This window comes from Haloglomus irregulare, assembly GCF_007421925.1.
Lineage (GTDB): Archaea > Halobacteriota > Halobacteria > Halobacteriales > Haloarculaceae > Haloglomus > Haloglomus irregulare.
Genome location: NZ_QMDX01000015.1, coordinates 1 through 55,271, shown reverse-complemented (window position 1 = coordinate 55,271; position 55,271 = coordinate 1). Strand labels below are relative to the sequence as shown.

The 55,271-nt window shown below is 61.2% G+C and carries 55 protein-coding genes, 6 tRNA genes and 7 pseudogenes; 48 read left to right on the top strand and 20 right to left on the bottom strand.

All coding sequences use genetic code 11. The annotated features are described in order from the left end of the window. Positions 1-184 precede the first annotated feature (184 nt). From DP107_RS16795 to DP107_RS16760, 10 genes are all read left to right on the top strand, one after another. Positions 185-1,402, top strand: coding sequence for an RNA-guided endonuclease InsQ/TnpB family protein (locus tag DP107_RS16795; protein WP_144263277.1), 1,218 nt, complete (start codon positions 185-187; stop codon positions 1,400-1,402). 58 nt (positions 1,403-1,460) lie between these two features. Continuing rightward, positions 1,461-1,598, top strand: a complete 138-nt coding sequence (locus DP107_RS20295; RefSeq protein ID WP_185977364.1) for a hypothetical protein — start codon at positions 1,461-1,463, stop codon at positions 1,596-1,598. 113 nt (positions 1,599-1,711) lie between these two features. Continuing rightward, entirely contained in the window at positions 1,712-1,915 is a 204-nt protein-coding gene (locus DP107_RS16790; RefSeq protein ID WP_238330917.1) for a hypothetical protein, read from the top strand. 45 nt (positions 1,916-1,960) lie between these two features. Continuing rightward, the gene (locus DP107_RS20290; RefSeq protein WP_185977363.1) at positions 1,961-2,101 is read left to right on the top strand and encodes a hypothetical protein; all 141 of its coding nucleotides are present in this window, start codon (positions 1,961-1,963) and stop codon (positions 2,099-2,101) included. Next, positions 2,098-3,360, top strand: a complete 1,263-nt coding sequence (locus DP107_RS16785) for an RNA-guided endonuclease InsQ/TnpB family protein (RefSeq protein WP_144263275.1) — start codon at positions 2,098-2,100, stop codon at positions 3,358-3,360. The genes DP107_RS20290 and DP107_RS16785 overlap by 4 nt, the downstream gene beginning before the upstream one ends. A gap of 562 nt (positions 3,361-3,922) precedes the next feature. Continuing rightward, positions 3,923-4,273: a zinc finger domain-containing protein gene (locus DP107_RS16780; RefSeq protein ID WP_144263274.1), complete on the top strand. Its 351-nt coding sequence runs from the start codon at positions 3,923-3,925 to the stop codon at positions 4,271-4,273. Positions 4,274-4,333: 60 nt separating this feature from the next. Next, positions 4,334-4,798 (top strand): hypothetical protein, encoded by a 465-nt coding sequence (locus DP107_RS16775; RefSeq protein WP_144263273.1) that lies wholly within the window; start codon positions 4,334-4,336, stop codon positions 4,796-4,798. After that, the gene (locus DP107_RS16770) at positions 4,798-5,007 is read left to right on the top strand and encodes a hypothetical protein (RefSeq protein WP_144263272.1); all 210 of its coding nucleotides are present in this window, start codon (positions 4,798-4,800) and stop codon (positions 5,005-5,007) included. The genes DP107_RS16775 and DP107_RS16770 overlap by 1 nt, the downstream gene beginning before the upstream one ends. A gap of 74 nt (positions 5,008-5,081) precedes the next feature. After that, positions 5,082-5,981: a DUF7139 domain-containing protein gene (locus tag DP107_RS16765; RefSeq protein WP_144263271.1), complete on the top strand. Its 900-nt coding sequence runs from the start codon at positions 5,082-5,084 to the stop codon at positions 5,979-5,981. 147 nt (positions 5,982-6,128) lie between these two features. Continuing rightward, a complete protein-coding gene (locus tag DP107_RS16760) occupies positions 6,129-7,166 on the top strand; it encodes a cell division protein FtsA (RefSeq protein ID WP_144263270.1) in 1,038 nt (345 codons plus the stop codon). Between the two features lie 192 nt (positions 7,167-7,358). Here the strand turns inward: DP107_RS16760 and DP107_RS16755 are convergent, their stop codons facing one another. The 3 genes from DP107_RS16755 to DP107_RS16745 form a co-directional block, all read right to left on the bottom strand. Continuing rightward, the gene (locus DP107_RS16755) at positions 7,359-8,513 is read right to left on the bottom strand and encodes an RNA-guided endonuclease InsQ/TnpB family protein (protein ID WP_144263269.1); all 1,155 of its coding nucleotides are present in this window, start codon (positions 8,511-8,513) and stop codon (positions 7,359-7,361) included. 2 nt (positions 8,514-8,515) lie between these two features. Then, the gene (tnpA, locus tag DP107_RS16750; protein ID WP_144263268.1) at positions 8,516-8,905 is read right to left on the bottom strand and encodes an IS200/IS605 family transposase; all 390 of its coding nucleotides are present in this window, start codon (positions 8,903-8,905) and stop codon (positions 8,516-8,518) included. A 216-nt stretch (positions 8,906-9,121) separates the two neighbouring features. Next, entirely contained in the window at positions 9,122-10,162 is a 1,041-nt protein-coding gene (locus tag DP107_RS16745) for a phosphate uptake regulator PhoU (protein WP_144263267.1), read from the bottom strand. A gap of 128 nt (positions 10,163-10,290) precedes the next feature. Between DP107_RS16745 and DP107_RS16740 the strand changes: the two genes are divergently transcribed. Further along, positions 10,291-11,259: a phosphate signaling complex PhoU family protein gene (locus tag DP107_RS16740; RefSeq protein ID WP_238330916.1), complete on the top strand. Its 969-nt coding sequence runs from the start codon at positions 10,291-10,293 to the stop codon at positions 11,257-11,259. On the opposite strand, the gene DP107_RS16735 is transcribed toward DP107_RS16740, so the two are convergent. Genes DP107_RS16735 through DP107_RS16715 form a run of 5 tightly spaced genes read right to left on the bottom strand, consistent with a single transcriptional unit; the run spans position 11,260 to position 16,238 of the window. Continuing rightward, positions 11,260-12,537: an MFS transporter gene (locus DP107_RS16735; RefSeq protein ID WP_238330915.1), complete on the bottom strand. Its 1,278-nt coding sequence runs from the start codon at positions 12,535-12,537 to the stop codon at positions 11,260-11,262. Next, complete coding sequence (locus tag DP107_RS16730) at positions 12,534-13,241, bottom strand: LbetaH domain-containing protein (RefSeq protein WP_144263265.1); 708 nt, start codon at positions 13,239-13,241, stop codon at positions 12,534-12,536. Before DP107_RS16730 ends, DP107_RS16735 begins: the two co-directional genes overlap by 4 nt. Next, the gene (phnE, locus tag DP107_RS16725; protein ID WP_144263264.1) at positions 13,241-14,320 is read right to left on the bottom strand and encodes a phosphonate ABC transporter, permease protein PhnE; all 1,080 of its coding nucleotides are present in this window, start codon (positions 14,318-14,320) and stop codon (positions 13,241-13,243) included. Before phnE ends, DP107_RS16730 begins: the two co-directional genes overlap by 1 nt. Next, positions 14,317-15,120: a phosphonate ABC transporter ATP-binding protein gene (locus DP107_RS16720; protein WP_144263263.1), complete on the bottom strand. Its 804-nt coding sequence runs from the start codon at positions 15,118-15,120 to the stop codon at positions 14,317-14,319. The genes phnE and DP107_RS16720 overlap by 4 nt, the downstream gene beginning before the upstream one ends. 23 nt (positions 15,121-15,143) lie before the next feature. Then, positions 15,144-16,238, bottom strand: a complete 1,095-nt coding sequence (locus DP107_RS16715) for a PhnD/SsuA/transferrin family substrate-binding protein (RefSeq protein ID WP_144263262.1) — start codon at positions 16,236-16,238, stop codon at positions 15,144-15,146. A gap of 226 nt (positions 16,239-16,464) precedes the next feature. Here DP107_RS16715 and phnG point away from each other — a divergent pair, with 226 nt between their 5' ends. Genes phnG through DP107_RS16670 form a run of 9 tightly spaced genes read left to right on the top strand, consistent with a single transcriptional unit; the run spans position 16,465 to position 23,967 of the window. Continuing rightward, positions 16,465-16,908, top strand: a complete 444-nt coding sequence (phnG, locus tag DP107_RS16710; protein WP_144263261.1) for a phosphonate C-P lyase system protein PhnG — start codon at positions 16,465-16,467, stop codon at positions 16,906-16,908. Further along, a complete protein-coding gene (gene phnH, locus DP107_RS16705; RefSeq protein ID WP_144263260.1) occupies positions 16,905-17,483 on the top strand; it encodes a phosphonate C-P lyase system protein PhnH in 579 nt (192 codons plus the stop codon). Before phnG ends, phnH begins: the two co-directional genes overlap by 4 nt. Continuing rightward, positions 17,483-18,712, top strand: a complete 1,230-nt coding sequence (locus tag DP107_RS16700; protein WP_144263259.1) for a carbon-phosphorus lyase complex subunit PhnI — start codon at positions 17,483-17,485, stop codon at positions 18,710-18,712. The genes phnH and DP107_RS16700 overlap by 1 nt, the downstream gene beginning before the upstream one ends. Further along, positions 18,705-19,775 carry an alpha-D-ribose 1-methylphosphonate 5-phosphate C-P-lyase PhnJ gene (locus DP107_RS16695; RefSeq protein WP_238330914.1) on the top strand — a complete coding sequence of 357 codons (1,071 nt, stop codon included), beginning with the start codon at positions 18,705-18,707 and terminating at the stop codon, positions 19,773-19,775. Before DP107_RS16700 ends, DP107_RS16695 begins: the two co-directional genes overlap by 8 nt. Then, positions 19,772-20,599, top strand: coding sequence for an ATP-binding cassette domain-containing protein (locus tag DP107_RS16690; protein ID WP_144263258.1), 828 nt, complete (start codon positions 19,772-19,774; stop codon positions 20,597-20,599). Before DP107_RS16695 ends, DP107_RS16690 begins: the two co-directional genes overlap by 4 nt. After that, on the top strand, positions 20,596-21,318 hold the full coding sequence (locus tag DP107_RS16685; RefSeq protein WP_144263257.1) for a phosphonate C-P lyase system protein PhnL: 723 nt from the start codon (positions 20,596-20,598) through the stop codon (positions 21,316-21,318). The genes DP107_RS16690 and DP107_RS16685 overlap by 4 nt, the downstream gene beginning before the upstream one ends. Next, a complete protein-coding gene (locus DP107_RS16680) occupies positions 21,315-22,448 on the top strand; it encodes an alpha-D-ribose 1-methylphosphonate 5-triphosphate diphosphatase (protein WP_144263256.1) in 1,134 nt (377 codons plus the stop codon). The genes DP107_RS16685 and DP107_RS16680 overlap by 4 nt, the downstream gene beginning before the upstream one ends. After that, entirely contained in the window at positions 22,445-23,293 is an 849-nt protein-coding gene (locus DP107_RS16675; RefSeq protein ID WP_238330913.1) for a sugar phosphate isomerase/epimerase family protein, read from the top strand. Before DP107_RS16680 ends, DP107_RS16675 begins: the two co-directional genes overlap by 4 nt. Next, positions 23,290-23,967, top strand: coding sequence for an HAD family hydrolase (locus DP107_RS16670; protein WP_144263255.1), 678 nt, complete (start codon positions 23,290-23,292; stop codon positions 23,965-23,967). The genes DP107_RS16675 and DP107_RS16670 overlap by 4 nt, the downstream gene beginning before the upstream one ends. Positions 23,968-25,307: 1,340 nt before the next feature. Here DP107_RS16670 and DP107_RS16665 read toward each other — a convergent pair. Further along, the gene (locus tag DP107_RS16665) at positions 25,308-26,273 is read right to left on the bottom strand and encodes an IS1595 family transposase (RefSeq protein WP_144263254.1); all 966 of its coding nucleotides are present in this window, start codon (positions 26,271-26,273) and stop codon (positions 25,308-25,310) included. 321 nt (positions 26,274-26,594) lie between these two features. On the opposite strand from DP107_RS16665, the gene DP107_RS16660 reads away from it, so the two are divergent. After that, on the top strand, positions 26,595-27,359 hold the full coding sequence (locus tag DP107_RS16660) for a DUF7260 family protein (RefSeq protein WP_144263253.1): 765 nt from the start codon (positions 26,595-26,597) through the stop codon (positions 27,357-27,359). A gap of 419 nt (positions 27,360-27,778) precedes the next feature. Next, positions 27,779-28,087, top strand: coding sequence for an amphi-Trp domain-containing protein (locus DP107_RS16650; protein WP_144263252.1), 309 nt, complete (start codon positions 27,779-27,781; stop codon positions 28,085-28,087). Between the two features lie 218 nt (positions 28,088-28,305). On the opposite strand, the gene ppk1 is transcribed toward DP107_RS16650, so the two are convergent. Both ppk1 and DP107_RS16640 read right to left on the bottom strand, forming a co-directional pair. Further along, positions 28,306-30,585, bottom strand: coding sequence for a polyphosphate kinase 1 (gene ppk1, locus DP107_RS16645; RefSeq protein WP_144263251.1), 2,280 nt, complete (start codon positions 30,583-30,585; stop codon positions 28,306-28,308). Positions 30,586-30,604: 19 nt separating this feature from the next. Further along, positions 30,605-31,294 (bottom strand): metallophosphoesterase family protein, encoded by a 690-nt coding sequence (locus DP107_RS16640; RefSeq protein WP_144263250.1) that lies wholly within the window; start codon positions 31,292-31,294, stop codon positions 30,605-30,607. Between the two features lie 398 nt (positions 31,295-31,692). Here DP107_RS16640 and DP107_RS16635 point away from each other — a divergent pair, with 398 nt between their 5' ends. Next, positions 31,693-32,937 carry an ethylbenzene dehydrogenase-related protein gene (locus tag DP107_RS16635; protein WP_144263249.1) on the top strand — a complete coding sequence of 415 codons (1,245 nt, stop codon included), beginning with the start codon at positions 31,693-31,695 and terminating at the stop codon, positions 32,935-32,937. A gap of 185 nt (positions 32,938-33,122) precedes the next feature. On the opposite strand, the gene DP107_RS16630 is transcribed toward DP107_RS16635, so the two are convergent. The 3 genes and pseudogenes from DP107_RS16630 to DP107_RS16620 all read right to left on the bottom strand — a co-directional run bounded on the left by DP107_RS16630 (position 33,123) and on the right by DP107_RS16620 (position 35,091). Then, positions 33,123-34,175: a hypothetical protein gene (locus tag DP107_RS16630; RefSeq protein ID WP_144263248.1), complete on the bottom strand. Its 1,053-nt coding sequence runs from the start codon at positions 34,173-34,175 to the stop codon at positions 33,123-33,125. 87 nt (positions 34,176-34,262) lie between these two features. Next, positions 34,263-34,696: pseudogene (locus DP107_RS16625) on the bottom strand (low molecular weight phosphatase family protein). Further along, positions 34,693-35,091, bottom strand: a complete 399-nt coding sequence (locus tag DP107_RS16620; protein WP_144263247.1) for an ArsR/SmtB family transcription factor — start codon at positions 35,089-35,091, stop codon at positions 34,693-34,695. The pseudogene DP107_RS16625 and the gene DP107_RS16620 overlap by 4 nt, the downstream one beginning before the upstream one ends. Positions 35,092-35,446: 355 nt before the next feature. Here DP107_RS16620 and DP107_RS16615 point away from each other — a divergent pair, with 355 nt between their 5' ends. From DP107_RS16615 to DP107_RS21705, 3 genes and pseudogenes are all read left to right on the top strand, one after another. After that, positions 35,447-35,947, top strand: a complete 501-nt coding sequence (locus DP107_RS16615) for a hypothetical protein (RefSeq protein ID WP_144263278.1) — start codon at positions 35,447-35,449, stop codon at positions 35,945-35,947. Positions 35,948-35,953: 6 nt separating this feature from the next. Then, on the top strand, positions 35,954-36,319 hold the full coding sequence (locus tag DP107_RS16610) for a DUF7568 family protein (RefSeq protein WP_144263246.1): 366 nt from the start codon (positions 35,954-35,956) through the stop codon (positions 36,317-36,319). A gap of 72 nt (positions 36,320-36,391) precedes the next feature. Next, a pseudogene (locus tag DP107_RS21705) lies at positions 36,392-36,508 on the top strand (DUF7567 family protein); the annotation flags it as partial. 53 nt (positions 36,509-36,561) lie between these two features. Here the strand turns inward: DP107_RS21705 and DP107_RS16605 are convergent. Beyond that, positions 36,562-37,886 (bottom strand): annotated as a pseudogene (locus DP107_RS16605) (RNA-guided endonuclease InsQ/TnpB family protein). A gap of 59 nt (positions 37,887-37,945) precedes the next feature. Here DP107_RS16605 and DP107_RS20285 point away from each other — a divergent pair. The 4 genes from DP107_RS20285 to DP107_RS16590 all read left to right on the top strand — a co-directional run bounded on the left by DP107_RS20285 (position 37,946) and on the right by DP107_RS16590 (position 40,129). Beyond that, complete coding sequence (locus tag DP107_RS20285; protein ID WP_185977362.1) at positions 37,946-38,092, top strand: hypothetical protein; 147 nt, start codon at positions 37,946-37,948, stop codon at positions 38,090-38,092. A gap of 30 nt (positions 38,093-38,122) precedes the next feature. Next, positions 38,123-38,467, top strand: coding sequence for a DUF7567 family protein (locus tag DP107_RS16600; RefSeq protein ID WP_338072738.1), 345 nt, complete (start codon positions 38,123-38,125; stop codon positions 38,465-38,467). Positions 38,468-38,549: 82 nt separating this feature from the next. Continuing rightward, positions 38,550-39,134: a hypothetical protein gene (locus DP107_RS16595; RefSeq protein WP_144263245.1), complete on the top strand. Its 585-nt coding sequence runs from the start codon at positions 38,550-38,552 to the stop codon at positions 39,132-39,134. Positions 39,135-39,178: 44 nt separating this feature from the next. After that, on the top strand, positions 39,179-40,129 hold the full coding sequence (locus DP107_RS16590) for a helix-turn-helix domain-containing protein (protein ID WP_144263244.1): 951 nt from the start codon (positions 39,179-39,181) through the stop codon (positions 40,127-40,129). Positions 40,130-40,144: 15 nt separating this feature from the next. Here DP107_RS16590 and DP107_RS16585 read toward each other — a convergent pair whose 3' ends face one another. Further along, positions 40,145-41,509: a restriction endonuclease gene (locus tag DP107_RS16585; RefSeq protein WP_144263243.1), complete on the bottom strand. Its 1,365-nt coding sequence runs from the start codon at positions 41,507-41,509 to the stop codon at positions 40,145-40,147. Positions 41,510-41,631: 122 nt separating this feature from the next. On the opposite strand from DP107_RS16585, the gene DP107_RS16580 reads away from it, so the two are divergent. From DP107_RS16580 to DP107_RS16550, 7 genes and pseudogenes are all read left to right on the top strand, one after another. Continuing rightward, positions 41,632-42,033, top strand: a complete 402-nt coding sequence (locus tag DP107_RS16580) for a DUF6166 domain-containing protein (RefSeq protein ID WP_144263242.1) — start codon at positions 41,632-41,634, stop codon at positions 42,031-42,033. A 23-nt stretch (positions 42,034-42,056) separates the two neighbouring features. Continuing rightward, positions 42,057-42,335 (top strand): DUF7389 domain-containing protein, encoded by a 279-nt coding sequence (locus DP107_RS16575; RefSeq protein ID WP_144263241.1) that lies wholly within the window; start codon positions 42,057-42,059, stop codon positions 42,333-42,335. A 48-nt stretch (positions 42,336-42,383) separates the two neighbouring features. After that, positions 42,384-42,608 (top strand): hypothetical protein, encoded by a 225-nt coding sequence (locus DP107_RS16570; protein WP_144263240.1) that lies wholly within the window; start codon positions 42,384-42,386, stop codon positions 42,606-42,608. 106 nt (positions 42,609-42,714) lie between these two features. Then, positions 42,715-43,716: pseudogene (locus DP107_RS16565) on the top strand (DUF6610 family protein). Positions 43,717-43,797: 81 nt separating this feature from the next. Continuing rightward, positions 43,798-44,562: a pirin family protein gene (locus DP107_RS16560; protein ID WP_144263239.1), complete on the top strand. Its 765-nt coding sequence runs from the start codon at positions 43,798-43,800 to the stop codon at positions 44,560-44,562. 86 nt (positions 44,563-44,648) lie between these two features. Then, positions 44,649-44,996 (top strand): hypothetical protein, encoded by a 348-nt coding sequence (locus tag DP107_RS16555; protein ID WP_144263238.1) that lies wholly within the window; start codon positions 44,649-44,651, stop codon positions 44,994-44,996. 88 nt (positions 44,997-45,084) lie between these two features. Next, positions 45,085-45,456: pseudogene (locus DP107_RS16550) on the top strand (ArdC-like ssDNA-binding domain-containing protein); the annotation flags it as partial. Here the strand turns inward: DP107_RS16550 and DP107_RS16545 are convergent. Beyond that, the gene (locus tag DP107_RS16545) at positions 45,453-46,745 is read right to left on the bottom strand and encodes an RNA-guided endonuclease InsQ/TnpB family protein (RefSeq protein WP_144263237.1); all 1,293 of its coding nucleotides are present in this window, start codon (positions 46,743-46,745) and stop codon (positions 45,453-45,455) included. The pseudogene DP107_RS16550 and the gene DP107_RS16545 overlap by 4 nt on opposite strands. 144 nt (positions 46,746-46,889) lie before the next feature. Between DP107_RS16545 and DP107_RS16540 the strand changes: the two are divergent. The 3 genes and pseudogenes from DP107_RS16540 to DP107_RS16530 all read left to right on the top strand — a co-directional run. Continuing rightward, a pseudogene (locus DP107_RS16540) lies at positions 46,890-47,456 on the top strand (DUF955 domain-containing protein); the annotation flags it as partial. 124 nt (positions 47,457-47,580) lie between these two features. After that, complete coding sequence (locus DP107_RS16535) at positions 47,581-48,411, top strand: type IV toxin-antitoxin system AbiEi family antitoxin domain-containing protein (protein ID WP_144263236.1); 831 nt, start codon at positions 47,581-47,583, stop codon at positions 48,409-48,411. 78 nt (positions 48,412-48,489) lie between these two features. Continuing rightward, positions 48,490-49,170 (top strand): annotated as a pseudogene (locus DP107_RS16530) (RNA-guided endonuclease InsQ/TnpB family protein); the annotation flags it as partial. 188 nt (positions 49,171-49,358) lie between these two features. On the opposite strand, the gene DP107_RS16525 reads toward DP107_RS16530, so the two are convergent. The 3 genes from DP107_RS16525 to DP107_RS16515 form a co-directional block, all read right to left on the bottom strand. Beyond that, a complete protein-coding gene (locus DP107_RS16525) occupies positions 49,359-51,020 on the bottom strand; it encodes a transcriptional regulator (protein ID WP_144263235.1) in 1,662 nt (553 codons plus the stop codon). 337 nt (positions 51,021-51,357) lie between these two features. Next, positions 51,358-52,617 (bottom strand): RNA-guided endonuclease InsQ/TnpB family protein, encoded by a 1,260-nt coding sequence (locus DP107_RS16520; RefSeq protein ID WP_144263234.1) that lies wholly within the window; start codon positions 52,615-52,617, stop codon positions 51,358-51,360. A gap of 3 nt (positions 52,618-52,620) precedes the next feature. After that, complete coding sequence (locus DP107_RS16515) at positions 52,621-52,761, bottom strand: DUF2080 family transposase-associated protein (RefSeq protein ID WP_144263233.1); 141 nt, start codon at positions 52,759-52,761, stop codon at positions 52,621-52,623. Positions 52,762-53,121: 360 nt separating this feature from the next. Between DP107_RS16515 and DP107_RS20280 the strand changes: the two genes are divergently transcribed. From DP107_RS20280 to DP107_RS16485, 8 genes are all read left to right on the top strand, one after another. Continuing rightward, positions 53,122-53,280 (top strand): hypothetical protein, encoded by a 159-nt coding sequence (locus DP107_RS20280; RefSeq protein WP_185977361.1) that lies wholly within the window; start codon positions 53,122-53,124, stop codon positions 53,278-53,280. An 802-nt stretch (positions 53,281-54,082) separates the two neighbouring features. Further along, a tRNA-Gln gene (locus DP107_RS16510) sits at positions 54,083-54,158 on the top strand. A gap of 3 nt (positions 54,159-54,161) precedes the next feature. Beyond that, a tRNA-Asp gene (locus DP107_RS16505) sits at positions 54,162-54,235 on the top strand. A gap of 302 nt (positions 54,236-54,537) precedes the next feature. Further along, a tRNA-Pro gene (locus DP107_RS16500) sits at positions 54,538-54,610 on the top strand. Between the two features lie 4 nt (positions 54,611-54,614). Continuing rightward, positions 54,615-54,701 (top strand) — tRNA-Ser (locus DP107_RS16495). Between the two features lie 2 nt (positions 54,702-54,703). Continuing rightward, positions 54,704-54,844, top strand: coding sequence for a hypothetical protein (locus tag DP107_RS20275; protein WP_157969412.1), 141 nt, complete (start codon positions 54,704-54,706; stop codon positions 54,842-54,844). A 48-nt stretch (positions 54,845-54,892) separates the two neighbouring features. Then, positions 54,893-54,965, top strand: a tRNA-Glu gene (locus DP107_RS16490). Between the two features lie 104 nt (positions 54,966-55,069). Next, positions 55,070-55,140: transfer RNA gene (locus DP107_RS16485), tRNA-Met, on the top strand. Positions 55,141-55,271: the final 131 nt, after the last annotated feature.

The window sequence follows — 55,271 nt, the reverse complement described above, 5'->3', positions numbered from 1 at the left end:
TCGCGCTCCCGGCCTCTGTCGAGACGCAGGTCGAAACCCAGAGCAAGCCCTACACTTCGGCTGCGTTCTTCCACTTCAATCTAGATAGCAATGCGGATTTCCGGCCCCACCGTTGGCGGGGAGGAAGTCGATACCCACTACCACAAAGCACCGATTACTAATTACCATACATCTATTAAAAACCGTGGCGGACGACTACCTGCGACGCACCGCAATCACCCGCCCCATCCTCACCACCGAGCAACAAGATCTGCTTGACGCCACCATCAACGAGTGGCAAGACGCCTGTAATATCAGCAGTCGGATCGGATGGCGAACGGGTGAAACGCGGAAGACGTACCTCCAAGACCTTGCCTACGACGAGGTGCTGGAAGAGACGCGTCTCGGGAGTCAACACGCAATCCTCGCTACCCACCAAGCCGCAGCCGCACTCTCCGGCGTCGAAGAAATCAAAGAACTAGACGAGGAATACAAAACCTCCTGTCCGGAGTTCACCGCCACCACGGTGAAATACGACACTCGGACGATGACGCTGTTCGACGACGACACGGTCTCACTTTCCACGGTCGACGACCGTATTCGGTGCGACCTCGCACTGCCGGACGACGAAGACGGTTACCAACACCAGTACCTCAACGATGAGGACTGGGAGCTCACAGAATCCACGCTTTCTCGGCGTGATGGCGACTACTACCTGCATCTCGGATTCCGCAAACCCCAGCCCGAGAAACAGGTCAAACAACGGGACGACGACGAGGACAGGACAGTTCTCGGTGTCGACCTCGGAATCGTCAATATCGCCACCACCTCAACGGCGTACTTCGCGTCCGGCAGAGAACTCAGACATCGACACCGGGAGTTCGAGCGGATTCGCAGCAGTCTCCAACAGACCGGTACGCAGTCCGCACACCGCACCATCCAGCAGATGAGCGGCAGGGAATCTCGATACGTTCGAGATGTCCTCCACCGCGTGGGCAACGATATCATCGAGGAAGCACTGGAGCACGACTGCGAGTACATCGCGTTCGAGAACCTGAAACACATCAGGGAACGTGCGCCCCCGGTGAAGGAGTTCCACCAGTGGGCGCACCGCCAGCTCGTTGATCTCGTGGAGTACAAGGCGGAAGAGGAGGGCATTTGTGTGGAGTACGTCGATCCGGAGAGCACGAGTCGGCGGTGTCCCGAGTGTGGACACACGAGCGAAGGCAATCGCGTCAGGCAGGCCGAGTTCGAGTGTGAGATGTGTGGTGCAACGGGGAACGCGGACTACGTGGCGGCGAAGAACGTTGGATTGCGGTACGTCCGTCGTGGCCTACAGTCGTCGCGGCGGACGGGCGACAGTCAACTCGCCCTGAAGTCAGGAACGGTGACGCCGAGCCGGGGTTTTGTCCCGTCCGACTAACCACGGTCGGCAGAGGCCGAGTTCACTGACAAGCCCCGCGCCACCCTGCGCGGGGCCGTTGACGGCGACCGGGTCGCTCGAACTGCACCGTGCCTACCACGCCGCCTACGATTCCGATGCGTTCAGCGTCGACTTCAAGACCGACTACGAGTCTGGCGACCTGACGATCACCGTCGAGCGGACAGACGATTCCTGAACGCGATCTCCCGAACCAGGTTTTTTTAGCGCCGGCGATGGGTGCCGGCGCACCGAGCAGACAGCGCCGAGCGACGCCCGGTGAGTCGGCGCTCCGAGGTGAACCAGATGCATATGGTCATCTACGCGCTGGTTGAAGCACCGACACAGCACGACGCCCTGGTCGAGGGGAAAGCGGTCTTCGACCGTCTCGTCGGCGCGAATCCCCACGGCTGCGCCGTGTTCGAACAGCGGCAGAGAGATTCGCAGAGCAGGGTCACCGCGCCAACATTCAAATACCAAACCGGGGATATCCGGGAGCGCATCGATGGACGATAGCGATCCCGTGGTCATCAAGGAGCCCGTACAGCACTCCAGCGGCTGTTGGCCGGACAGGCTCAGGCGGGCGTCCCGGAGCAAGTCCTCATCGGCCTCCTCCGAGAGCAGGCCGCCGGAATCGAGCGCCGCGGCTACATCCCACGTCGGTGGACACAACCGAACCAGCAGGAGGCGAGCCAGCGATGAAGCGGACCAATACCTTCGAAGTGCGACCCCGCTCGGAGTCGGATGAGGCCCTCTTACAGGAGGTTATGGACGCAACGGCGAGCTTCTGGAACGAGCTGACCTATGCCCGCCGGCAGCGGTTCTTCGACGACGAGAACATCTGGGAGACGGATGAGTTTCGCGGGCAGTACAAAGGCCAGCTCGGCACGGTCGATGTCCAGACGATGACACGGAAGAACAACGCCGCCTGGAAGTCGTTTTTCGCGCTGTTGGAACGCGGTGAGGACGCGTCACCGCCCGGCTACTGGGGGAACGCAGACGACGGGCGCGACCTCCGGTTGTTCGTCCGGAACGACTCGTATGAGATCCAGTGGGGCGAACACTCCCGGGTCGAAGTCCCAGTCGGTCAGAACCTCAAGGACAAGTACGATATGGGGTACTTCGAGCGGCTTCGGTTAGAGGTTCGTGGCAATCCGAAATGGTCCGGTGAACAGGGGGAATTGGAGATCCAGTACGACGAGGTCGAAGACACCTATCGGGCATATCAATCAGTGACGATCGACGAATCGGAACTGGATTCACCACTAGCTTCGGAGGAAGCCGCCCTCGATCTCGGTGTCAACAACCTCGTCGCGTGTGCGACCACCACCGGACAGCAGTACCTCTACGACAGCGAAGACCTGTTCGAGCAGTTCCGGGCGACGACCGAGGAGATAGCGCGCCTGTCATCGAAGTTGCCCCCGGAGCAGGACACCAGCCGGCGAATCCGCCGGCTCTACCGCAAACGCTCCCGCCGGCGGAGTCACGCCCAGAAGGCTCTCATCCGTGATTTCGTCGAACGGTTACACGACGAGGGGATCGCGACGGTGTACATCGGCAATCTCGCCGGCGTCATCGAACCCCAACTCTCCCCTGAAATCAACGAGAAGCTGAACCACTTCTGGGCAGTCGCGCAGTTTACCGACCAGCTGCGGTCCGTCTGTGAGGAATATGGGATCGAGGTAGCGGAGAAGACTGAGGCATGGACGAGTCAGACGTGTCCGGAGTGTGGGGCGCAGGACGAGACGGTTCGGCCTCGGGAGACGCTGACCTGTCCCTGCGGGTTCGAGGGACACGCTGATCTCACCGCCGCAGAGACGTTTCTCCGGCGAAACACCGAGCAGCAAGTCAGGCCGATGGCGCGGCCCGTGCGGTTCCAGTGGGACAATCACGAATGGCGTTCGATCACAGACGCTCCCGGAGCCGGGACAAATCCCAGCGAACAGCGCACAAACCCGTAAGTCACTCCCGTGGGCCTTTGTGTCCAGCGTGGAGGAGCCTCATGTCGAGGTGGACGTCAATACGTTACATTCGATGAAGACGCGCAACCATTCCATCTAAATTACCAGTCCGGTTCCTATAGTGGGTGATTACGCGCCACTGATACTGACGCCACAGTATGTTTCCCAGCGTAGTACTGGAGAGTATATCAGGTGATATGGATGTTTATTCTGGCTTGCTGAATATAGAGGTCCTATTCAGCAGCGAACTCGACGCCGGTGATCTCAAACCTGCTTTCTCCCCAACAATGGCGGAGCTCACGTTCTGTATCCCGTCGAACTTTCTTTTGACTCGCGTGCGAATATACCATACATCCACAGGATGAAATCTGACGACATGACGGACCGGATATTCATATGTAGCGTTCACTTTCCAATGGCGACAACCTCCCACACCGTTCGTCGTTATCGGAGCGGAGTTGGCAGACCCTACCGGTGAGGACGATTATTTGATAGCTCAACGGACGCTCCTCAATACGTAGTGGGAACGAAACGTTATGATAGCACGGTGAGAATTACCTGTATGGATTGTCCTCGGTGTGGCGGGACGATCATCACCTACCAACTTGACGATCAGGAGTCGTACGTCTGTGATGACTGTGAGTACGTCGGCATCGATGTCGACCATGGCGCCACGCCGGAAGAAGTCGAGTCATGGGACGAAGCTATGATGCGGTTCTACGAACGGTTCTCGGGAGGCGGGGCAGGTGATGGAGCCACGAGTGGGAAACATGACAGTGGAAGTGAGTCGGGGTCGCGACAGCCATCTCCGGTGAAGCCCGTGTCTCGGAACGAGGGTGAGAATGAGAGTGATCACGACAAGGAACTCACTCCTGCCATCGTCCGCGCCGGCAGCGACGACGATAGCTCGTGACAGGCTCGGGGTCATCTGACTGGAGATGGTGTTTTGTAGGGGCATGAAATAACAAGACACATGCCAGAACTCCAGCTGACGGAGTCGCAGTTAGAGCGGCTCAACGCCCTTCAAAAGGAACTGGCGGCCGAGCACGCAGGGTCGTACGCGTCCGTTCGTCAACAGGATGTAATCGACTACTTGCTGGACCTTGCCGAGGCAGTCGATGACCCAGAGCGGAGGGGGCATCCCGGGAGCGATGTGTCCTCCGAGCCAACGGAAACAGAGGCAGAAGATAACGGAGAGACGACGGACGAGTCCCTTTCAAGTGACCATCCTCTGTCTGCCGAAACCGTCACGACCGAGACTGAATCGAATATCACGGCGAACGCCCCCGATGGGATCCTAGACCTCCTCAAGCGACACGACGACAAATGGCGAGAGGGCAGCGGTGAGGAGCGCTACGAGGTCGAACTGGAGGACGGGACGATAGAGACCGCACGGACCAAAGATGACGTGAAAACGATTCTGTTCAAAAACTACTGATGGGACTGCTTGACCGACTCCGCACCTGGTTTGGTTTGGCCGATGATGCGAGCGAGATGGAGCCATCGAACACGAATGATGCCTCCCAGGACTCGACGCGTCTCGATCCGTCGAAGGTGACCGAGGTTCGGACCGAAATCAAGAACGGCCCAGTAGAGAAACTACGAGAACTTGATAGCGACGATGCTCAGGCAGACGACGAGGGCTGATCAGGCCTGCGGCAAAGACACGTGTCTGACGCTACCAAACACACATTATACATGCATTCGTACAGCGTCATGTGATGTGGGACAACACCGCAGACAACGTGCTAATCGGCCTCTATGAGCGGTACATTGGTGAGCCCGAAACGGAGACGGATGTGTATCTCGGGTTCGGTCTCTTTTTTACCGCCATCGTGTTCGCAGTGCTCGCACTCTCGCTGTTCGCTGCGGCAACGTCCCTGTACGGTATTCGCGAAGGTGGATATTTCAGTCTCGCCCAGCCGGCGTACCTGCTTGGGATGCTCTCGATACCCCTCGCGCTGATTTCGGTCACGGTGCTGTTGCCGAACGAGCGACGCGTCGAATGGGTTGGGGCGGCTGGTACCGTGGTAACGCTCGCCGCGGCAGGCATCTTCCTATTGTACTATCCGGACCGGTGGTTCGAGTTCGGGACCACGCAGACACTCGTTGTCGTTGGTACGTACGCTGTCGGATTAGCGGTCGTCACGGCATCCACAGGGGCCGCGCTTGTCGCCTACCGCCTTGAGCAAGCGCGCGCACCGTTGCCGTCTGAGATTCAGGCGGGTCAGGACGACGCCGAGGAGGACATAAGTGAGGAACAAATCCGCTCTGACATCGACGAAGCCATGTCCGAAGTCGACCTCACACTTGGCGGTATCGAGCGCGAGGAGAACCGGCGCCTCGAATTCACTGCCGATTTGGGGGACGAGAGCGAGTTTAGAGGGACGGATGTCGAGCCCGAGAAGACGGTCAGCCCCGGTGGCGTCGACACGAATGTCGAGGGACTTCAGCAGCTGAAGAGCGGCGATCCAAAGCCACAGACGAGCGAATCGACGGTCGACGACGAGACAGCGGCGCTCAACGAACTGAAGAAACGGAAAGAGCAGGACGAAGTGCCTGACCCGGCGGCCGACGACGGCATATTTGCCAACGCGCTCTCGAAACTCGGACTCCGTTGATCCGCACCCGTGAATGTGGAAAAATACTATCCGGTAGGTCGCCCACAGTAGTTCCATCCCGAACCCCGCACCGAACGGGGCCACCCGGAGTCGGACTGAGGGCTGATGCGGCGAATATTTATCTACCTTGCTTCCGCGGCATACATCATGGCAAAGGGCCTTGACGTCGGAACGATGAATATCCTGTCAGCGCGGCAGGAGGGAACCGACACAGTGTTCGTACAACAGCGGAATTCGTTCGTGGAGATTGAGTACTCGGATATGGCTGAGCAGATGCTCTCACAGAGCGACGTTCTCCATATCCGGAAGGACGACAAGGTGTACGTCGTCGGCGATGACGCGCTTGATTTCGCGAACATCTTCAACAAGGAGACCCGTCGACCGATGCAACACGGTATCCTCTCGAGCGACGAGAAATCCGCGATTCCGATGATGAAGCTCATCATCGAGCAGGTAATCGGCGAGCCGCAGCATCCTGGTGAGCGCCTCTACTACTCTTCGCCAGCGGATCCGATCGACTCGGACCTATCCACCCTCTACCATCAGAAGACGCTCGAATCGCTGCTCAATGACATGGGCTATGACGCCGAGCCGATCAACGAGGGCATGGCGGTCATCTACTCCGAGTTAGCGGACAACTCCTTCACCGGGCTCGGTATCTCCTTCGGGGCGGGGATGACCAACGTCTGTCTGGCGTACTATGCAGTGCCGGTGATGAAGTTCTCCGTCGCCCGGGGCGGTGACTGGATCGACACGGAGGCTGCTCAGGCGACCGGCACGCCGGTCGACAAGGTCACGTCAATCAAGGAGGACGACTTCGAGTTGGACTTCCGGACCGATGTCGGCGGCGTCGAAGGGGCACTGTCCATCTACTACGAGAACCTGCTCGACTACGTCATCGAACACATCGTCAATGAGGTAGACGAGGAAGATATCGAGGAAGGCCTTGATGTGCCTGTTGTCGTCACCGGTGGCACGGCCAGCCCCGATGGCTTCGAGGACCTGTTCCGCGACCATCTCGAGAGCGCGGAAATCCCGTTCAGCGTCAGCGACGTCATCCATGCGAAAGAACCAATGTACAGCGTCGCCCGTGGCGGGCTTGTCGCGGCTCGCTCCGACGAGGAGGAGCCGATCGGAGACTCGGAACCCAAGACGGAGCCGGCGGAAGCCAGCGAAGACGACTGAGCGGCAGGTCCTGCGGGCCTTCGAACCGGCGGTACTCAAACAGTGGCTCAGGAGCGCAGGACTTGATTTGATCGAGACGCACCCGCGCACGTACGTAGACGGGGACGGGGAGGACGACCGAGCGTTCGTGATTGTCGGCGAGCGGTGAGCCTCCACGCTCATAAGCCGAGGTCAACTGACATCCTCCCACGGCTAAAGCCGTGGGGTTCCCCCACTGGGGGTTGAATCCACGAGTAGCGGGAGGTTCGCAGGTTCGTCGTCACGTTGGACGATGACCTGCGTTTCGGGCTGTGCCAGTACAGCCCCCGCCTCGGACAGCGGTTTCGAGAACTTGCCCAAGGCTCGTTTGCCGATGTTCAGCGCACCGTTCTTGTCTGCGTTGTCGTCCAGTCCACACTCGGGACACTCAAAGCGCCCCTGCGTCTCTCGGACGCCCTCACAAGCACACCGATTGCAGGTCTTCGACGTGTCGTATTCTTCGACCAACTGTACGTCGATGCCTGCGTCGTGGGCTTTGTACTCGATGTAGTTGAGCAGGCGGGCGAACGGCATCTTGTGGGTCTTGTCGTTAACGTACCGCCCTTTGTCGTTGTCTTTGCGAATCCCGCCGAGGTCGCCCACGACGATGACCGCGTTCCGTTCCTCGGCATCCTCCACGAGTTGGCGAGCAATCTTGTGGAGACGGTCGTCCACCTTCCGCGCTTCCGCGTCACCGATACGCTCGACCACCTGCTGTCCCTGTCTGGGTTTCGCTTTCCCGATGGACTTCCGCAGTTGCTTGTAGTGTTCGCGGATGCGACGGACTTCCTCGCCGTAGAACATGGTTTTTCGGTCGGAGAGGAACGCGCAGGTAGCGACCCAGCGTGCACCCATGTCGATAGCCAGCACGTCGCCGTACTCGTCTCGGACGGTCACAGACCGCTTCACGACGAGGTGGACGTACCAGTCATCGTCACGGCGCACCAGTTCGCTGTCCCGAATATCGCCCTCACGGACGAGTTGTTCATCCTTTCGCGGGACGTGGGCGGGACACCAAATGGAGTTCCCCCGTCCCCGTTCTGGGTCGTAGACGGGGACTTTGACCCACCACGACGAGAGAACAGTATCCTCGTCGTGAGCCACGTCGAACACGTCGTTGCGGAGAACCACAGGCTGTTCGGTGTCGGGGTTCGGGTCTTTCTGTCGTTGGACTTTCGACGCCTGTTGGTCGGTCGCGGAGTAGAGGTTGGCGTCTCCGCCGTGAACTTCGGTCTGGAACGCCTCGTACTCACGGGCGAGCAGGTCAGCCTTCCTGTTGGTCAGCGAGTGGAGTTTGACCCGCACCGTGGTTGAGACGTTCCGTTGCATGGCTATTCACCTGCTTGGGCGTCGATGTACTCCTCGATGACTTCGCTGGATACGTCACCCGCACTTGAGACGAAGTACGAGCGCGTCCACAGCGACGGCAAGCCGAAGTCGAACTCGTCGCGGAGGTGGCGAGAGGAGTAGCCCTTGACCTGTTGCATTATTTTGTTCGGGGCGAGCGTCGGATCGCCCGTGATGAACAGGTGTACGTGGTCGGAGCGAATCGCCAACTCCAGTATTTCTAACCCGAGTTCGTCGGCTTTCTCCTCGATGAGTTCTTCGAGACGGTTGCGTACCTCACTTTCAAGTACCGATTTACGGTACTTCGGGCACCAGATGAAGTGGTACTGGAGTTTGTGGACGTTGGTACGTTCCCTGTCGAACCCACGGGGCATCGTCAGTATATAGAAACTGCTCACCTAAAAGTGCCACACATATATCCAACCCCAGCCGTGCTTACGAGCGTGGAGAGATTCCCAGTTGTCGGCTTCATCCCACCGCTAAAGGGGTGGGCTTTCGCCTCGCTACCGCTGTAACCGATTCGCGCCCTATATGCAGCACGCTCGCCGAAACTCAGCACAAATTGGAATTTTCAATATAAGTAAATACCTCTACATCGACGGCACGGTGTCGCGGCCATCATCCGGCGTCTGCTTCCGCAGCGTTCGCTGGGTGCCGATGTCGGCCATATTGGATCCATACTCTGCGGTTCGACGGAGGCTGTCTAACACCATTCCGCCGACGTAAGCCTCGTCGGGAGCGTCGTGGTCATACAACTGGCGGTGAAGGGTTTCGATATCGTTGACGAGCTCTTGACACTGTTCAATCACCGCCTGAGCGTCCTCGAGATTCCCGTTGGCGAGTACGACATCGGCAGCGTCGTCGACGACTCTTCGCGAGCGGGAACCGACGCTGGCGATCTCCTGCTTGAGTCCTTCGAGGTTCGGTGCCTCGGGGTCGGTGACGAAGCTGGCAATCTTCTCGGCGTGGTCGGCGATTCGCTCCAGCTGCCGGCAGACGTAGTAGTACTCGAAGAGACTGTCACGGGTCTGGTCCAGTTTCTCGATCTCTCGGAAATCAGACAGAGACCGTCGAAAGTACCGGGTGATCATGGAGAATAGTTTGTCAGCCTCAGTATCGCGTTCGATGACGCGTTCGGCAAGCGATACGTCGTCAGTCGTGATGGCGGAGATCGCATCTCGCTGCATAGCAAGCGCCACCAACCGCATCCGGAGCGAGACCTTCCGCACGTCAACGTTCTGGGCGTCCACGAGGTTGGTGAGCTTGATACGGTTCTCGGTGGATTCGAGCAGTTCGAAGCCGGAGAGCCCGTCGATCGCGGCTTCGACGGCCTGATGAGCGCTGGCGTCGTGGCCAGTTCGGTCAGTGAGGGTGAGTGATTCACAGCCGATCGTGTAGAGACTTAGTATCCGTTGGCGGATGGCGGCCTCGGTGGCTGTCCCGACATCAAGCGTCACTGACAGCTCACACGTTCCGCCGACGGAGTTCGTCTCTACCAGCAGGGACCCGTCGCCGTTCGGTCGTAGTGAGAGTACCGACCCCGCCTCAATACCGTGCTCGTTTGCCCATTGTTTGGGGAGTGACACCATGTAGGTGGTCCCCCCGGAGAGTTGAACCTTGCGCGTCTCCATGTATAGTGGGCCGTACTCGCACGGAGTAACAGTTGCTATGACCCGTTAATTGCCTCCTGAACGGGTATATACTTGTACATATCGTAGCGGGGTATGGTCCAAGCCCGGACCTTCACTCGGAGATATATATGAATCATAGACGTCCGGATAGTCCCTGGCCCACCCCTATACACGGGGCAGAAATACCCCAGTACATGTTTAGACACAACTGGTTCGGTCCACGGGATGAGGCAAGGCAGGGTCGCGAAGCAACGCTCGCGCAGGTAATAGAGGCTATCGATCGAACGGCCCCGCCCACCAAACCCCGACTCGCCGAGGAGGCCGGTATCTCCGAGCAGTACCTCTCGGAAATCCTCCAGGAGCTGAAACGGGACGACATCGTGCGGAAGGCATACGTCGTCGACGATGAGGCCATCTACGAGGCCGCCGAGAACGTGTCGACGCTCCTCGGCGGAGTGCAGGGCGCCAGGGAGACGAGCCCTCCTACCGACCGAGGAGCGGCAGTGCTTGATCTCTTGGAGCGGCTGGACGAGGTGACCGCCAGCCAGTACCAAGCCGCGAGGGACGAGTTTCGTGGTGAAGTACCCGACCAGCCCGCCGACGCACTCGAATCCGTTACCAACGAGCGCTACTCGGCAGTGGTCAGCGAACTGAAGTCCTACACCCTTACGACGGACTGGCCGGGAAACCGCGTCGCCTCCGATCTGGCGACCGTCGCCACCAACTTAGAGATCATCGGCGATCGCGCCTGCTTCATCTCGGACGTGACGGGGCATGACACGGGCGAGAGCCCGGGGTTTGTCGAAGAGCGAGTGCTGGAGGTCTTCGACGCCGGGACGCGAATCAACGAACTGTTCGGCACGGTCCTGTTCGACGGCGAGGTCGCCGCGTACGAGGAGCTTCACGCAGAGGAGGAGACCGTCCACCGCGACCTCAACGAGCTGTTCGAACTCGTCACCGCCTACAGCCCAGAGATGTACGGCCACCTTGCCTCCGTCACCCGGGCGCTAGAGCGAGCGATCTACTACTGGGTCGACGCCACTGAAATCGCCGTCAACCTCCATACCGGCGTGCGGCCGCCTCACGTTCGAATCTGACTACTCCGGTTCCCCCCCGACGGCTCTGCCGGCCTCGGCCCGCCAGGGAAGTGACTGGGCCAGGATCGCCACCGAGATCAGACCAGCGAGTGCCCCAGCTGCGAGTGTCGGAAAGGCAACCGCGTAGCCGCGGCGGTCGAGTGCGAGCCCGAACACAACGGGTGAGACGACAGTCGTCGAGAAGCCGGTGAGTGACTGCACCGACAGCGCCGCGCCGACACGCTCGTCAGCGACCACCTCCGTGACGAGCGTCGAGGTGGGTGCACTGTCGACGGCGAGGACGAACCCGTACCCGAGTGTCACCGTGACCAGCAGGCCGGCGGGCAGACCACCCAGCAGGCCGAAGAGACCGCTGCAGAGGGCACTCGCCACGAGCCCGCCGGCGAGCACCCGCGTCCGGCCGATCCGATCGCTGAGCCAGCCGCCGGCGACGTTGCCGACACCGCTTGCGACTACCATCGCCCCGACGACCAGCCCCGGGAGAACGCCCCCTGGTATTGCCGGCGCGACGACGAGGAAGGCCAGCAGCCAGTTACGGACGCCGAACAGCTCCCAGTTGTGAAAGGAGTAGACCGCGGTCGCGGCGAGGAAGGCCCGGTTCCGGAGCAGACCGAGGTCGGGGAATATCCCGGTCGGTTCCGTCCGCCCCGGTGGGGCCTGGGTGAGCCCGAGCATCAGAAGCGGCACTACCAATGCACCAGCGCTAGTGAGCCCGACCGCGACCCGCCAGTCCACCGCCGTGGCCGCGGTGGTAGCGAAGACAAAGGAGAGGCCGCTCCCGAGTTCGAAGGTGCCGATGTACAGCCCGAGCGCCCGCCCCCGGACTGACTCGGGGAACCAGTCGCTGAGAAAGCGCATCCCGGGGATGTAGACGCCGGCGACGAACAGCCCCGAACAGAAGCGCAACAGCGAGCCCAGCACCACCCCGTCGGCGACGGCGGCGAACGCCAGCGACGGAAGCGCGGTCCCGACCGCGCCGATAGAGACGACCCACCGGGGAGAGCGCCGGTCGGCCAGCCACCCCGCCGGCAGTATCGCCGTCAAATAGCCGGCCTGGAGCGCGCCGAACATCACACCGGCCTCGATCCCGGACAGCCCCCAGTCATCGATTACCCGGGGTAGTACCGCCGGGTAGTTGAACCACACCAGCACCGAGAGAAAGAGCGCGGTCGCCGTCACGACCAGCGCCCGCCGTTGCCCGTGTTCGCGGTTCCGCCGACCCGGCCCTGGTTCCGGGCCGGGGTCGACCTCCAGGCCCGTCCTTTCGGCGTCGCTCACGGCTCCCCGGACTCGCCGAATCCGGGGGCGGCCCCCACGTCCTCGGGGTCGGGCGCTGGGGTGTCCGCGGGGGCGTACTCCGTGAGAAACCGTCCGAGGTCGCGGAAGGCGGGCAGGCGCTCGCGGATGGTCTCGTGGTCCCACTCCCACCACGTGGTAGCCTCAACGGCCGCCGCCACGTCCGGCGGGAATCGCCACCTGACCCGCTCGGCCGGGACGCCCGCGACGACGGCGTAGGGTGCCACGTCGTCGGTGACGACCGCACCGGCGGCAACGACGGCGCCGTTGCCGATCTCGACATCGGGCAAAACGGTCGCCCCGTGGCCGACCCAGACATCGTGGCCCACCTCGACCGCTTGGCCACGGCGCCACTCGAAGACGGCCTCGTCGGGGTCGCCGAGGCCGTACTGGCCGGCCCGGTAGGTGAAGTGGTGGGTAGTAGGACGATTCATCGGGTGGTTGACCGGGCCGATACGCACGTCCGAGGCGACGCTGCAGAACCGCCCAAGCGTAGTGAAGTCCAGCTGGACCCGTCGCATGAGGTAGCTGTACGCGCCGACCTCGGAGGTGCGGACACTGGTCCCCGGATGGAGTTCGGTCCACACACCGAGGTCGCTGTCCGAAACGCGGACGCGGTCGTGCAGCGTCGGCTCCGGCCCGAGTTTGGGCCGGTCGGCGATGCCGTGTGAGTCGATGTGTTGCATCAGCGGTCCCGGTCCCGGCCGCGGCCGGCGGTGGCGCTGACAATACGCTTCGGGGCTTTCCACAGGATGGTCAGGATTCCCTCGGTCTCGACGTCGTCACCCTCACGAAGGGACGAGCGGACGCGCTGGCTGAGGTACTCGACCGCCCCCACCAGCAGGAGGATGAGGAGGATACAGGCCATCATCTCGGTGTAGTTGAACGTGCGGCGCTGGATGTTGAGCTCCAGCCCGAGCCCGCCGGCGCCGATGATGCCGAGCCCGATGGCCACGCGGACGTTGTGCTCGAGGTCGAACGCGAGCCAGGCGATGAACTCCCGGAAGACCTGACTGAGCATCCCGAAGCTGACGATCTGTGATTTCGAGGCGCCGACGCTCCGGATACCCTCGATGGGCCCTTCGGAGATCTCCTCGAGCTCGTCGGTGAGCAGCCGACCGAGGTAGCCGACGGTGTCGATGCCGACGGCGAGGGTCGCGGTGAACGAGCCGACGCCGCCGAGCGGGATCAGAATGAGTACCCACACCAGTGCGGGAATCGACCGGATGACGCTCATGATCGCTCGAAAGCCGAAGTTGAACGGGTAGGGGACGACCCGCTCGCTGGCCAGCACTGAGAGGATCAGTGCCAGCGGCACACCCAGCACGGTCCCTGCGAAGGCGATGGCGAGCGTGATGAACATTGCCCCGGGGCCGACTATCTGTTTGCCGTACATCGGCCCGAAGATTCCGCCGGTCCCGTCCTCAAACTCGAAGATCAGGCCGGCATCGATCATGAACGTCCAGTACTGGCCCACGTCGACGAAGGGAATGAAGCCGAAAATCGTCGTCGGCGGGAAGTAACCGCCCAAGGCGTTGACGAACTCCGGCCACTGCCTGATCAGTTCGCCGAGCGAGAAGCCCACGGCGTTCAGGCTGAACAGGAAGAGGCCGCCGCCGAAGATGATGCCCAATAGCGTGTAGAGCCGTCGTGTGGTCTTGCGTCGCTTCAGCTCGGTCAGCTTCTGCTCAACCTGGGAGTCGCCGATCTCCTCCAGCCCAAAATACGTCGTCAGGGGGTTGCCGTCGCCGCGTTCCTGACTCATAGCTCCACCCGCTCTTCTGCCGTCTCACCGATCGACTCCGGATGCAGTTCGTCGTCGCCCTGTCGGTTGTCCGCCAGCCCAACAGTTTCGACGTCGCCGTACAGGTCGTCGATCAGCGCTGGCGTGAGTTCGTCGCGTTTTACATCGAACAGCAGGCCGCCGTCGCGCAGGCCGATGAACCGTTCGCCGAAATACGCGGCGATATTAACCTGGTGGAGACTCACCAGCGCCGTCACGTCGTGTTCGACAGCGGCCTTCTTCAGGTAGGCCATCACCGTCTCGGCGCTTGAAGGGTCGAGACTCGCCACGGGTTCGTCGGCGAGCAGCAGCCGCGGGTTCTGGACGAGTGCGCGTGCGATCCCGACCCGCTGTTGCTGGCCGCCGCTCATCTGTGAGACCGTCTGGTGGGCCTCCTCCAGCAGGCCGACCGTCTCTAAGGCGTCAAGTGCCTGTTTTTTGTCATCGCGGCCCTGCCACTGGAAGATGCTCTTGAGCACCGACGTCCGACTTAACCCCCCGTTCAGGGCGTTGAGGTACGCCGAGACGCCCTCTACTAAGTTGTGCTGCTGAAAGATCATTCCGATGTCGGACCGGGAACTGTTCACCGGCTCGCCGTTGAGCCGAATCTCCCCCTCCGACGGGCTGGTAAGGCCGTTGATACACCGGAGCATCGTGGACTTGCCGGCGCCGGACTCCCCGAGGAGGATGGCAAACTCGTCCTCGATCTCGAAGGAGACGCCCTCAACGGCGGTCACGTCCCCGTAGTACTTCGATACGTCGTCGACTGTGAGTGTACTCATGATAAAACGGATGGCGCGGTCGGTTACAGTTCGCCCAGTTCGAGACCGACGGCGTTGATGCGCTCGATGATCGGCTGATAGTCATCGATGGAGGTGTCCTGCAGCGTCGAGAACGGCAGCTCGTTCTCGTTGTAGTCCTCCGGGTAGTACTGCTTGACGAGTTCCTCGTCGGAGTTACGCAACAGCTCGCCGATCTTCTCCTTGTTGGGGGAGTCCCAGTTCTTCCGGGCGTACACCGGCTGTTTCGGGATGGGGAAGGAGAACCAGAACGGCCGGAACTTCGGCTCCTCGGTGTCGAGCGTCTCGATGAACGAACTCTTGTCGAGGACACGCTGGGGGAACTCCGATTTGTACTTCTCGGGGATGTGGGGGAGCCCGTTCCCGCCCCACGTCGTCGCCGCGTCGGCTTCGCCGTTGCCCAGCTTTTCGAGGGCGACATCGTGGTTCGACCAGACCCCCTCGAAGTCGTTGGGTTGGCCCTGCGGTGCCTCGCCGATGTCGAGGTCGGCCTGCTGGAGGGCGTACGTGGCGAAGATCGACCCCGAAGTCGAGAGCCGGTCGGCAAAGGCCATCGTCTTGCCCTCAATGTCCGAGCGCTCGTCGATGTTCGAGTCCTCGTTTGTGAGCATCACCGAGAAGTAAAACGCCGACCCCCCGGTGACGGAGGTGCCATACACGTCGAAGAAGTCCGGCGCCGAGAGCAGGGTGATGTCGTCCATGCCGATCTCGCCCTGCTTGCTCTGGAGGGCGGGCCGGATGGCCGAGTAACTACCTAGCACCTTCGCCTCGGCGTTAATCGTATCGATCTCGCCGTCGATCATCCGGATCAGCGGTTCGTACCGGCCCCGGACGTCCGAGGGCGTCCCCGGTGTCAGGTAGATCACGATATCTTCGACATCGTCGCCGGCAGAGCCCGCGGTGGAGCCCCCATCGTCACTGCTGCCGCCGCCACCACTAGCGTCGTTACTGCTGTCGCCGGAGCCGCCATCCCCTCCGCCGGTGCAGCCAGCCGAGAGCGCAGCGACGCTGACGGAGCTCGCCGCAAGGAACCGCCGTCGACTCACGCCCCCGATTCGTCCGGAGTCGTCGGTACTGCCGCGTTCGGAATCGTCTGACATCGCCGCCGACTACGAAACTGGTGGACAAATGTCTACGCTGGTGAGAGTCCGAGGTGGATGGACCACGACGAGACAAGGGGCGGTCGGCGGGGGAGTCGTCACGACGAGTATGTACTCGTTTATACTTGATTGAACGGGTCGGGGAACGACCCAGCACTCAGTGACAGGCATAGAGAGTACGGGCTCAACGCTTAATCGAGTCACCTGAATGCGTGCTACTAAGTGCATGGATAATGCCTACGACCGAAACGACAGGTTCGAACTCATCGCCGCCTGCGACGGGGAGACGCTCGCGGGGTTCGCCGACGAGATACTGGCCGCTGAGCCGCCCCTGCGGGTGCTCCAAGAGCCTCGCCCGCAGCTGGTGATGCAGCAGGTCCGCGAACCGGTCGAGGGTCGGCCGTTCAACCTCGGCGAGGTGGTTGTCACGCCGGCGGAGGTGCGGCTCGATGGGGAGGAAGGGTTCGCCATGCGACCGGGGAAGGCCGAGCGACACGCCCTCTCGGGAGCGATCGTCGACGCCGCCGTCGCCGGAGACCACTCGCTGGCCGGCGACATCGTAACCGATCTTGAGGCCGCGGGGGAGGCGTTCGAGCGCGAGCGGCGGGAGACGTGGACGCGGAGCCGCCACACGACCGTCGACTTCGACGTGATGGAGGACGAGCTATGAGGGCACTCGGGCTCGACCCGGTCACAGACACCCGTCGAGCCTTTGCCGGTCTCCGGACGGCGATGGCCCGTCCGGGGACCGTCCAGCGATTGCCCGCGCCCGCGGATCACGCGGTGCTGGCGGCGCTGGTCGACCACAAGGTGTGCCTCTCTACGCCGGATCAGCGGCTCGCCGACGCCTTCAGCCGGGAGGGAAGACTCGTGGCCGCTGCTCCCCCAGAGGCCGATGTGGTCCATGCCGTCGGAACGCCCGACTGGGACCCGACCGACCTCAACCGAGGACGACTCGTCGAGCCCAGTGAGGGGGCGACGGCCGTCTACCGGGTCGGAACCCTCGCGGACGGCACCGGTGATGGGACCAGGGACGCCAATAGCACAGACGGAGCAAAGACGACAGTACGTGTGCGCGGGCCAGGGGTTCCTGGCGAGCGGACAGCGACAGTCGGGTTGCCCGCCGACCACCTGCGCGACCTGTCACGAGTGGGGGCGGACTACCCCCGCGGGATCGATGCCGTGTTCGCGATGGAGGATCGGGTCCTCGCGCTCCCGCGCTCGGTGACGATGGAGGTGACCTGATGGGGTACGTCGCCGTCACCGCCGGCGAGGAGCTCATCGAGCGGGCGGCCGATCTGTTCGACGCCCAGCGGGCTGACGACGAGCCCCCGGTGACGCTGGACCAGTTCGACGGCCAGCTCGCCCGACTGACCGCGCAGGCCATGAGCGAGGGGGGACTGTACGCTCCCCGCCTGGCCGCGCTCGCGGTCAAACAGGCCCAGGGCGACAGCGTCGAGGCTGCCTTCCTGTTGCGGGCGTACCGGTCGACGCTGGAGCGGTGGGACGAGACCGAGCCCGTCGACCCGGACGAACTGTTCGCCACCCGCCGGGTCTCGCCCGCCTACAAGGATGTCCCCGGTGGGCAGATTCTCGGCCCGACGAAGGACTACACCCAGCGCCTGCTGGACTTCGGTCTCGTCGACGAGGGGACCGTCACCGACCCGACCGCGGACTGGGACATTGCCACCGATCGGGACGATGGCGAGTCCGGGCCGGAGGAGCCGGGACATGACGAGAAGGACCAGCGGGGGCGGCTCACGAACGTCATGCAGGTGCTCCGCGATGAGGGGCTGGTGGCGCCGGCTGGCGACCCTCCGACAGAGGAGCCTGTGGACACCACCCGCGAGCCGGTGACGCATCCGCCCGAGCGGGAGGCTGTCCTGCAGGAGCTTGCCCGCGGCGAGACCGGTGCGATCACCGCGCTGGGCTACTCGGCGCTGCGGGGCTACGGCCAGGTCCACCCGACGCTGGCGGAGGTCCGGGTGGGGCAGCTCCCCGTCCAGGTCGAACACCCCTACACCAGCGATCAGGTCCGGGTGACCGACACCGGGGTGACCGAGACCGAGGCTATCGTTCCCGTCTACGAGAAGCGCGACGACCCACAGTTCGCGTTCGGCTACGGGCTTACCTTCGGTCGCAACGAGCGCAAGGCCATCGGCATGAGCGTCCTCGATGCCTCCATCGCGCTCAAGGGGAGCGACGAACCCGCCGAGGACCCCGAGTTCGTCCTGGACACGGTCGACGCGATGGACGCCTTCGGCTTCATCGAACATCTCAAACTCCCACACTACGTCACCTTCGAGTCGATTCTCGACCGCATCCGGACGCTCCGGGACGACGACGCCGAGCCACCCCGGGCGGAGGCGGCGGAACCGCCCGACGCGACCGGCTCAAATGAGAGCTCTATTGACACGGGCTCTGGCGGTGGACCCGGTGAAACCGACTCGGACGGGGGTGAGGACGGTGAGTGAACCCGACTGTGGAGAGAGCCATGCCTCCGACGGGACGACCGGGGAGGCGACCGGCGAGTCGGGCGGCACACCGGTCGAAGCCGAGGATGTCGACGGGGCGCTGGCAGCGCTCGATGGGGCCGGCCTGGCCGGATACAACTACGCATATCTTGACGAGCACACCAAACGCGAGGTACGGCGGGCGGTCCTGAAGGCCATCGCGATTCCGGGCCATCAGGTACCGTTCGCCTCCCGGCCCATGCCGCTGGCCCGTGGCTGGGGCACCGGTGGAATCCAGACCACCCTCTCGCTGCTGGGGCCCGAGGATACGCTCAAGGTGATCGACCAGGGGTCGGACGAGTCGGTCAACGCGGCGAACATCCGGCGGCTGGCCGAGCGCACGGCCGATGTCGAGACCACCACCGACACGACGGCCGCGGACGTAATCCAGACCCGCCACCGGATTCCCGAGGAGGTGCTGGACCGGGACCAAGTCCTGGTCCTGCAGGTGCCGGTGACGGATCCGCTCCGGAAGGTCGATCCCAGCGACGCGGCCAACCGCCGCCGTCACGCCCACGCGAACTACGGGAAGATGTGGGTCCACCTCTACGAGAACGTCGTCGAGTACGGCGAGATTCAGGTCGCCTCCCGGTATCCGGTGACTGTCGCGGGACGCTACCTGATGGACCCGTCGCCGATTCCCCGGTGGGACGTACCGAAACTTAACGATGCCGACAACCTCTTTCTCTTCGCCGCCGGTCGCGAGGCCCGCATCTATGCGGTCCCGCCACACACTGATGTGGAGCCGCTGGCGTTCGACGACCGGCCGTTCCAGGTCGAGCGGTTCGACGCGCCCTGCGAGGCCTGCGGGGCGACCGACACCTACCGCACCGCGGTCGAGACCGACGAGGGCGACCGGCTCGTCGTCTGCAATGATACGAGTTTCTGTCTGAAGCGCCGCGAGGACGCCGGGCTCGCGAAGGATCACCACCTCGACCGCGACGGGGTGGACTGGGGCCCCGGGACGCCCGACGCCGATGACACCGATCAGGAGCCGGCCACCAACGGGGGTGACCGGACGTGACCGTGCTCTCCGGAACGGGGCTGACCCGGCTCTACGGTGACCCCTGCGGTGACTGCGAGTCGCTGACCGGCGACGACGCCGGCCGCAACCGGTGTCCGGCGTGCGGGACCATCGTCGCCTGTGCCGACGTGTCCCTGGACATCGAGCGCGGCGAGGTGCTCGGCGTCGTTGGCGAGTCCGGCAGCGGCAAGTCCAGTCTGGCGGAGTTGCTCGCGCTCGAGCGGGGCGAGGGACACAGTCGCGGCAGCGTCCGGTTCGATGGCTACGAGGGGAACCTCCTCGAGTCGGACTACGACACCCGGACCCGGCTCCGCAACGACGACCTCGCGCTGGTCCACCAGCACATCCGCGACGGGCTGACCCTGTCGTTCTCCGGCGGCGGCAACGTCGCCGAGAAACCGCTCGCGGCCGGGGAGCGCTCGTTCGAGGCGGTCCGGGAACGCGTCCGGTCGCTGTTCGAGCAACTGGAGGTGCCGGTCGACCGGATGGACGACCCCGCCGAAACCTACTCCGGGGGCATGCAGCGGCGAGTCCAGCTCGCCCGGGCGCTGGTGACCGACCCCGCGGTGGTGGTGCTCGACGAGCCGACCACCGGGCTGGACGTCAGCGTCCAGGCGCGGGTGCTGGACACCTTCCGTCGGGTCCAGCGCGAGCGCGGCGTGGCGGCGGTCGTCGTCAGCCACGACCTGGGGGTGGTGCGCCTGCTGGCCGACCGAACGCTGGTGATGCGCCACGGACGGGTCGTCGAACGCGGGCTCACCGACCGCATCCTGGAGGACCCGCACCACGCATACACCCAACAGCTGATCAACTCCACGCTATGATACTCACAGTCGACACACTAACCAAACGGTTCGAGATGCACGTCCTCGACGGGGCTACCGTTGTCGGGTTGGACGGCGTCTCCGTCAACGTTCGCGACGGCGAGTTCCTCGCGGTCGTCGGCCCGTCCGGGAGTGGGAAGTCCTCGCTTCTGAAATGCCTCTACCAGACATACGAGGTCAGCTCCGGCTCGATTCGCTACCACCCTGCGGACGTGGACCTGGCGACCTGTGACGACCGGACGATTATGCGGCTCCGAGGCTCGGAGATCGGTTACACATCACAGTTCCTCGATGAGATTCCACGGGTCTCGGCGGTTGACGTCGTCGCCAGGCCGCTGGTCGAGAGTGGGATGCCTGCCGAGTCGGCACGTGAACGTGCTCGGGACCTGCTCTCGGAGCTGGGGCTTCCGGGGCCGCTGTTCGAGGCTTACCCAGCGACCTTCTCTGGCGGGGAGCGCCAGCGGGTCAACCTGGCCCAGGCGCTGGCCCCGCGGCCCCGGCTGCTCCTGCTGGACGAGCCGACCAGCGCGCTCGATCCGGAGACGCGCCGCCTGGCGGTCGACCTGATCAGGGCGGATCTCGGGCCGGAGACGACGGTCGTCGGGGTCTTCCACAATCACGAGATGGTCGAGGCGCTGGCCGACCGGGTGCTGGTACTCGGCGACGGCCGGCGGCGTGACCTGCTCCCGGTCGCGGAGTTCGAGGGGGTGGTCGCATGAGCCTCGCGCTCACCAACGCTCGCGTGGTTACCACCGATTCGGTGGTAGAGGGGGGCGTCCGCGTCGAGGGCGACCGAATCATCGGCGTCGGTGACGTGGACACCACCAGCGCCACACAGGTCATCGACGTCGGGGGTCGGTACGTTCTCCCGGGGTTGGTCGACCTACACGGCGACGACATCGAGTCGCATCTCTACCCCCGGGCGGGTGCACGGATGGACACGAACATGGCGCTGGCGGCCGCCGACCGGGCGAACCTCGCCGCCGGCATCACCACGAAGTTCCACGCTGTCTCGTTCGAACGCGACGAGGACGAGGGGCGCTCGCCAGCACTCGCCCGCGAGATCGTCGCCCGGATGGGGCGAGTCGATCTCGTCGCCGACCACCGGCTCCACGCCCGCTGTGAGGTCACCCAGGCCGAATGCGTCGACGCGGTGCTGGAGGTCGTGGCCGACGGCCACGCCGACCTCGTTTCGGTGATGAGCCACATCCCCGGGAAGGGGCAGTTCCGCGACGTGGAGGCGTTTCTGGACTACTACCGCGAGTCGACCGACCACTCCGTCGAGGAGGCCCGCGAGCGGATTGAGCGCCGCGGCGAGGTGTCGATGGACACCCTGCGCGAGCGTGTCGACCGCGTGGTACAGGCAGCCCACGAGGCCGGCGCGGTCACCGCCTCCCACGACGACGAGGACCCCGCCGAGGCCGAGCGCCTGGCCGCCGCTGGGGTCGACATCAGCGAGTACCCGATTACCCTCGAGACCGCGCGCCGAGCCAGCGAACTGGGCATGGCGACGGCGATGGGTGCGCCGAACCTGATCCGCGGCGCGAGCCAGTGGGGGAACCTGGAGACGCGGGCGGCCATCGAGGCGGGCGTCGTCGACGCCCTGGTAGCCGACTACCACCCCATGTCGCTGCTCGCCGCGGCGTTCGTCGACACCGGGGAGCCGCTCCCGGATCGGGTCGCCCGCGTCACCGCTGCGCCGGCGGCAGCCGTCGGCCTCGGCGAACGCGGCCGGATCGAGCCCGACGCCCGGGCGGACCTGGTGGTCGTGGACCGTGAGCCTACCCCGACGGTGACCCGGGGGCTGGTCGCCGGCGAGCCGGTCTACCGCGCGGAGGGAGGGCGATGAACGGGCCGCCGACGGCCGCCGAGACCGGTACCCGACTCGGTGCCGCGATGGACGTCCGCTACGCTGCCACAGTCGAGGGGTTCCTTGACTACATCACCGACCTCGGGCTGGAGCACGTCGAGTTCAAGCGCGAGTACCTCGCCGGGCATCCTGAGGCTCCAACCCCGGCGCAAATCGGCGACCTCACGTCGACCTACGACGTGAGCGTCACGCTGCACGCCCCGTTCCGGGACTGGAACGCCGGCAGCTTCAACGACGCCGCACGCCGGGACAGCGTGGACCGGGTCCGGCGAACACTGGACGACGCCGCCGCGATGGGGGCGGGTGCGGTAGTCGTCCACGGCGGGTCGGTCCCCGAACGGTATCCCGAGTGGGTCCGTGACCGGGCCATCGACCACGCTCGCCGCTCGCTCCGGGAAGCCGCAAGGCACGCCGAGCGGGTCGGCGTGCCGCTCTGCCTCGAGAACCAGCCGCCATCCTCGGGCACTCGTCGACACACTACCACGCCCGACGACCTCGCGGCGCTGCTCGAGGCCGCAGATGCCGACCCGCAGTACCTCGGCGTCACGCTGGATGTCGGGCACGCCGCGGTCGCGGGATTCGACCCGGCGGCGTTCATCGACCGCTTCGGCGACCGCATTCAGGTGTGTCACCTCCACGATAACGATGGTACCGCGGACCAGCACCACCCGCTCACCGACTATCAGAAGATCCTTACTGACGTCCCGGCCGAGTACGCCAGTTTCGAGATGAAGTCCGTTGCCGATGTGGGGACCTGCGTCGGCGCGTCCGGCGACCCTGACATCGAACTCGGCCCGGCCCCCGGACACGAACCTAATACATGACCGGCAGCATCAATACTCCGTACGACGCAATAGTCTTCGACAACGACGGCGTCGTTGTCGAGCCAACCGACCGCACACATATCGTCGATGGGGTTCAGCGAGCGTTCCGCGAGTTCGGCCACGACCCCGGCCGCGACCACGCCGAATGGAGCGTCGCGACCGGGGTCGGTCCGGCCGGCCTCGTCGGTGATCTCCCGCTTGACCCGGTGGCGCTCTGGGAGGCCCGCGAGGACGCCGTGGCAACCGCGCAGAAGAAGGCCACCCGAGCTGGCGGCAAGGGGATATACGATGATATCGAGGTGCTGTCGCGGCTGGACGCACCACTGGGGCTGGTCAGCAACAACCAGGCCGAGACTGTCCGTTTTCTGCTCGAGTACCACGACCTCCGTGGGTTCGAGACAAGCTACGGCCGCGAGCACACCGTCGCCGGCGCCGCCCGCCGCAAGCCACGACCCTACTACCTGGAACGAGCGCTTGAGGATCTGGGCTGCGAGCCCGAAGCGGCACTGTACGTCGGCGACAGCGAGAAGGACATCGTCGCGGCTCATCGGGCGGGTATGGAGAGCGCCTTCCTCCGGCGCAACCATGTCGCAGACGTGTCACTTTCCGTCGGCCCAACCTTCGAGATGCGCGACCTGTACGGGTTGGTCGACGCGATTTCAACTCAGGGTTGAGTAGTCGCCTTGCCGGCACCGCGGGAGTCTTGTCGCCGGCCTGTATAACTAATAATAGTGCGCCGTCGTCAGCTTCTGGCTGGACTGGGCGCCGTGGTTGTCGCCGGGTGCGAGAGCCGCCTCCGCGGCTCGAATTCCGAAGTTGAAAGCCTGACACCAGCGCCAGTCCCGGCGGTTACAACGTCGACTCCGTCTCCTGCTCGGGAGACCTGCCCACGAGTCCCAACTGAAGCCGAATTGTACGTCTGTCCGCCGAAGAACAACAGAGATGGGCTCCTGCTGACCCCGGATTCCAGGACTTATGACGCCGGAACCGGGGGCCTCAGTTTCACTCTACGAAACGGCAGCTCGCTCCCATTCCACACTGGCAGGACCCGGTGGACGGTAGCGAACAGAGGTACCGACGGCTGGGGCGCTATCGACCGTGGAACTGGGACTGACCGGCTGTTCCTTGAGCCTGGAGAGTCCTTCGTCTGGACGCTCAACGACGAATCGACGGGCGATGGCGAGGCGATAGATGTCGCTGTCGGTGGTGGCCCCCACGCGTTCGCCGTCACCGGTGCCATCCCTCGCGGACGACTCATCGCGGTCGTGGCTCAGTTCGATGTCGAACCAAGCTTCGGATAGACGGGCATCGCCGTCCGCTCCCCATATTCATCTACCTCCCAGTCGGACGTGTCGCTGAGCAGGTTAGCGAGCATCCTGACCAATACACTCAATAACCTGTTCGTTTCTCAATTTTCACTAACTGGACAGTACCGGTGTGCCCGACTCAGAGGGTGTGTTCAGAATCATGAAAGGTGGGGAACCTCAGTGACTGAACGGCCTCTATGCTGAAACAGCGCATCGCTGTATTCGCGTATATATCATTCAAACCGTTGCTAACACCACTAACAGTCCCTTACAGAGTCCATTAGAGCAACAGCTAAGATGACCCCATACTGATAATGTATATGAACCGAACGATTCAGCGGCGAGTGAATGCCCGTTGGAAGAGCGTCGTGATCTTCATCGTAGCCATGATTGTAGGTATAATGGCGTATACGGGCGACCTCGTCTATACACCTGTCGTACTCGTACTGTTGCTGATTGCGGTGGGAATCGGTTGGTACGGTTCCGAGCAGTAATCCGGAGAGCCTCGTAGCGACCTATCAGAGATACGCGCCCTGTATCTCGCACGCCTATTTGAGCGCTTGGAAATTTTTTGTACTATGGAAACATACCAGTATATAAATATATGGAAATCAGATAGGGCCTTCCAATTTTGAGAAGCATTATGAGTCATTTCGTGACGACGATAATGAATGGTCGTTTGAAATTCAAGAAGGCTCTTGCATAACTCAGCGAAACACGTTGACGACGAAGCAGTCAAGAAGGCCGTGTAGCGGTGCTTCAGCAAGGTTCAACGTCCGTACGAACCCGTAGGTTCGGACGGACTGCTCCAATCCGGGCTTGGAGAGGCCACGGAACTTTCGTGGCCACGGGTTCACCAGCGACCAGAGGCATTCGACTTGGTTGATATGAACGCCGTCATCTGTAACGAATTCTTCGGAGTGGACAACGGTCTGCTCGTTGTCGTAGACGAATGGCGCGTACCCGCGCCATCCGTCGTGCCAGACATCGTTGAGTTTCCCCGAGAGAATCTCAACTTCGTCGAGTGCTGGCTTGAGTTCCTCCGGTTGGGCACCTGGCTCAGCTCGGAGCACGCGAAGCGTGTCACGACACGCGCCGATGATCGTCATCGTGTCACCAGGCGTTCCTTCCCACCGTGATCGTCCGCCTTCTCCAGAGCCGCCGCGGGAGAGCCCGTCCCGCGGCGGCGTCTGGCCTTTGTAGCCAGAGCACTTCTGGCCGGTTTCGTCGATCTGGGTTGGGCCGTCGATAGTGTGTTGGATGCGTTCCCAGACGAGATAGAAGCCGCGCTCGAAGGCGGCTTCTATCTCTCGAATCGTGGTATGGATCGTATCGTAGACGGCGTCGAACAGCTGTGTGATCTGGTGGATGCTGAGGAGCGTGTCGGCGTAGAGGACGAACGCGATGGCGATCTCGCCGGAAGTGAGCGTGCGGCCTTCGAAGGGAGTGTTGCGCGTGTACGTGAACACGTACCGGCAGTTGGTACACCAGACGCGGGGACTGCCGTCCCCGGTCTGGATTGCGATTTCGCCACACTCTGGGCAGGGAGCCTCTTTCCAGGCCTGCTTACAGCGCCGCTCGATCTCCGCATCGAGCGGCTCTGGGCGCAACACTATTGAGGTGAGATCCACAGATTCCCGTAGCATCCCGCCGAAGGCTGTCTGATTGTGCATAGCAACTAGCGTACGGCGGGATGCTGTAATTCTCGGGGCGTTGTTTCACTCAGTTCGGTAAGAGCCTCGCCAGCGAGCAGTCGGATTACATCAGTCATTAATACATCGAACATACGAGCGGTACAACGTCGATTCGGTCCCGTCGAAAAGTCATTCAGGCCTCCATCGCACCTATTGCGGATTCGACCGGGTGTCACCACGTGTATGTTTCACAATCCCCCCCGATATAACCCCCATAGCAACCGATTTAATACCGGCATTCGTTCGTTGCAGACAATAGCTCGCTTCCGATGGAGGAGTTATAAAACAAATCCTCTGACAATGACGGTAGAAACCCGACAGCCCACAATCGAATGTGCGTTAGCCCACGTAGACGATGAAATCGATCATGTCCGTGCAGAGAGGGATTCGTTTGAGGATTTTCTTGACCGCCTCGATACGATCCAAACGAACGGCCGTGTCACTCCTCGAACGGACGGTAACCACGCAGTTGTTACAAGCCTCGAAGCGTCAGCTCCCACGGAACTTCAACCAATTCGGCGTGCTTACCGCGAAACTGTAATGGGGGTTTCACACTACGAGCAGGAATACGGCGATACGCTCCGAGAGAGTTTAACGGTTGAACTGGGCGAGACAGTCGCAACCTATGTTATGGACGGGCAAATCCTTAGCCCGATGGTTCGCGATACTCTCCGCAAGGCGACGAACCAATGTTTGGCTGAACGCGAGGATTTCCTCCGTTTACTTCGGCAGGAAAGCGGGTCTTTAGATGCCATAGCTAACGAACTGAACGAACTCGAAGCGCGCGTCGTTGAAATCGGCAACCGAATCGACGCCACGGAAACCAGTGCCCAGCTCGCCCGCATCGGCGAGAAGCTACAACGCACAGAACAGCGTTGCACGGCCCTCGCGAACCGCCGTCAAAAGCGAATTCACAGCCGAGAAAACATAAGCCTCTCCGGCGTCGATTCGGCAAGTCTATCGCAGTACCTCTACACCGATATGGAGACGGTTACGCCGGCGCTCGCCGACATCGCATCCTGTATAGAGACGATACGGTACCTCCGCATCCGCTGTCTCCATTAGTACACTGTCAGGTGGATACCGTTGTGACCGACGCTAAACTGGCTCGTTCGGGGAAATGCTGCGGGCGCTTCCGATAATCGGCCTCTGGATTGCCCGAGTTCATCCGGGGAACCGATGACGGGAGCGGGCAGAGTGTTGGCTGATGTAATGGCGATACGACACGGTGCGTCTATCTCAGCATTGGATGATGTCGGATTGTGTCGTTAGTCGTCGGTCGCTGACTCGGATGTAGATGAATCGAGACTCCCGATGTGCGACCCGCTCCAGTCGAACCTTCGCTGGAAGTATAGCGCGACGTTCATCAGGGCGAGCAGCGCCGGTACCTTGACAAAGTGGCCGGCAAGTCACGATTCACCACATCCGCCAGTTGGCGGTCCGAGACCACACGGCTTTTATTTAGGCACTCGTAAAAATAGGAGATGTCACAGACCGATTCTGATACAGGGGATGAGACCGAGGACGAGCTGACCCTAATCCGAGAGGGTCGAGACTTCGAACAGGAATATCGACTCAGTGCCGCCGAAGCGGGTCGATTCTTAGTCGAAATTGGTGAGAAGCTCCAGCAGGGAAACACACTGACCATTACTGGTGATGAGTGGAAACTGCCGTTTACGTTCGGGGAGCCGGTCGAGCTCGAGGTAGAATTCGAGGGATACGACGAGCAAGAACTTGAAATCGAGATCGAGATTCCAGGTACCACCGACGAGACGGCACCGAGTGTCGAGTAACGCCCTACAGAGAGGCAAGGCGAGTGCCTCGGGGCTTGACCCCGAGGTGCTTCACGAAAAACTGCGTCGATTGGCGTTCCCCCTACTGAACTCGGAGGTAATCGCTCGTTTGCTTATCAACAGTTTTGATCCGTGCTGTCCGAGGACTTTGGGATAGCCAACTGTCAATCCAATACTGTACGCGGAGGTCAGTGTAGGTAGGCTGCTCTCTGTTCCGCCTATCCGGAGTTTTGGACCCCCTCATTGTCATTCTCCGGCGTCGTAACGAGGATATCGCTGTCGAACTGGTAATCGGTCGCGAGCCACATCCTACAGCCCTCGCGCCCGACGGCAGCCCGCGTCTCTTCCATGAGGATTCTTTGTGTATCAATCATCGTTTCGCCGTCCGCCGGGTGCTGCTGATCGTAGCTCCCATCTGCGTTCATCGTCCAGCGGAGCCGGTTATCAGCGAGAATCAGTTCGAGGTTGAATTTCAACTGTCGGCGGATATCCAGGTTCTGTACAGGGGTGACAGCCTCGACCCGGTTGTCGAGGTTCCGGGTCATCCAGTCGGCGCTCCCGATATAGTACTCGGGGTGCCCCTCGTCCTCGTTGAGGTCGTCGCTATCGGCTGCCCGCGCACCGTTCTCGAAATAAAAGATCCGCGAATGTTCGAGGAATCGGCCCACTACTGAGTGGACGGAGATGGTTTCGCTTATGTTCTCCAGCCCGGGGCGAAGCCGGCAGATGTCGCGGACGATGAGGTCGATGTCGACCCCAGCCATCGACGCCCGGTACAGCTCCTCGATGATACCCGGGTCCTCGAGCCCGTTGATTTTCACCACGATACGCGCCGGCCGACCGGCCTTCGCGTGCCGGGCCTCGCGTCTGATATAATAGGTGAACATCGACCGCATCGTCACTGGCGCGACCAGCAGCTTCCGGAACTGCTCGTCCAGGCCGGGGCCGGTGAACGAGTTGAATAGCGTGACCAGGTCCTGACCGATGTCCTGGTCAGCCGTCAGCAGTCCGAGGTCGACGTACCCCTTCGCGGTCTCGGAGTGGTAGTTCCCGGTTCCGACATGCGAATAGAGGTTCACCTCCTCGTTCTCTTCGCGGACGACCAGGGCCGTTTTTGTGTGTGTCTTCAGCCCGATGGTCCCGTATGCGACGTGGATGCCGTTCTCCTCGAGTCGACGGACCCATTCGAGGTTGTTCTGCTCATCGAAGCGGGCTTTCAGCTCAACCATCACGGCGACCTGCTTGCCGTTCTCGGCGGCTTCAATGAGCGACTGAATGACCTGTGAGTCGCTGGCAGTCCTGTAGATTGCGGCCTTCACCGCCAGCACGTTGGGGTCGTTTGCCGCCTCGGTGAGGAATCGCTGGACGGTCTCGCCGAAGTCGTGGTATGGGTGATGGAGCAGAATGTCTCCTTCGTCGATGGCCTGGAAGATGTTCCGATTCGGAAGGTCTTCTTGGGTTTCGTCGAACGCTTTCGGTTGGCTGTCTGCGAGTCGTGGGTGCGATGTCGGTTCCCAGGGGTCGCGTTTCAGTTCGGGCCGGTCGAGTTCCACTAGTGAGGCGAAGTCACGGTAGTCTATCGGGCCGTCGAGGTCGTATATTTCCCGTTCCTTGAGATCCAGTTGCTCTTGCAGCGTCGAACGGATACGGGGGTCCGCGCCCGATTCGATCTCCATCCGGACGACGCTGGCGAATCGACGCTGTTCGAGCACGTCCTCGATCATGTCGATGAGGTCCTCCGCGACTTCCTCGTCGCGGCGGACCTCCGCGTTCCGCGTCAGACGGAACAGCGCCGTATCCAGGATCTCGACGTTGGGTAGGAGGATGTCGAGGTTATGTCTGATGACATCCTCGACGAGGACGTATCGGGGGTCGTCACCCACCTCGACCAGCCGCGGCCGGTTCGGTGGGATTTTGATCCGCGTGAACGTCGGGCCGTTATCCCCCGATTGACGTGTGAGTACCGCGAGCGAGAGCGAGCGGTTCGAAATGAACGGGAACGGGTGAGCCGGGTCGAACGAGAGGGGGGTCAGGGTCGGCTTGATGGACTGCTCGAAGTGGTGACGCATCCGCGACTGCTCCTCCGTACCGAGTTGATCGTACGCTACGATTTCGATGCCCCGTTCGGCGAGCGCCGGGCGGAGCTCCGTAGCGTAACAGCGGGCCTGCCGCTCCAGCATCGGATGTAACGTTTCGTGAATTTCTTTCCACTGCTCAAGTGGGGTCCGGCCGTCGACTGTCCGATCGGTGACACCGGCCTCGATTTGTTGTTTGAGCCCGCCGACACGCTTCATGACGAACTCATCCAGGTTCCGGGTGACAATAGCGAGGAATCGGACCCGTTCAAGCAACGGATTCCGATCGTCCAAGGTCTCGTGGAGTACTCGCCGTTGGAAGGCGAGTTCGCTCAGTTCGCGGTTCAGGTACAGATCCGGGTCAGACAGATCGACTTCAGACGGCTCATGGGGTTCAATTTCGGGTGGATCATCGGTGGGCATCTCAGGACTGCGATGGTGTCTATCGGGGCTCAACGATGCTGTCAGCCGATCGCGACTGGTACGTCTCCGGGGGTTCAACGGCGATCAGTTGCTGGCCCCGGTAGTCGTAGGCGGTCAGCTGGCCGCCGTAGACACAGCCCGTGTCGAGTCCGACGGCGTATTCGCTGGTGAACGGCTCAGCAAGGACGGTATGGCCGAAGAATACCCGCGGGGATTCTCGGCGGGTCTCGAACCAGTACGGACGCTCGTAGCTCGCGTCCGGAACGAGCGATCGGGTGTTCAGCAGCTCCGTGAGCGTATGTTCAGCAAACGGTTTCCGGTGGTCGATTCCACCGTGGACGACGATGGCGTCGTCCCACGAGATGACGACCGGCAGGGAGTCGAGGTAGTTGAGATCATCCTCGGTCAGTGTAGCAATCGATTTCCGCCCGTCGACGAGTTTCTGCTCGTTGTTTCCCCGGACAGTATGGTAGTTCGGGTGCGACCGGACGAGATCAAGTACGCCCTTGCTGTCCGGCCCCTTGCGGACCAAGTCTCCAACGAATACCACGAGGTCGTTACGAGTCGGCTCAGTCGCCCCGAGTAGTCGTTCCAGCGTGGCTCGACAGCCGTGGACATCACCGATAATATAGATTTCGTCCCAGTCGCTGCGGTCGAGGCGGAGGTGGGGCTCGTCGATATTCGCTTCCTGAGTAAGTTCAGTATTCATTGTGGGCAGGCGATGGAACAGCCTGTGAATAATAGCAGATAGGTAGCGCGCCGTTTAATTGATTATATTGGTAGTATATATCAATTAGTAGAGGTACTCGGTCGTAACCAGATTTATCGATAACTTCGGTTGACTGGACAGAGATGGGGGTAGTTCTGCTTATTCAGTACTTGCCGGCTAAATTATTTCAGATGTAAAATATAAATCCCGGCATGGTGGTTTTGCTAATATAATATTAATAAAGTTGTGTGCTGCGATGGGGGCGCATCAAGACCCTCTGAAGATTCCCACCGTCATGCATAGTCGTCGATGGGACACTCCTCACCGTGCTCTGTATGAGGATATGTCACAATGTAGCACAGAATAAGCCATCGGGAGGGTATACGGGAACCACAGCAATGGGCAGCAATTGGATGCCGGCCGATGCGGAGAAGCAACTCCGAACGCGGGCAGCACACGATGGGGAGCGACTACACTTCCAGTTCCGGTGGGACCAGCCAGACCCTGGCGGGTGGATTCACGATATGCTAGTCTACCACGAGGGTGAGTGGCGACAGTTCGCGACCCCGTCGCCGTGGGTAAGTGGCGACGATGAGCATACCGGGTTCTACGAGGACCGTTTGAGCTTCTTTCTGGACGACGGAACTGTCCGCGGCTTCGAGGAGTTCGCCGGGTGGCTCACCGCACACGAAGGGATGCGGTCGCTTCCGAGCGCGGCCGCCCCCGACGAGGTGGAGGCTCACCCTCACTACGGAGAGCGTCTCGAGAAATCGGATATCCAGAAGTTCCTGCCGCAGGCGTGTGCCGGTGAGTGGTGGGAAGGCGACTGGCGTGAGGTCCGCCCGCCCGGGGAGTTACGAGCGATGAAGAGACGGGGTGAGTTCCTCGACTTACCGATGTGGCGCGCACATCGGTCGGATCCGGTCGGGTTTGGGACCGACGCATACGTCTTGGACTACCGCCATGCAGACGACGGACGCCGAACGTACACCAGTCAAAACTGGGACGCCGGTTCAGGCCCCGAACTGATGTTCGATCCGGATGTTGTGAACGGGGGCGCGCTTGATTACCACGCAGTTTCTAATGGCGAGTTCCCCACACAAGGCTCGGGGACCTATGCGCTGACACCGGACGTGACGGTTCCGTTCGACCGGAACGTAGCCGAGTGGGAGGGGGCGATGATTCCTCGGCGACCCCTCCGCGAACCGACCGGGAGTGCCGCTGACTGGACCGCCTCGGGAACATGGACCGGTGAGGAATGGGTCGTCAAAATGTCGCGACAGTTGTCCACCACAGACCCCTCGGACACCACGCAGTTGACTCCGGGTGAAGTGTACCTTTGGGCTCCCGCAGTCCACCATGGTGCGGGCAAACGCTGGCACTGGACCGGCTACACCCATCGCCTCGGTCTTGGAGTGACACCCGAACGGAGGGCCGACCTGCCACCACCGCTCACCGCCCACAAGGTTGACCCCGCACCGACCGCAGCAGCCGTTGACTGGGACGCGCTTCCGACGCACACGACCCCGCTCGTCTTTCCAGGGATTCAGTCCTGGACTGATCTCGTTGAGGGACCGAACGCTGACGCCGTCAGGAATCTAGAGACGACGATGTGGGCGTTACATGGCCGCGCAGAGGACTGATCTCAGGGCGGATTGAGATTATCATATTACTGAGTGATCCCCAACCGATTGTCCTGCGAGGTTCGCACCATCTATGCAGTAGCGACTAAACGGACTGGCAACTGCTGTCACTAGCGGTTTGACCGATGCAGAGATGTCATCAACCCCATTATTAGTGGTTTGGTACGTTGGAGAATGGTGGTTTCTTATCCTGGTGTTGGCACCCACACCGGGGACGCGAGAAGGCCGCTCATCGCCAAGAGACCGATCAGAAGCGAGGTCACGATGATACTCGCCGCCGGCGGGTCCAGATGTGTCTCTGCATGAGCGTAGAACACCCGCTGAAGAACCTCGCCGAAGAACGCCCCGACCAGCCCGAATCCCGCCCCAACTACCAGCGCAATCCAGAGGGGCACGGAAGTTGCGACGAGCGACGGGGTCAACTGGGTCAGTGGTGCATCTACGAGTGCCAGGACCGCCGTACTGGCGGGTAGCGTGATGTCGTGTGTAACCGGGATCTCTGCCACGTCAGCGTTCAGCAGGAACAACACGACCACGCTGATGCCGAACACGAGGAATGCGCTGGCGGTCAGATACGCGACGTATGCCCCCAGAACCCCGACGAGAACGCCCAGGCTTAGTACGTGACTCCACCGGTACTGGTAGGGCAACCATGGTTCGACGGTGGTGCTACCTCCGTCGGCCATCGGTTCCCCGTCGGTCGTCGCTCGTTCGTAGGGTGTCATGTCGAACCACCGGTTCGGTGCCGCGCCGATGAGGCTGTATCCGAACGCGAGCCGGTGTGCGAGTGCTGATACGGCAACGCCGAGCGCCACTGGGTCGACAGGCACGCCGACGGTAGCTGCAGTCGTCGCAGTCCAGTACCCGATGATACCGAAAGCGCCTCCAACTGCAAGAACATCTGGCCGACTCCCAAGGCCCCGTGTCACCTCCTTCGCCTGATGATACTCGAACTCGGTGTCGAGATACCCTCGCTTGCTTGCGTAGGCGAGCGCCGCCGCTCCGCCGCCGAACGCAACATGTGGACCTAAAACGACGCCGAAAGCCATTGAGCCCGTAATGTCTACAGGAAGGGTCTCGACGCCGACGGTTCGGGCGCCGAGTTTGTACAACTCTCCGACGATGACCATCAGCCCAGCGAGCGAAAACGACGGGAGAGCGCCGACGGTGGCGCTGAATGCCCCGCCCGCGAACGCCGCCACCAGCATCTCAAGGCTCCAGAGTTCAGCGAATGCCATCGTTACGTGCCGCCACCCCACGGCAGATGGGAGCGAATTGGTCTACTGTTCGACATCCAACGGAGGGCGGCGTTCTGCTCTGGCGAGTTACGCACTGTCGCCCACCCCCTGTTCGATTTCGTCGAACAGGGTACGAACCTGCTGGCGGACAGTCTCGCGGATTTCGCGGACACGTTCGATGGGCTGCCCGTCGGGATCGTCTAGCGCCCAGTCTCGGACATCTACCGACGATGCGTCGGCATCGAGGTCCAGCGTCGAACAGCCCATCGTGCAGACGATATCGCAGGACTCCAGTTCCGACGTCGAGATTGTTCGTGGCGTCCGCCCCGAGAGGTCGAACTCCGCCTCGCTCATCACCGTGATGACTTCGTCGTGGACGTGATTGGCAGGATGGGTTCTCCGGTGAGAATCTCCACAGCCTCGGTGAGTCCTCGTTCGGTTCGCTCCTGTTCGGCGAACACGGTCGCCATCTGGGAGCGCCCAGCATTCTGTACGCACATGAACGCGACCCGGAGGGTCATTCGCCATCGCCTCGCGTCCGGTCAAGGGCGTCGAGAATTGCCTCTGCGCGCGGTGTGGCTCCGTAGTACCGCCATTGGCCATCCTTACGTCGAGTGACGAGGCCTGCCTCGCGGAGGTCGGAAAGGGCGTGGCTGATTGCGCTGTCGCTGACATCTAACAACGGCTTGAACTCACAGACGCAGAGGTCCCGTTCTGCAGCGGCGAGGAGCCGGACGATCCTGTGGCGAGTCTCAGTACTGAGGACCTTCAGCGCGTTCAAATCCGAACTCAGGTCGGCTGGGATGGATTCCTGATACCCGTTGAGCGTTGCGAGTCTGTCATCGACATCGGATTGGCAACACCTGCCGAGCTGGGTACCGAGGAGCCGTTCGAGTCGCTCCGTCTGAGAGGCCATAGATGAGTATATGAACAATCGCTCATATGTATTCTGGAATCGGTGTCGCCGGTCGGAGATGGCGCTGGTTATGCGGCATAAGAAATTCGGTGGGCTTTGACGGAAATTAAGATCCCACTGTGACCGACTCGCGCTGTGTATTCAGCACTGCCTTTCTGACAGATACTGATTAAGTTATGCCTCACTAAGGGGGAGTCGTATTCTGGATCGGGCGGATTTGATCCCAAAATGTGAATATAAACCCACGTCGTGTAGGGCATCTTGAACTACTGTTCGCTCCGATAAGTGTCTATTCGCGCCGGCGAGAGGGTGGCGCGCGTCGGTATCCGTGCCGACGAGCGTCGGAGTGATGCAGATGCATATTGTCATCTATGCACTGGTAGAGGCATCGACAGAGGACGAAGCGTTAGCTGCGGGGAAGGCGGTATTCGATCGGTTAGTCGGCGCGGAGCCGCATTCACGGGCCGTCTTCGATTACTACTGTACCTTTGACGAGGACGACACGACGGTCGCCGGGAAGGCCCGCTGGGGAGATCTGCCGACGGCAGCACCCATCAACTCAGAGGAGGGCGGTGAACTGCTCGATCGAGCCTGGAACGCCACAAAGGAAGAGTTCCAGCGGAGTCTCGACCGCGTGAAGGAGGCGCTCGACGAGCTCAGCGACGAGGCGATCATGCGCGACGAGGGCCTCGCCCGACATGCGTTCCACCAGGTCGGCGCGTACGAAGGGCCCTCGATCCCGATGTACGACCAGCACGCACAGGGGATTCGACATCGGGATCAGCTCGAGCGAGTCCTCGAGGAAGACGAGGACAGCCAGACGCTCTGGATCGTCCCCGCAGACGTTCACTTCTGACTGGCAATGCCCAGAATCACCAATTGGTCCCGGGAGAGTCGTACACCAACACTCGCGTATCGGAACACCGAGACCGGAGCACGCGCCGTCCTACACCGGACGCCGGACTCATACCGGTACAAGTGGCGCGGGGCGATCCTCGTCGACGGCTACCCGGTCTGGTCGCGAGGCTTCGAGACGAAGGAGGCGACGACGTTCCGAGATGCACTTCGGGAGCGGCCAGCGCCCGAACTGAGCTGTCCGGAGTGTCCGAACGACGACGTTCTCGTCGGTGAGAAGACAGCTGATGGAGCGAAGGTACAGCGCTGGTACGACTGTCCGGACTGTGGGTACGAAGCCCCCTCGCGCATCGTCTACGGCCCTGAACGCTGAGAACGTACACACGCAGGGTGTTTTTCGGCCGGGGCGGAGAGAGTGACCCGGTCGAACCGGGTCGGTCCAACAATGAGTCTCGAAGTACTCGACCGACACAGCGAGGCACTGTTCGAGTTCCTCTGGTGCCCCGTCTGCGGGCAGGAAGTGTTCACCCACATTCCCTTCGAGGGAGTGTTCTGCAAGAACTTTGACCTCCTCCCACTCCTGAAGGGTTGGGATTCCTCCGGTGGGGATTTCGGCTATGCCGGTCCCCCGGAGGCAATTTTCCCCACCTCACGATGGGTACTCCGGTCTGTGCGATCCTCTTTGGGATTTGTCCGTCTAAGGAACGGGGCGGTTGTGGCTGGCCGCCACTCGTGATTGTCCCACTCGAGGCGCACGGGCCGGGCCATCGGCCCAACTTCACCACCGGTCTCACGGTCGAGGAACACCCTGCTCGCCTTCAAATCGCTGTGCCCCTCGAAACCACACGAGGCACATCGGAACACGTCTCCGTTCCGGTGCGTCTCCTCGCGCTCGCCGCACTCCGGACACTCTTGTGTCGTCCACGACTCTGACCTCTCGACGACCTCGATGCCGTACTCCTCGCACACGCACTCGAGGCGGTCGGTGAACCGTGAGAACGCCCAGAAATTGTGCGTCTTCTCGTTCACCACGCACTGCCAGTGCGTCTCCAGTACATCCTCTAGATCGCCGACGTACACCCGGCAGACACCGTCTTCGTACAGTCGTTCGACGAGATCGCGCACTAATGCGTCCTGCGCGTGATTTCGGCGCTCGGTCCGCTGTCGGTACAGACGGTCGATGCGCGTGCTCGTCCGCCGCTGATCGTCCAGTTGGGACTGGTAGTGGGCGATCTCCTCAGTCATCCCCCGGAATCGCTCGAAGAGACTACGCCCCTTGTAGAGGAACTGCTGGCCAGTTGTAGTGGTGCAGGCGGCGAGGTTGTTCGCGCCCACGTCCAAGGCGGCCTCCCTGGAGGCCAGTGGTGAGTCCCGCCGAGAATCAGGCACGGTGACGGGTTGGAGTGCCCTGAACGTGTCGCGTGTCTCGTCGTACACCAGTTCCAACCGGCCCTGTTCCCCGTCCCACTTCGGGTCGCCGCAGGCTTCGAGGCGGAGGCGGCCGGTGATGCCGTACTTGTCCTTCAACGCCTTCCCGACGGGAATTTCGAGGCGGCTTCGGTTGCCCCACTGGAGGGTGTACTGGTCATTACGGATGTACGTCCGCAGTTCTCGGCCATCTTCCTCGTTGCCCCAGTACCCGGGTGGGCTGGGTTTATCCTCTCGGTCGCCCCGTGGTATTTTTCGTTGAGGGCGAAGAACGACCGCCACGCTTCGCTGTTCTTGCGGGGGATTTGCTGGACTGTTGCACTCCCCAGTACGTCCTTGTAGCGGTCGCTGGGGTTGGTGGCGTGCCAGACCGAGTCCCCGTTAAAGAAGGCTTGGCAGCGATTGTAGGTGAGTTCGTTCCAGAGTGCGGCTGACGCATCGAGGAGGTTGAGGAGTGCCTCGCGCTGTTCGGGCGTGCGCGGGCGTACCTCGAACTCGTCGACGCGCTTCATCGCCGTACCAGTGTGTAGCTTCCGAACCATTATAAACCTTGTTTTACTACTGGTTCAATATGGGTGATCCACATACGGTCTACATCGAGATCGAAGACGACGCGCAGTACGAGGAGCTGAAGCAAATCAAGAAGAAGCACGGGCTGACGTGGAAAGGGCTGCTGTTGCAGGGAGCGCGGCGAATGGAGGGTGATGACGCGATCTAGGCGGTGGGAAATCCACGCCGGCGTTCGAGCATGGATTGGTTCCCTGTTGTTGACTTCATCCCACAGCTAAAGCCGTGGGCTTTCACCTCGCATTACTGTAACACGCAGGTCGTCCTCCGAGAGTCCCGAGAAGACCGTGGCTACGTGGAGGCTGTGCTCGCGTGCTTCGACACCGACTCGACGTGGAACCTTCACGTCGACGAGAAGCTTCGACGCGACCTCCCTGACGAATCGGCACGGGTGAAGATTCTCGGCGCACCAGGTGCCTACAAGGTCGACTGGTGGAGTCCAGCACCTGGGGAGGATTGGGAGCCGGTCGAGCGTGGTGAATTCGACGACATGGAGGAACCGGACGAAGTGTCACATCTCGCGTAGTGGATAGCAATCCCGCTACGACTGTGTGGTGTTGTTTCAGCGCCGGCGATGGGTGCCGGCGCACACGCGCCGGCGAGTACCGATGTCGACACGGAGCCAACTCCGATTCGTCCAACGAGTCGAACAGACCGGTGAGACAGATGGCAGCGCCGACCGCGTCGCGCAGGTGTACCGGCATTCGGACGGGTACCCCGGGAGCGTCCTCCGGGATCTCGCTCAGCTGAAAGAGCTTCTCGATGCGACCCGCGCAGAGCGGGGACCGGGCTACACGGCGGCGACCTTCGTGTTCCTCGACAAGCTCTCGACGGTCGACCTCTATCTGGATGGCGACCCAGAGCGAACGATCGACGCGGCTCAGCCAGCGGATCTCCTTGAGCCGTCCAACATGGAGCATCTCGACCAGCCGCTGTTCCTGCTGGGCCACGGCGTCGAGAATCCCGCTGACGGCATCCACGGCGACGAGGAATACCTCTACGTCGTGGAACTCCCGACGACGAACGCATTCGACGAGCCGACAGAGTGGACGGTCAAGGTGAGTGGCCATTCAGCATTCCCCCGCTGGGACGGCCCGGCCGACGAGGCCTTCGAGCGGGCCAGCTGGCAATTCCACGGACCGCTCGAGGACGCGCTCGCAGAACTGGTCCGAGACGAAGCAATCGTCAAGTAAAATCCCAAATCGTATTTATATAGTTGGGATTAAGAAAGACTCAGATGATTTCGAAGGCCGGACTCGCCGTGCTTGACGCGCTGAGTACCGGCCGTGAAGCGACACCGGCGGAACTCGCGACTGAGACCGGATATTCACGAGCGCATCTCTACGAGGTGCTCAACGAGTTGCTGGAAGGAGGGATACTCGCTGAGGCCCGTGGCTCACACAACCAGCGGCGGGTCCGCGCCGCGGAACATCCGGTCACCGAAGCCTATCGAACGCTAAGGGCTGAGTTCAGCCACGTTGACTGGACAGGGGTACTTTCTCCAGCTACCCTTCGCGTGTGCTGGTATCTCGATAGACCACGACACGTCGCCGAGATCGCAGATAGACTCGGGATTACTCGACAGGGCGTTCACAGTGCGTTATCACCGCTCAAGTATCGGGGGATGCTCTCCAGATCCGACCCCGAATACGCGCTTCGGGAGGAACTCTCGCCGCTGCTGGCGTTCGCTCGTACCATCGTTCAGCACGAACACCGCTCACGGGTACGGGAGATCGCTCCGAGCGCAACGATTGTGTGGTGCGATCCGAAGCGCGCACTCGTTCGTGTACAGACCTCCGCGGATACGGAGGCGTTACAAGCAGCATTGGACTGGGAGATGACCGGACTGGCTCGCTATGCAGAGTACGGACTCCAGTTTTTCCTTGCTGGTGAGCCTCCGTTTTGGTACGCCCCGGACGAAGAGCTCATCCCAGCCGAAATTGTGTGCCATACGCTCCGCGTCGATAGCGGAACTCGGCGGGTGAGTTATTCGATGCTGTTGATCGAGACGCTGGATATCGACCGGGAAACTCTCACAGCGGTCGCACAGTTGTACGATCTAAAGTCTACTGTGGAGGCGCTATATCGGCCATTACACGGGGATTTTGACGACACAGATGACCTACCCGTCATCATTCCGAGCGAATCCGAGTATATGGCGCTCAAAGAGCAGTACGGGGTGGATTAAGAATATCGCGACGGGTTAGACGAGCCCGCTAATCGCGAGAAGGCCGACAACTATCAGTAACGTTGCGACCACCCCACCACCAGCGAGGAGCTTGTTCTCCATCGCCTTCTCGTGAAGCGGCATAGCGGCGTACTCCTCGCGGAACACCTCGAGGTTCTGTTCGTCGTAGAAGTACTTCGTCCTTAGCGCGAATCGCTCGGTGACCGCACAGCCCGTACAGACCGGCTCCTGCTCGAGCCGTTCGGTTTTGATGTGGCTGTCGCAAGCGAGCGCCCCGCAGTTGGGACAATAGGTGTACGTCTCGTCGGTGCCGCTGGTCTCACAGTGGACACACCGGTGGATGCCGTCCTCCGTAGTGACCCGCGAGGGCCCCGCCGCGTAGTACTCATAGGGGTAGGTGTACTCGCCCAGGTCGGCCGTGTGCCGAACCTCGGGGAGATAGACTGGTTCGATCGACTGGATGGAGATATCCGAGCGGTTCGGCTCGCAGGTCTTGTTGTACGTGACGTTGTTGTCGCCGGTGTAGGTCACCGTCGTCGTGTGGTGATCTTGCAGTCGGTCGACGGCCCAGTCCTTGTACTCGGTCTGGGTCTGCCCGTAGCGTCGTTCGTCGACGTCGTCGAAGGTCTCTGCAAATCGTTCGATATCGAGGTCAACTGTCGCGTGAAAGTTCTCAGTAACCAGCGTCGAAACATCGTTGTCGGCGACCCGCGGATGACCGCGGTCGGCATGGACGACGAATCGCGTCCGATCATTGATGCGGTGGATGACGCCAACAGAGGTCTCGAAGACGGCGTTCGTGTCGGCGGTGATCGCAACAACCGGACGAAACGTCACCTGCGAGTACGGCGTTGGAAGGTCGGCCGTCTCAATATTCTCGATATCGCGGAACGCCTCCTGAACGGGCGCGACGACATCAGCCGCAGGGTCGTACGGTCGAAGCGTCTCGTCACAGAGGATCTCGATCCGACCGTTGTAGAGGTCAAGTCCGATCTCGTCTGCGATCTCCCGGAGGTCTTCACCGTCCAGCAGTTCGATCGGATGTGGATCATCGTTCTGCTGCAGGCGCTCGGCGTACTCCTGGGCAGGGTTCGTGAACCGGCCGGTCGTGACGACCATTCCGCGTTTGGGGCCGTCGAAGTCGAACGTCGCGATGGCCGAATGGAGCTTCTGGACGACCGGCCGGCCGACGTTTCCCGTGTGCTTACACTCGACGACAATCGCTCTCCGAGTCCCGTCGACGACCTCCTCCATGATGACGTCCCGCCCTTCGTCGGCCGTCTTCTCAGCTTGGCGGACGTTCTCGTAGCCGAGGTTGCGGAACACATCCTCCATCAGATCCTCGAACTCGAATCCCGAGAGGTCGTCCAGTACAGCCATTCCGATATACCTGGACAGTACGTTGCAACTGTCAAATACGTTGCCGAACGCAACTACGTCCTGTTTTTGAACCCCCGAGAGGGGTGCGGGGGTGATCGAACGAGCCTCCCGCGAACCAACCTATGAGTGGAATCAGCGACCCACGCTCACACGTACAGTCACGGACTTCGGCAGATCCCGACGTCATCTACGTCGGTTACCGCCGTCGAGGCCGCGCCATCGTCGAGAAGCAACCGGATCAAGAACAACTCACGCCAGAGCGGAGTCTTGAGCTGGCGAATCACAGTCCTTCGGGATTCGAATGGGGATATTGTGGCAGCGGGCCGGCCCAACTCGCACTCGCCCTTCTGCTCGATTACACGGGCGACGAGGCGTTCGCCCTCGATCACTACCAAGAGTTCAAAACCGAGGTCGTGAGCCAGCTCGAATGTACAGGTCCCAACGGATGCTGGCGCCTCACCAGCAGTGACATCGACGCAGTTCTTCACCAAACGCCTGACAAGCCCGTCGCATCGACCATCTAAACACCAATCACTGAGAGCAACCCATGTCAGAACAGACCCAGCCATCTCGTTCGAATGACGAACCGACCGGATCCAGTGAGCAGCCGTCACGAACGGAGTACGTCGAACGTAGTGACGTCGGCGTCTCCCTCACCGTGAAGCTTACTCGCGGAACTGGCACCCGTGATCAGGACAAAATCGTCGCGAAAGCGAAAGGCAAGACCCTCGAAGACGCCCGCGAGGACATGGAAATCCTCAGAGCGTACATCCACGACCTCGCTGAGGACACTCGCCAGATCCAGCCCGAGGAAGAAGACGGGTAACGGAGAGGGCTGTTTTTATCGCCTCAGTAGTGGCGGAGGCGATCATTAGTGAGCAATCCGAACGGTCAAACAACAGACGCAAGCGAGCTTTCGCCAGAACAACGGCTCGAACCCCCGAATACGCGACTCATCACAGCTGGTATCGCGACGATCAACGATATGGAGACGCTCCGGGAGTGCGTCGCCTACGAGAACGCTCACCAGAATCGGACACCGATCCTAAAGCGACTCGACCGCAAGGCAACTGAACTCCAAGACGCCGCCGAGAACTGAGTCCTTAACCAACACGGGCATACCGTCGTTCCTATTGTTGGTTAATGCGGAGTTTGTCGGTCACCCCTCGAAGGGTGCGGGGTGCTGCCCCCGCGAGGTCGTATTCATGTCCATCCTCGAGAGCAACAGTAGTAGCACTGCCAGTAAGATTAGCGCTGCTCGTCAGGTTGAGTTTGTAGGCTTTCTTCACAGACTTCCGTTCGCGCTGGAGGCTTTCGACCTCGGCTTCCTCCCCGGCTTTCGGGAGGACTGTGGGTATCAAGAAACGCAGTATCAGAACCTCAGCCTCCCCGTCGGGATGCTCGACAACGATTTCCGAAATCCCGATCTGGATAGATTCGTCGACCGCTTCTTCGAGTACGAACCAGGGGTCGGGGTCATCGGGGACGTCGACGAGATCGACGACGTCGACGCCCACGTCGCTGCTGCTCGCGAGATCCAAGCGAGCTACCCCGAGGCCGAGCTCATCGTCGTTCCGAAGTCGCGGGCGGTGATCGACGCGATCCCCGAGACCCTCGTCCTCGGATATTCACGGGGATACGCCGACCGCCTGGCCCACGAGTTCTCCGACCCAGCCGATTGGAGAGGGCGGCGCGTCCACATTCTCGGCGGGAGTCCGCCCAAGCAGCTCGACGCCATTCGACAGTTGACCTGACCGACACTTACCGATGAGCCGCCAGCCGACATCGTCGGCGTCGACTGGAACGGGCTGCATCGTGGCGCACAGTTCGGTGAGTTCTGGACGGCCGACGGCTGGGACGACAGCGGTCGCGACGCCGACCACGTTACCGTCCGGAAGACCGTGCGCCACAGTCTCGCCCGCATCCGCGAGTTCTGGGAAGCCCACGGTGTCTGGCCCGAAACGACACCCCCAGACGAAGGGCTCAACGTCGAGTATGAGGGGCCGAGTCCTGCTGATCTCGAGGACGCCGCCTGTACCGAGTGCGGGACGAACGTCTGGCGAACTCGCCGCGGCCCGTACGTCGCCGAATACGATACCGGTGTAATCTGTGGATACTGCAGCTACGAGTGCTACTTCAGCCACCGTTTCCGGAACAATCTCGAGGAGATCGCCGGCGAACAGAGTGTCTACTTGCCGCCGGCATGAGGGACGCGACCCATCTACTCAGCGTGAAGACAGGAGTCGGAGCGCAGAACCCATTTGGCGGGTGAGCGACTACACAGGGCAATGGACGAGTCACCTTCCGGACAGACCCGATCTCGCATCTACACGGCGCCGCGAACGGACATTTCGCAGAACCAGGGCAAGTTCCGTATCCACTTCAATTTCCCCGGTCGCGCCGTCCCCGACCACGACGATCACGGCTACGGCCCGCTGGCCACCGTCGTGGAGTCGTTCATGGACCCCGGAACCCTGATCCGAATGCACCAGCACCGAAACGAGGAGATCATCTCGTGGGTGCCCGAAGGCGTGATGCGCCACGACGACCGCCAGGGCAACGAACTTGTCACCGATTCCGACCATCTGATGGTGATGAACGCCGGCAGCGGCTTCTGGCATTCCGAGGAGACCCTCGCGGACGATCCGCCGCTGCGGATGCTCCAGATCTTCGTGCGCCCGCACAGCCTCGACCTCGAACCGGGCATCCAGCACGAGCCGATCGCCGACCCGATCGCCGGCGAGTGGCGGCACCTGTTCGGTCCTGAGGGCACCGACGCCCCGCTGTCCGTTCGGAATGACGTCGACTTCTACGACTGCCGACTCGCCGCCGGTACCACGACCACGCTCCCTTCACGGCCGGGGGGGCACACCTACCTGTACGTCTTCGACGGGGCCGTCGAGGTCGGCGAGAACTCCATCGGGTTCACCGAGAGCGCACTCGTGACCGGCGACGACGACGTGGCCGTCACTGCAACCGAGGACGCCACCATCGTCGCGTTCAGCATCAAGCCCGACGCGCCGATTACGCGCCAGGGCACCATCGGCCGCTGAGACACCACGTACCGATTGTGGGTTGTTTTTCGCCCCCCTGAGAGGGTGAGGGCTTCAGTAGAAGTCCTCGCAGTCAGGTGATTCCCGTGAGTCAACAACAGTCTTCGAGAGATGTCTCGATCGACGACATTCCAGTCGATATCGCCAACACGCAATCAGCGGAGGTCGATCCCGCCGACGTCCCTGACGAAATCGAATCCATCACCCGTGGGCTCGCCGGTGAGCAGCCGCCGACGAATCCGCTGGTCGTCCTGAAAGCGGCCCGATGGTGGTACATCCACGGTAAGGGCGGCACGGATCCTGCCTTCCAGTGGGCCATCGAGTGGACCCGTCACCTCGCGACCGACGCGCCCAGCAACGTGGATCGGTTCGACGAGTTCCTCGAGTACCTCGTTACGGTCGGTTTCGCTGACGAACGCCACGAACTCCGCTAACCGACAGACTCGGTTTTTTGTACGCCCCTGAGGGGTGCGGCGCGGTCTGAACAGACGCAGTCGCCGTGAACTCGATTCGGTGATCACGATGTCTACGACCAGAGACTCGTCGGTCTCCTTCGACCAGACCGACACGCGATCAGACGAGATGAACAGTACCATCGAACAGTGGATCGACGACCTCGTCGCCGGCGTCGACGACGCGCAGGCCAGCGAAGAGTTCCAAGAGTGGCTCGATGTCCAGAGTCGTTTCCACGACTACTCGTATCGAAACACGCTCCTCATCAAGCGGCAGTGTCCCGAGGCGAGCCGGGTTGCGGGCTACCGGACGTGGCAGGAGGAGTTCGACCGGCACATAAAGGAGGGGGAGTCGGCCATCTGGATCTGGGCCCCGATCATCACCACACAGTGTCCGGAGTGCGAGAACTCGCCGAGCTACCACGAGGACAGCGACTGTCAGCTACCAACGGCTGAAGCCGTTGGCTTGTCGGTGGACTCCCGTTCTGCCGACACAGGAGTGTCGGACGCCACGCCAGTCGCGTTCACGGTCATCACCCCCGACTTCAGGGCGTACTGACAGAACGCCCCTCCAGCGGGGGACTTCTGCCCCCGCTGGAGTTGCACCGCCAGTTTTCGGGCCACGTTCTTCGCTGCGTTGTAATCTGCGTTCGCAGTATAAGAACAGTCCAAGCAGGCGAAGTGTTGCCCGTCGCGGTTTTCTTCGAGCGTACAGCCACATTTCGAGCATTGTTGGCTGGTGTAGGACGGGTCGACTGTTTCGACCACGATGCCGCATTCGTCAGCTTTGTACGCGACTTGTGCTTGCAGTTCGCGGAATGCCCACTGCTGGAACTTCTTGCCATCGCTGATGCGCTCTCGAATCTGCTCTAAATCCTCGAAGGCAATGTGCGTACAGCCGTGGCGTTCGGCCTCTGCAACGAGGTCTTTCGAACACCGATGCAGGTAGTCCTCGCTCCAGCGGCCGAACCTGTCACCGATGCGCTGATAGGTCAGGTGAGCGCTTCGCGTGCCCGTCTGTTGGAGGCTGGCACGCCGCTTTTCGAACTCGCGGCGGTGGTGGTTGAGGTAGTCGGCGTTGCCGACGAACCTGCCCGTTGAAGTCACGGCGATGTGGTCGTCAACGTTACAGTCCACGCCAAGGACTCTCGAATCCTCGGCTTTCTCAGGACTGGCACCGTCGAGTTCCCGTTCCATCGCTGCGTGCAGGTAGAATTCGTCGGCGTCGCTATCGTAGTGGACGGTACTGGTCGCAAACGAGTAATCCTCGTTCAGCAGGTACTCGCCGTGTGGAGTGCCTTCGGGGTTGTCGGGCAGGTCGTACTCGCACTCGACTCTGCCGTTGACGGTAGCGAGACTCACCTTGTCGCGGTAGTAGGTGGCGGCGCGTTTGTCGTAGACGATGCTGAACGTATCGTAGTGGGGTTTGCTTGTGGTCTCGCCGTCAGCCAGTCTGTCTACGCAGTTGTCGATGTCGTCGGTGGCGCGTTTGATAGCTTTCTGCACGAGATTGGCGTGCAAGTAGTCTGTTTCTTCCCGAAGGTCGTCGTAAATGGCGTTTTCAGCTTCGCTCTTGCTGGTCACACAGTCTTCGTCTGGGTAGCGCCACGCCCACTCTGCGGTGCGGTTGGCACAGTACTGAAATTTCTTGTTAGTGGCGTGGAGGTCACTCTTGCGGTCGTCGGGCACGTCGAGGCGAACCCGTACCGTTCGAGTTACCTCCCACGCCATGTATGTCACTACAAGGACTACACTTTATTAATGTTTTTATATAGCATTCGGGAGTCGGCAATGCTGTCATCGGTGGGTTGCTTCGCGGAGCGTACGCGCTTCCTCCCACGGCTAAACGCCGGTGGGCTTCCGCGCTGTTACCGCTGTGAGTACGACGAGACGTCGCCTGAAGAGTGGTCCGAGGGCCTCGTCGGATTCAAGCCGGCACCGGTGTTCGACGTCTCCCAGACCGAAGGGGAACCACTTCCCGACCTCGACACGGAAGCGACCGGGGACGCCGGCGACCTCGTTGCTCGGCTGACCGGTGCCGCCGACGAGCTTGGCGTGACGGTGCGGATCGTTCCGGAAGCGGAGTGGACCCACGGCGAGGCGAAAGGCATCTGTGAGCAGCTGAGCCTCGTCGACATCCAGCCGCTCGTCGAGGTTCGCGACCGGGAGAACGATGCCGATCTCGCCCGGACGCTGATTCACGAGTTCGCACACGCCCTGCTCCACTTCGACGTCGACGACGACACCGAGCGGGCGAAACGCGAAGTCGAGGCCGAAGCCGTCGCATACGTCGTCGGGCGCTACTGTGGGTTGAACACCAGTGGGTCGGCGTTCTACCTCGCTGCGTGGGAGTCGGACGATCCCGAGGTCGTTCGCGACCGTCTCGACCGGATCAGTTCCACAGCAGAAGAGCTCATCGACGTAGTCGAAGACAGCGCTTAAATTCTTAACCAACGCACGGTTCTATACCCCGATTTTGTTGGTTAAGTCTTCTCGTCTCCGCCGTCCGCGGCAGTCGCAAGGTTAAAGCAGGCCCATGTTTATACTCTATGTAAGAAACGCAGGTATGGGTGTCATAGAACAAACGCAAAATATACGCCAGGGGCTCTCGACTCGAGAAAGTCGACTCCTTGCACGACTCGCTGGCGCGGGTCACCAGATCATCTCCGTCGACGACATCGAGACGACGCTGGAGGTCCCCCCAAACACCGCCCGCGAGATCGCCTCCCGGCTCACCGAGAAGGGCTGGCTCGACCGGCTCTTCCCCGGCACGTATCTCATTATTCCACTCACAGCCGGCGAGGAAGCCGTGTACACCACCCACGAGTACCTCATCGCCGCCCACGTCGCCGAGCCGATGTACATCGGCTACTACAGCGCCCTCAGCCACCACGGGCTGACCGAACAGGTTCCCCGGACGGTGTACGTCGTCACGCCGACCCGAGCGCAAAGCCGAGAGATCCACGGTGTCCCGTACCGCGTCACGACCGTCACCGAGCGGAAGTTCTTCGGCGTTGAGCCGACATCCATCGAGGGTACGACCGTTCAGGTCAGCGACCTGGAGAAGACGCTGGTCGACTGTGCGGACCACCCCGAGTTCTGTGGTGGTCTTCGGAAACTTGCGACCGCGATGCGCACCGCCGACGAACGGGGGTGCGACTGGGACACGGTCGGCGAGTACCTCGAACGCCTCGACAACGGGGCGGCGACCAAGCGGATCGTCTACCTCGCCGACCAGCTCGGCATCGACCTCCCCGCCCGCAAGGAACTCGTTGCGTCGTTCACGAGTGGGTACTCCCTGTTGGACCCCACGCGGCCCGACACCGGATCGACCGACAGTACGTATCGCCTCCGAATCAACGTCGAGCCAGCCACGCTGGAGCCGACGGAGTCCTGATCGCGATGATCAGTCAGGACCGGCTCCGGATTCTCGCTCGCGAACTGGGCGTTCGGCAAGGGTACGCCGAAAAGAACTATTGGCGTTGACCTCGGCGTGAACAACCTCGCTGTGGCTTCGACAGGCACATTCTGGACTGGCGACGAGTTTGACCATTGGCGGCGGGAGTACGAGAACCGGCGTGGCGACTTGCAAGCGTGCGGAACACGCTGGGCACACGAGAACATCCAATCGGTCGGACGCAAAGAGGAAGATCGCTTCAAAATGACGCTTCACCGGATAGCGAACGAGTTGGTGGCTGAAGCCCGCGACCACGGCTGTTCGGTGATTGCGTTTGAAGACTTGACCGATATTCGTGAGCGTACTGGTGCGTCGTGGGGGCACAAGTGGGCGTTCAACCGCCTGTACGAATACGTCGAATACAAAGCTGTAGAGTACGGTATCATAGTGGAACAGGTTGACCCGGAAAACACCAGTCGTCGGTGTTCAACCTGTGGGTTCACCCACCCCGATAACCGTGAGGGTGAAGCCTTCGACTGTCAGAAGTGTGGCTACGAAAACCACGCTGATTACAACGCTGCGAAGAACATTAGCTTGCGGTATCTTCGTCGCAACCAAACCGGGGGCGACGAAGGCGCACCCTTGGGCGTGCGCTTGAACAGCGGGACGCTGAACGTGAACGGTGAGTATGAATCACCTGCCGACGTGTCGGCCAGAGCGGGAGTCCACGCTGAATCCCACCGCTTTAGCGGTGGGTAGCTCAAAAGTGATTGTCAGAGGAGAAGGAGAGATAGTCTGTCGTTAGCCCCGGAGATCAGTCACGGACTGACCGACTTCACGGACGGAGTCGCTCCGCTCCAGATCGAGTTCTTCGGCGAGATAATCGACGGTCTCCTTCAGGTCTATATGTCGTCGATCCACCCATCGAGTTTAATCTTGGTGTAGCGTTACCGGTCAGTTGATTCAGCTCGCTGGTACGTATTGAGCCGACCGCTACGATCGACGATGATCTGTCCTTCCTCTTCGAGCTTCCGGAGTTTGTTGTAGATCTGGTGGTCGGGGAAATCTAGCTCTTCTCGGAGGTCTTCGATTGTTTTCGGGGCGTCCAACGAGACGAGTAGCGCGTTCTCGAGACAGTATGAGACGAGCCGGTCCGTGATTGGCGCGACAATATCGTGTCGCTCGTCGAGGACATCGAGCGTATCGAGCACAGCAAACGAGAAGAATTGGCCAGTGCGATCTTCCTGGGTCTTGATCTCTCGGAAGATGCTCTCCCAGTCGAGGTCGGCTTGTCTGGCGATCAGTGCGGCATCTTCGAGATCGCCTTCGCGTTCCGTAATCGATTTGAACACGAAGATATCGGTCAGCGAGAGCAGATGTACGTGAAGATCGCCGTACTCGAATGATTGGTCGCACCGCTCGATCATCGCCGGCGTCAACTGGAGCTGGCCGGCGACCGCCTCCACGAAAATATCCCAGCGCGGAAACCCTTCCTTCTCCAGCACAATACTGGGATCAAGCTGGTTGTATGCCGCTTCCAAGTCACTACGCTCCTCGTATCCCAGGTCCTGAAGCGCTTCGGCGATTGCAAAGAACGTCTGTCCGTCCTCAACGACGATGTCGACGTCTTTCGTCGAATCTTTCAACCCACGCAGAATGAGGTTGCCGCCTCCGAGAAGATACACGTCGACAGGCGTCTCCAGGTGGTCGCCAAGCTCTTCGAGCCCCCGTCGAAGGCTATCTTCCGGATGTTGGCCGCGCGGATAGACCCCATAATCGTTCGCGAGATCGATGAATTCCTCCCACGGGAGAAAGAGCTCATCGTGGTGGACCTCCCGCTGGTCGATGTATGCAAAGAGATCTGCCCATTTCTCGACGCACTCCCACCTGTTTGCGAGCCGCCACAGGTCGCTGGCGTCGAGGCTCGCGCGGTGGGTCAGATAGAATACACCAGCCATCGCCATCTGTTTCTTGTTCTCAGCGACGGTCACCGCATGGATCAGAACCTCCTCGAGTCCCAGCGACCGATCATCTTGATAGACGTAGGTCTTCGCTGGGTGATAGTCAACACCGTAGCGAGTGAACGCCGAGAACGCAGTCGGCGTCCCATCGACGGTGTCCTTGCTCGTTGCGACCAGTCGGTCGCCGTTCGCGCGATATTCGGTTTCGAACGGTGTCGTTCGGGTTCTCGCTTCGAGGAACGACCGAAGCGTGTCATCGGTGATAGCATACCCGTCGTCCGTGTGTGCGATCGCACCCGTCTCCTGGATCTCGTTCAAATGCTTGTAGAGCGTGGACTTGGCGAACCCCTGTGTTTGTAACTCCGAGATCGTCTTCGGACCGTCGAGCAGCGCACCCAAAATGTCCTCTTTCGTCCCTATCAGCACGTTCTCGAGTGCGTAGCGGTCGAGGAGCTCGGCAAGCAGTGATGCTTCGTATGTGGGAGCCAGTTGGACGCCGTCAGTTCGGTCTACAAGATGGGCGTTTTCGAGGTCGCCAACGACCTCCGACGTCCAGCTCTGACTTTTATCGATGGCATCGGCTAATTCGCCAACAGAGTAGGACTGATCCCGCAAACAGTCGATTACCCGTAGCTCCGCTTCTCTCATATATTCCAATTTCACCGATGTGTTTATAACTATATCGGTGAGAGTGGAATACAGATGCCGGACGCTCAATGTGGGTCGTCAAATGGTGAGGCGTTTGCACAAACGTATTTCGGAGAGACAATTCGATCTGCGAGTCGAACTACTCGAGAGGAGACGTGAACAGGCGCCGATACTCATCGAGCCACTCGATCTCGTGGTACGTCACGTCATTCTGAATGTCGTATTCAATCGGGAGTGGATCCGAACGCTGGGCTGTAAACGTGAGGTTGATCTCGATACAGGGCCCATGCTCTGAGACGCACTCGAAGCCATCGTCAACGGGGTATACAACGGTGAACTACCCCTGCCTACTCGCCGCCTCCGGCGGCTCCTTGAGGCAGGGGCTTCCTGGTTCGACGACGCGCTTTGCAGACACAACCGCAGTGTCCACAGGGAGCGCAGTCTCCACAGGCGTTTCTTCGGAGTGACCCACTCCTAGATCGTTGCGTCCGCGAGAAAGAATATTCCACGCCGCGTTTGCGTCCCTGTCCGCCTCGAAGCCACAGGCAGGACAGGAGTGCTCACGCACCCACAGCGGTTTGTCGGTTTCGACACCACACACAGCGCACTCTTTGGTGGTTCCTTCGGGTTCAACCTCCACGAAGTGCGTGCCTTCGCGTTTGCACTTGTATGCAAGCAGATCGGTGAAGGTGTTCCACGCCGCCGACGCCGTGTTGCGGCTGTTGCCCGGTGATTCCAGCATTCTTTTCACGTCCAGGTCTTCGACAGCCACCAAGTCGTATTCACGAGCATAGTAGTTCGACAGTTTATGCAGGAAGTCACGCCGCTTGCGCTTGATTTGTTGGTGACACTCTGCGACCGTCTGCCGTTGTTTCTCCCAGTTGTTCGACCCATGCTCTTTCCGGGAGAGGTTCCGTTGCTCCCGTTCGAGTCTGTCACGTTCGTCCGAGAGGTCGAGTGAACCAACTGCTGTGCCGTCAGTGTCGTGGGCATACTTCAGAATCCCCACGTCGATGCCAACCATCTCGCCGGCGTCAACATCTTCCAGCGACGGTTTGGGCGGTTCATTCTTGTCGTCAACGGCGAAGGAGGCATACCACTCTCCAGTGGGTTCTTTCTTGAGCGTGACTTCCTTGACAGTCTCCTCATCTGGGATGTCCCGATGACGCTCAATCGGGATATCCGCGAGTTTCGACAGTGAGAGGACAGTCTGACCGTTCTTCTTGTCGAACTCGAAGCCAGACTGAACATACGTGAAACTGCGGAAGTCGCGTGGTGCCTTCCAGTTGAGACTCCCGACGTCGTAGCCTTTCTCTTTTAGCTCACCGAGTGCCGTAATACTGTCTTCGATCCGCATGATAGCGGCCTGAGCAACCGTCGAATACAGGTCGTTCAACTCGTCCCACCACTCTTTAAGATCGGTGAGTTGGTCGCGGACCTGTCGCACTCGTTGGTTGAGTGTTCCCGCAGACTCAGGAATCTCGTTAAATTCTCTGAGCGCGTGGTTGTAGAGTTGCCTACAGGTGTCCCGGTGGTAATCCAACAGCTCACGCTGTTCGGTGGTTGGCTTGAGCCGGAACCTGTAGGCATAGTGCATCGGTTACTCGGTTGGTTCTGATGTTCGGACAATCTTCACGTCTGCGCCACGCCAGTCTTTGGGAACGAGGACGTGTGCGCCGTTGCCGGTGGCTTTCACCTCGCCGTTGATGACTTCGTGGCCTTCGATTTCGTGTCTATCCATCACCAACGATTAAACAATGTTTCAACATAAGCGTATCGGTTCGTGGGCCTGTGGGCCAGCAACAAGCAGGCGTATGATAGATGATGACGGCGGTATATCCCCTCCCTACCGCGCTACTCGGCCTTCGGCCTGCGTTGCTTCTTGAGGAAGGGAGCATACCGCCTACAATCAGCTAAACCAGCGAATCTGAAAGCCAAAGTGGTCACACACATCTCTGACGACGGCAGCATCGCAATAGGGCGTGTGGACCCACAGTTCCCCGCCAGCGTACGCCTGATCCTTCACGCACCAGACTGCATCGAGGGAGCGGAGAAACTCCGCAGCGCGATTGTAGTGCGCTTCAGTCAGGCGATCCCACCAGTGGTACTCCTCGACGTCGTCAACGAGGAGCTGGAGGCAATCTCCACACACATCATACGCCCGCTCACCAAGGGAGACTTCGTGGAGTTTGTCGTACTGGGTGGTGTCACATGCATCGCACGGCGGGGAAGCACCACTGCACTGGCATCCGGAGGATGATCGCTGTTCGGTGTGGTTGGAACACCTGCTGTTTGCACTCCCTGGCTTCTGAGATTCGTTTGAGTCGGTATTCTCGGTCATTGGTATCTAACCGAGAACCGTCAGTCACGCCGTGTGACTGGGCTCTCGGCTAGAACCGAACCAACGATCGGCCACTCATCTATCGCCACAGAGAGCAGGTTGGTGTAAATAGTTTCTGTGGGTCCAACGCGATCATCGGCCAGCGTCCAGCTACCGACGAGAGCCGATATTGGAGAAATAAATCGTGTGCAACCGCATCTTGAAATGTGACTGCCGTGCCTGTGGGTAACACACCCTGACTAATTTTAATACAATTGCCACGATATTCCAGGCTGACGTCCGATACACCCCTCAAATCGAGAGAGTTCAACACGATGATCATCACTCGCCTCACCCCGCGGCGTGCTCGTTCTCGCTTAGCCGCGGGTCCCGTGTTCGGCGAGTGCCTACAAGATCAGCGTGCGAAGAGCCCGGGCGCAAACCGCCGGATCCACGCCGACTTCGAATACGAGAGTTCGACGCAATCCGGCGACGGCCGGACACTCTCACCCGCATAACTCGGCCCCCATACGGACTACCCGTCACGGGTCGGGGAACACGGGATTGCCGCCTGCCTGTGCCCAGTACTCGCTCAGGACACAGCCTGATGCGAGTGCGGGGTGCCAGGCTCGCGGCTGATTGGTTTCCGTTCGTTCGATACAGGAGCGAGCGGACTTCGTCCGCGCTGAGCGTACGGAAGTCGTTAGCCAACAGCTCCGCAGCGAGAGCTGCGGCTACGTCGAGCCCCGGAGTCTCCGCTGGCGAGGGACGCCGGACTTTGAATCCGGAGGTCGCCGGTTCGATTCCGGCCGGGGCGACATGCCGACGTGGTGTAATCCGGCGAGCATACGGCCCTGTCACGGCCGTGATCCGGGTTCAAATCCCGGCGTCGGCGTACCCGGGAGGCGAAGCCGACCGGGTGCTCGTCGGAACTGCGTTCCGACGGCGTGGATGCGTGGCGTGGCCACGTGGGGATACCCATCGAGGTAGGCAGCCCGTTGGTGCGATCAGCTGGATCGTTCCCACGATGCTGGGCCCAGCAGGGTCTGCAACCTACATGAGCCGGTGTGGTATTCCCGGGAACACCCGAAGTACGCCCCCGCGATGAGACGCGCAACCACGACTACTCGGTCGCGGTTGCGCAGTTGGAAAGTCGTACAGATAGATAATCAGCTGCCGAACGCTCGGCAGTCCCGTGAGCCGATGGTCCAGCGGACGACGATCTGTGCCTTGGGCGCACAGGACCGAGGTTCGAATCCGCGTCGGCTCACTGTGCCGCGACTGGGTAGTGGGGAACCCAGCGGCCTGCTACGCCGTGGCCGTCTGCTATCGGTCTCCCGGTTCGAATCCGGGTCGCGGCGTCATGACAACGAATGTCTGCCCCGCCTGCGAGGAGGAAGCGTTCCGTCACGTCCCGCTCGGTGAAACAACGTCTATCGACACGATTGGAAGCGTGGAAATCTGTGTCACCGAGGACGGCGCATACTTCCACGGAACGAGGTGACCGCCATCCATCCACTGGCGGACGATCCGTTCCAGACGAGGCCACCCCGCTCCAGTGGAGTAGCGGCCAAACTCACGGCCCTCTCACGGCCGAGCCCCCGGTTCGAATCCGGGCTGGAGCATTCTCCAACAGTCCGAGACCTCTCACTTCCAGCCGACGAGACTGAGGGGCGGACAGCTGTGGAGAACTGAGAGATGCCCATGAGTGGGTTCCCAATTGTGGTGCTGCGGGATAGGGTAATGGCAGTCCACGGGGCTCATATCCCCGAGGTCCAGGTTCGACTCCTGGTCCCGCAATGGAGGACAACAATGGGACTATTCGATACAGTCGAACTCTACGACGGCGTCCACCTACCGGAGTACCCCGAAGGGATTACACATAATCAAGGAGAACGCCCACGAGTTTACTCGTGGGATGAATCCAACAG

What these genes read in the sequence shown, in the direction of transcription:
- DP107_RS16790 (WP_238330917.1), top strand. Translation starts at nt 1,712, where the DNA reads ATGGTCATCTACGCGCTGGTTGAAGCACCGACACAGCACGACGCCCTG.
- DP107_RS16785 (WP_144263275.1), top strand. Translation starts at nt 2,098, where the DNA reads ATGAAGCGGACCAATACCTTCGAAGTGCGACCCCGCTCGGAGTCGGAT.
- DP107_RS16780 (WP_144263274.1), top strand. Translation starts at nt 3,923, where the DNA reads ATGGATTGTCCTCGGTGTGGCGGGACGATCATCACCTACCAACTTGAC.
- DP107_RS16775 (WP_144263273.1), top strand. Translation starts at nt 4,334, where the DNA reads ATGCCAGAACTCCAGCTGACGGAGTCGCAGTTAGAGCGGCTCAACGCC.
- DP107_RS16770 (WP_144263272.1), top strand. Translation starts at nt 4,798, where the DNA reads ATGGGACTGCTTGACCGACTCCGCACCTGGTTTGGTTTGGCCGATGAT.
- DP107_RS16765 (WP_144263271.1), top strand. Translation starts at nt 5,082, where the DNA reads ATGTGGGACAACACCGCAGACAACGTGCTAATCGGCCTCTATGAGCGG.
- DP107_RS16760 (WP_144263270.1), top strand. Translation starts at nt 6,129, where the DNA reads ATGGCAAAGGGCCTTGACGTCGGAACGATGAATATCCTGTCAGCGCGG.
- DP107_RS16755 (WP_144263269.1), bottom strand. Translation starts at nt 8,513, where the DNA reads ATGCAACGGAACGTCTCAACCACGGTGCGGGTCAAACTCCACTCGCTG.
- tnpA (WP_144263268.1), bottom strand. Translation starts at nt 8,905, where the DNA reads ATGCCCCGTGGGTTCGACAGGGAACGTACCAACGTCCACAAACTCCAG.
- DP107_RS16745 (WP_144263267.1), bottom strand. Translation starts at nt 10,162, where the DNA reads ATGGAGACGCGCAAGGTTCAACTCTCCGGGGGGACCACCTACATGGTG.
- DP107_RS16740 (WP_238330916.1), top strand. Translation starts at nt 10,291, where the DNA reads ATGAATCATAGACGTCCGGATAGTCCCTGGCCCACCCCTATACACGGG.
- DP107_RS16730 (WP_144263265.1), bottom strand. Translation starts at nt 13,241, where the DNA reads ATGCAACACATCGACTCACACGGCATCGCCGACCGGCCCAAACTCGGG.
- phnE (WP_144263264.1), bottom strand. Translation starts at nt 14,320, where the DNA reads ATGAGTCAGGAACGCGGCGACGGCAACCCCCTGACGACGTATTTTGGG.
- DP107_RS16720 (WP_144263263.1), bottom strand. Translation starts at nt 15,120, where the DNA reads ATGAGTACACTCACAGTCGACGACGTATCGAAGTACTACGGGGACGTG.
- DP107_RS16715 (WP_144263262.1), bottom strand. Translation starts at nt 16,238, where the DNA reads ATGTCAGACGATTCCGAACGCGGCAGTACCGACGACTCCGGACGAATC.
- phnG (WP_144263261.1), top strand. Translation starts at nt 16,465, where the DNA reads ATGGATAATGCCTACGACCGAAACGACAGGTTCGAACTCATCGCCGCC.
- phnH (WP_144263260.1), top strand. Translation starts at nt 16,905, where the DNA reads ATGAGGGCACTCGGGCTCGACCCGGTCACAGACACCCGTCGAGCCTTT.
- DP107_RS16700 (WP_144263259.1), top strand. Translation starts at nt 17,483, where the DNA reads ATGGGGTACGTCGCCGTCACCGCCGGCGAGGAGCTCATCGAGCGGGCG.
- DP107_RS16685 (WP_144263257.1), top strand. Translation starts at nt 20,596, where the DNA reads ATGATACTCACAGTCGACACACTAACCAAACGGTTCGAGATGCACGTC.
- DP107_RS16680 (WP_144263256.1), top strand. Translation starts at nt 21,315, where the DNA reads ATGAGCCTCGCGCTCACCAACGCTCGCGTGGTTACCACCGATTCGGTG.
- DP107_RS16675 (WP_238330913.1), top strand. Translation starts at nt 22,445, where the DNA reads ATGAACGGGCCGCCGACGGCCGCCGAGACCGGTACCCGACTCGGTGCC.
- DP107_RS16670 (WP_144263255.1), top strand. Translation starts at nt 23,290, where the DNA reads ATGACCGGCAGCATCAATACTCCGTACGACGCAATAGTCTTCGACAAC.
- DP107_RS16665 (WP_144263254.1), bottom strand. Translation starts at nt 26,273, where the DNA reads ATGCACAATCAGACAGCCTTCGGCGGGATGCTACGGGAATCTGTGGAT.
- DP107_RS16660 (WP_144263253.1), top strand. Translation starts at nt 26,595, where the DNA reads ATGACGGTAGAAACCCGACAGCCCACAATCGAATGTGCGTTAGCCCAC.
- DP107_RS16650 (WP_144263252.1), top strand. Translation starts at nt 27,779, where the DNA reads ATGTCACAGACCGATTCTGATACAGGGGATGAGACCGAGGACGAGCTG.
- ppk1 (WP_144263251.1), bottom strand. Translation starts at nt 30,585, where the DNA reads ATGCCCACCGATGATCCACCCGAAATTGAACCCCATGAGCCGTCTGAA.
- DP107_RS16640 (WP_144263250.1), bottom strand. Translation starts at nt 31,294, where the DNA reads ATGAATACTGAACTTACTCAGGAAGCGAATATCGACGAGCCCCACCTC.
- DP107_RS16635 (WP_144263249.1), top strand. Translation starts at nt 31,693, where the DNA reads ATGGGCAGCAATTGGATGCCGGCCGATGCGGAGAAGCAACTCCGAACG.
- DP107_RS16630 (WP_144263248.1), bottom strand. Translation starts at nt 34,175, where the DNA reads ATGGCATTCGCTGAACTCTGGAGCCTTGAGATGCTGGTGGCGGCGTTC.
- DP107_RS16620 (WP_144263247.1), bottom strand. Translation starts at nt 35,091, where the DNA reads ATGGCCTCTCAGACGGAGCGACTCGAACGGCTCCTCGGTACCCAGCTC.
- DP107_RS16615 (WP_144263278.1), top strand. Translation starts at nt 35,447, where the DNA reads ATGCATATTGTCATCTATGCACTGGTAGAGGCATCGACAGAGGACGAA.
- DP107_RS16610 (WP_144263246.1), top strand. Translation starts at nt 35,954, where the DNA reads ATGCCCAGAATCACCAATTGGTCCCGGGAGAGTCGTACACCAACACTC.
- DP107_RS20285 (WP_185977362.1), top strand. Translation starts at nt 37,946, where the DNA reads ATGGGTGATCCACATACGGTCTACATCGAGATCGAAGACGACGCGCAG.
- DP107_RS16600 (WP_338072738.1), top strand. Translation starts at nt 38,123, where the DNA reads ATGGATTGGTTCCCTGTTGTTGACTTCATCCCACAGCTAAAGCCGTGG.
- DP107_RS16595 (WP_144263245.1), top strand. Translation starts at nt 38,550, where the DNA reads ATGTCGACACGGAGCCAACTCCGATTCGTCCAACGAGTCGAACAGACC.
- DP107_RS16590 (WP_144263244.1), top strand. Translation starts at nt 39,179, where the DNA reads ATGATTTCGAAGGCCGGACTCGCCGTGCTTGACGCGCTGAGTACCGGC.
- DP107_RS16585 (WP_144263243.1), bottom strand. Translation starts at nt 41,509, where the DNA reads ATGGCTGTACTGGACGACCTCTCGGGATTCGAGTTCGAGGATCTGATG.
- DP107_RS16580 (WP_144263242.1), top strand. Translation starts at nt 41,632, where the DNA reads ATGAGTGGAATCAGCGACCCACGCTCACACGTACAGTCACGGACTTCG.
- DP107_RS16575 (WP_144263241.1), top strand. Translation starts at nt 42,057, where the DNA reads ATGTCAGAACAGACCCAGCCATCTCGTTCGAATGACGAACCGACCGGA.
- DP107_RS16560 (WP_144263239.1), top strand. Translation starts at nt 43,798, where the DNA reads ATGGACGAGTCACCTTCCGGACAGACCCGATCTCGCATCTACACGGCG.
- DP107_RS16545 (WP_144263237.1), bottom strand. Translation starts at nt 46,745, where the DNA reads ATGGCGTGGGAGGTAACTCGAACGGTACGGGTTCGCCTCGACGTGCCC.
- DP107_RS16535 (WP_144263236.1), top strand. Translation starts at nt 47,581, where the DNA reads ATGGGTGTCATAGAACAAACGCAAAATATACGCCAGGGGCTCTCGACT.
- DP107_RS16525 (WP_144263235.1), bottom strand. Translation starts at nt 51,020, where the DNA reads ATGAGAGAAGCGGAGCTACGGGTAATCGACTGTTTGCGGGATCAGTCC.
- DP107_RS16520 (WP_144263234.1), bottom strand. Translation starts at nt 52,617, where the DNA reads ATGCACTATGCCTACAGGTTCCGGCTCAAGCCAACCACCGAACAGCGT.
- DP107_RS16515 (WP_144263233.1), bottom strand. Translation starts at nt 52,761, where the DNA reads ATGGATAGACACGAAATCGAAGGCCACGAAGTCATCAACGGCGAGGTG.
- DP107_RS20275 (WP_157969412.1), top strand. Translation starts at nt 54,704, where the DNA reads ATGACAACGAATGTCTGCCCCGCCTGCGAGGAGGAAGCGTTCCGTCAC.